The 57,671-nt window shown below is 70.8% G+C and carries 44 protein-coding genes and 2 pseudogenes; 17 read left to right on the forward strand and 29 right to left on the reverse strand.

Going from position 1 to position 57,671, the window contains the following annotated elements; all coding sequences use genetic code 11:
* Positions 1–5: 5 nt before the first annotated feature.
* Together AB0J64_RS36770 and AB0J64_RS36775 are read right to left on the reverse strand one after the other, a co-directional pair.
* Entirely contained in the window at positions 6–2,489 is a 2,484-nt protein-coding gene (locus tag AB0J64_RS36770; protein WP_364037783.1) for an AAA family ATPase, read from the reverse strand.
* A gap of 270 nt (positions 2,490–2,759) precedes the next feature.
* Entirely contained in the window at positions 2,760–3,809 is a 1,050-nt protein-coding gene (locus AB0J64_RS36775) for a saccharopine dehydrogenase NADP-binding domain-containing protein (RefSeq protein WP_364037786.1), read from the reverse strand.
* A gap of 101 nt (positions 3,810–3,910) precedes the next feature.
* Here AB0J64_RS36775 and AB0J64_RS36780 point away from each other — a divergent pair, with 101 nt between their 5' ends.
* Positions 3,911–4,513: a TetR/AcrR family transcriptional regulator gene (locus AB0J64_RS36780; RefSeq protein ID WP_364037789.1), complete on the forward strand. Its 603-nt coding sequence runs from the start codon at positions 3,911–3,913 to the stop codon at positions 4,511–4,513.
* Positions 4,514–4,614: 101 nt separating this feature from the next.
* On the opposite strand, the gene AB0J64_RS36785 is transcribed toward AB0J64_RS36780, so the two are convergent.
* The gene (locus AB0J64_RS36785; RefSeq protein WP_364037792.1) at positions 4,615–5,505 is read right to left on the reverse strand and encodes an SDR family NAD(P)-dependent oxidoreductase; all 891 of its coding nucleotides are present in this window, start codon (positions 5,503–5,505) and stop codon (positions 4,615–4,617) included.
* Positions 5,506–5,666: 161 nt separating this feature from the next.
* Between AB0J64_RS36785 and AB0J64_RS36790 the strand changes: the two genes are divergently transcribed.
* Complete coding sequence (locus AB0J64_RS36790) at positions 5,667–6,926, forward strand: alpha/beta fold hydrolase (protein ID WP_364037795.1); 1,260 nt, start codon at positions 5,667–5,669, stop codon at positions 6,924–6,926.
* Between the two features lie 33 nt (positions 6,927–6,959).
* On the opposite strand, the gene AB0J64_RS36795 is transcribed toward AB0J64_RS36790, so the two are convergent.
* Entirely contained in the window at positions 6,960–7,715 is a 756-nt protein-coding gene (locus AB0J64_RS36795) for a hypothetical protein (RefSeq protein ID WP_364037798.1), read from the reverse strand.
* Complete coding sequence (locus AB0J64_RS36800; protein ID WP_364037801.1) at positions 7,699–9,270, reverse strand: AMP-binding protein; 1,572 nt, start codon at positions 9,268–9,270, stop codon at positions 7,699–7,701. The genes AB0J64_RS36795 and AB0J64_RS36800 overlap by 17 nt, the downstream gene beginning before the upstream one ends.
* Before the next feature lie 206 nt (positions 9,271–9,476).
* On the opposite strand from AB0J64_RS36800, the gene AB0J64_RS36805 reads away from it, so the two are divergent.
* Genes AB0J64_RS36805 through AB0J64_RS36815 form a run of 3 tightly spaced genes read left to right on the forward strand, consistent with a single transcriptional unit; the run spans position 9,477 to position 13,086 of the window.
* Positions 9,477–9,986, forward strand: a complete 510-nt coding sequence (locus AB0J64_RS36805; protein WP_364037804.1) for a 2Fe-2S iron-sulfur cluster-binding protein — start codon at positions 9,477–9,479, stop codon at positions 9,984–9,986.
* Positions 9,983–10,975: a xanthine dehydrogenase family protein subunit M gene (locus AB0J64_RS36810; protein ID WP_364037807.1), complete on the forward strand. Its 993-nt coding sequence runs from the start codon at positions 9,983–9,985 to the stop codon at positions 10,973–10,975. Before AB0J64_RS36805 ends, AB0J64_RS36810 begins: the two co-directional genes overlap by 4 nt.
* Positions 10,972–13,086 (forward strand): xanthine dehydrogenase family protein molybdopterin-binding subunit, encoded by a 2,115-nt coding sequence (locus AB0J64_RS36815; protein ID WP_364037810.1) that lies wholly within the window; start codon positions 10,972–10,974, stop codon positions 13,084–13,086. Before AB0J64_RS36810 ends, AB0J64_RS36815 begins: the two co-directional genes overlap by 4 nt.
* A gap of 40 nt (positions 13,087–13,126) precedes the next feature.
* On the opposite strand, the gene AB0J64_RS36820 is transcribed toward AB0J64_RS36815, so the two are convergent.
* A complete protein-coding gene (locus AB0J64_RS36820) occupies positions 13,127–13,624 on the reverse strand; it encodes a hypothetical protein (protein ID WP_364037813.1) in 498 nt (165 codons plus the stop codon).
* Between the two features lie 189 nt (positions 13,625–13,813).
* On the opposite strand from AB0J64_RS36820, the gene AB0J64_RS36825 reads away from it, so the two are divergent.
* On the forward strand, positions 13,814–14,263 hold the full coding sequence (locus AB0J64_RS36825; RefSeq protein WP_364037816.1) for a hypothetical protein: 450 nt from the start codon (positions 13,814–13,816) through the stop codon (positions 14,261–14,263).
* Between the two features lie 266 nt (positions 14,264–14,529).
* On the opposite strand, the gene AB0J64_RS36830 is transcribed toward AB0J64_RS36825, so the two are convergent.
* The 8 genes from AB0J64_RS36830 to AB0J64_RS36865 all read right to left on the reverse strand — a co-directional run bounded on the left by AB0J64_RS36830 (position 14,530) and on the right by AB0J64_RS36865 (position 31,525).
* Positions 14,530–14,874: a hypothetical protein gene (locus tag AB0J64_RS36830; protein ID WP_364037819.1), complete on the reverse strand. Its 345-nt coding sequence runs from the start codon at positions 14,872–14,874 to the stop codon at positions 14,530–14,532.
* Between the two features lie 26 nt (positions 14,875–14,900).
* Complete coding sequence (locus tag AB0J64_RS36835) at positions 14,901–21,617, reverse strand: polymorphic toxin-type HINT domain-containing protein (RefSeq protein WP_364037822.1); 6,717 nt, start codon at positions 21,615–21,617, stop codon at positions 14,901–14,903.
* 10 nt (positions 21,618–21,627) lie between these two features.
* Complete coding sequence (locus AB0J64_RS36840) at positions 21,628–25,896, reverse strand: LamG domain-containing protein (protein ID WP_364037825.1); 4,269 nt, start codon at positions 25,894–25,896, stop codon at positions 21,628–21,630.
* 161 nt (positions 25,897–26,057) lie between these two features.
* Complete coding sequence (locus AB0J64_RS36845; RefSeq protein WP_364037828.1) at positions 26,058–26,747, reverse strand: enoyl-CoA hydratase/isomerase family protein; 690 nt, start codon at positions 26,745–26,747, stop codon at positions 26,058–26,060.
* A gap of 140 nt (positions 26,748–26,887) precedes the next feature.
* The gene (locus AB0J64_RS36850; protein ID WP_364037831.1) at positions 26,888–28,333 is read right to left on the reverse strand and encodes an FAD-dependent monooxygenase; all 1,446 of its coding nucleotides are present in this window, start codon (positions 28,331–28,333) and stop codon (positions 26,888–26,890) included.
* Positions 28,330–28,947, reverse strand: a complete 618-nt coding sequence (locus tag AB0J64_RS36855; protein ID WP_364037834.1) for a TetR/AcrR family transcriptional regulator — start codon at positions 28,945–28,947, stop codon at positions 28,330–28,332. The genes AB0J64_RS36850 and AB0J64_RS36855 overlap by 4 nt, the downstream gene beginning before the upstream one ends.
* A gap of 131 nt (positions 28,948–29,078) precedes the next feature.
* Positions 29,079–30,047 carry a zinc-binding dehydrogenase gene (locus tag AB0J64_RS36860; protein WP_364037837.1) on the reverse strand — a complete coding sequence of 323 codons (969 nt, stop codon included), beginning with the start codon at positions 30,045–30,047 and terminating at the stop codon, positions 29,079–29,081.
* On the reverse strand, positions 30,044–31,525 hold the full coding sequence (locus AB0J64_RS36865) for an FAD-dependent monooxygenase (RefSeq protein WP_364037840.1): 1,482 nt from the start codon (positions 31,523–31,525) through the stop codon (positions 30,044–30,046). The genes AB0J64_RS36860 and AB0J64_RS36865 overlap by 4 nt, the downstream gene beginning before the upstream one ends.
* Positions 31,526–31,746: 221 nt before the next feature.
* Here AB0J64_RS36865 and AB0J64_RS36870 point away from each other — a divergent pair, with 221 nt between their 5' ends.
* Positions 31,747–32,277 carry a helix-turn-helix domain-containing protein gene (locus AB0J64_RS36870; RefSeq protein WP_364037843.1) on the forward strand — a complete coding sequence of 177 codons (531 nt, stop codon included), beginning with the start codon at positions 31,747–31,749 and terminating at the stop codon, positions 32,275–32,277.
* Between the two features lie 3 nt (positions 32,278–32,280).
* Here AB0J64_RS36870 and AB0J64_RS36875 read toward each other — a convergent pair whose 3' ends face one another.
* The gene (locus tag AB0J64_RS36875) at positions 32,281–32,688 is read right to left on the reverse strand and encodes a RidA family protein (RefSeq protein ID WP_364037846.1); all 408 of its coding nucleotides are present in this window, start codon (positions 32,686–32,688) and stop codon (positions 32,281–32,283) included.
* 98 nt (positions 32,689–32,786) lie between these two features.
* On the opposite strand from AB0J64_RS36875, the gene AB0J64_RS36880 reads away from it, so the two are divergent.
* The gene (locus AB0J64_RS36880) at positions 32,787–33,326 is read left to right on the forward strand and encodes a hypothetical protein (RefSeq protein ID WP_364037849.1); all 540 of its coding nucleotides are present in this window, start codon (positions 32,787–32,789) and stop codon (positions 33,324–33,326) included.
* A gap of 50 nt (positions 33,327–33,376) precedes the next feature.
* On the opposite strand, the gene AB0J64_RS36885 is transcribed toward AB0J64_RS36880, so the two are convergent.
* The 6 genes and pseudogenes from AB0J64_RS36885 to AB0J64_RS36910 form a co-directional block, all read right to left on the reverse strand.
* Positions 33,377–34,330: an NADP-dependent oxidoreductase gene (locus AB0J64_RS36885; RefSeq protein ID WP_364037852.1), complete on the reverse strand. Its 954-nt coding sequence runs from the start codon at positions 34,328–34,330 to the stop codon at positions 33,377–33,379.
* Between the two features lie 334 nt (positions 34,331–34,664).
* Complete coding sequence (locus AB0J64_RS36890) at positions 34,665–35,360, reverse strand: alpha/beta hydrolase family protein (protein ID WP_364037855.1); 696 nt, start codon at positions 35,358–35,360, stop codon at positions 34,665–34,667.
* Positions 35,357–36,301: an LLM class flavin-dependent oxidoreductase gene (locus AB0J64_RS36895; protein ID WP_364037858.1), complete on the reverse strand. Its 945-nt coding sequence runs from the start codon at positions 36,299–36,301 to the stop codon at positions 35,357–35,359. The genes AB0J64_RS36890 and AB0J64_RS36895 overlap by 4 nt, the downstream gene beginning before the upstream one ends.
* Before the next feature lie 129 nt (positions 36,302–36,430).
* Positions 36,431–38,373 (reverse strand): annotated as a pseudogene (locus AB0J64_RS36900) (penicillin-binding transpeptidase domain-containing protein).
* Positions 38,374–38,481: 108 nt separating this feature from the next.
* The gene (locus tag AB0J64_RS36905) at positions 38,482–39,480 is read right to left on the reverse strand and encodes a zinc-dependent alcohol dehydrogenase family protein (protein WP_364037861.1); all 999 of its coding nucleotides are present in this window, start codon (positions 39,478–39,480) and stop codon (positions 38,482–38,484) included.
* Positions 39,481–39,543: 63 nt separating this feature from the next.
* Positions 39,544–40,068: a helix-turn-helix domain-containing protein gene (locus AB0J64_RS36910; RefSeq protein WP_364037864.1), complete on the reverse strand. Its 525-nt coding sequence runs from the start codon at positions 40,066–40,068 to the stop codon at positions 39,544–39,546.
* 108 nt (positions 40,069–40,176) lie between these two features.
* On the opposite strand from AB0J64_RS36910, the gene AB0J64_RS36915 reads away from it, so the two are divergent.
* Positions 40,177–42,261, forward strand: coding sequence for an MFS transporter (locus AB0J64_RS36915; RefSeq protein ID WP_364037867.1), 2,085 nt, complete (start codon positions 40,177–40,179; stop codon positions 42,259–42,261).
* A 4-nt stretch (positions 42,262–42,265) separates the two neighbouring features.
* Here the strand turns inward: AB0J64_RS36915 and AB0J64_RS36920 are convergent, their stop codons facing one another.
* Together AB0J64_RS36920 and AB0J64_RS36925 are read right to left on the reverse strand one after the other, a co-directional pair.
* A complete protein-coding gene (locus AB0J64_RS36920) occupies positions 42,266–42,505 on the reverse strand; it encodes a helix-turn-helix domain-containing protein (RefSeq protein WP_364037870.1) in 240 nt (79 codons plus the stop codon).
* Positions 42,506–42,575: 70 nt separating this feature from the next.
* Entirely contained in the window at positions 42,576–42,965 is a 390-nt protein-coding gene (locus AB0J64_RS36925; protein ID WP_364037873.1) for a nuclear transport factor 2 family protein, read from the reverse strand.
* 222 nt (positions 42,966–43,187) lie between these two features.
* Here AB0J64_RS36925 and AB0J64_RS36930 point away from each other — a divergent pair, with 222 nt between their 5' ends.
* From AB0J64_RS36930 to AB0J64_RS36960, 7 genes are all read left to right on the forward strand, one after another.
* Positions 43,188–43,712 (forward strand): helix-turn-helix domain-containing protein, encoded by a 525-nt coding sequence (locus tag AB0J64_RS36930; RefSeq protein WP_364037876.1) that lies wholly within the window; start codon positions 43,188–43,190, stop codon positions 43,710–43,712.
* A gap of 270 nt (positions 43,713–43,982) precedes the next feature.
* Positions 43,983–45,188 carry an aminopeptidase gene (locus AB0J64_RS36935; RefSeq protein WP_364037879.1) on the forward strand — a complete coding sequence of 402 codons (1,206 nt, stop codon included), beginning with the start codon at positions 43,983–43,985 and terminating at the stop codon, positions 45,186–45,188.
* A 141-nt stretch (positions 45,189–45,329) separates the two neighbouring features.
* On the forward strand, positions 45,330–46,454 hold the full coding sequence (locus tag AB0J64_RS36940; RefSeq protein WP_364037882.1) for a helix-turn-helix domain-containing protein: 1,125 nt from the start codon (positions 45,330–45,332) through the stop codon (positions 46,452–46,454).
* A 504-nt stretch (positions 46,455–46,958) separates the two neighbouring features.
* Positions 46,959–48,059 carry a bifunctional DNA primase/polymerase gene (locus AB0J64_RS36945; protein WP_364037885.1) on the forward strand — a complete coding sequence of 367 codons (1,101 nt, stop codon included), beginning with the start codon at positions 46,959–46,961 and terminating at the stop codon, positions 48,057–48,059.
* Entirely contained in the window at positions 48,056–49,576 is a 1,521-nt protein-coding gene (locus tag AB0J64_RS36950; protein ID WP_364037888.1) for a phage/plasmid primase, P4 family, read from the forward strand. Before AB0J64_RS36945 ends, AB0J64_RS36950 begins: the two co-directional genes overlap by 4 nt.
* Entirely contained in the window at positions 49,573–49,977 is a 405-nt protein-coding gene (locus tag AB0J64_RS36955; RefSeq protein WP_364037891.1) for a DUF6009 family protein, read from the forward strand. The genes AB0J64_RS36950 and AB0J64_RS36955 overlap by 4 nt, the downstream gene beginning before the upstream one ends.
* Positions 49,978–50,162: 185 nt before the next feature.
* Positions 50,163–50,324, forward strand: a complete 162-nt coding sequence (locus AB0J64_RS36960) for a zinc-binding dehydrogenase (RefSeq protein WP_364037894.1) — start codon at positions 50,163–50,165, stop codon at positions 50,322–50,324.
* Positions 50,325–50,344: 20 nt separating this feature from the next.
* Here AB0J64_RS36960 and AB0J64_RS36965 read toward each other — a convergent pair whose 3' ends face one another.
* The 6 genes and pseudogenes from AB0J64_RS36965 to AB0J64_RS36990 all read right to left on the reverse strand — a co-directional run bounded on the left by AB0J64_RS36965 (position 50,345) and on the right by AB0J64_RS36990 (position 56,664).
* Entirely contained in the window at positions 50,345–50,749 is a 405-nt protein-coding gene (locus AB0J64_RS36965) for a DUF6009 family protein (protein WP_364037897.1), read from the reverse strand.
* A complete protein-coding gene (locus AB0J64_RS36970; protein ID WP_364037900.1) occupies positions 50,746–52,266 on the reverse strand; it encodes a phage/plasmid primase, P4 family in 1,521 nt (506 codons plus the stop codon). Before AB0J64_RS36970 ends, AB0J64_RS36965 begins: the two co-directional genes overlap by 4 nt.
* 1,729 nt (positions 52,267–53,995) lie before the next feature.
* Positions 53,996–54,163: a hypothetical protein gene (locus AB0J64_RS36975; RefSeq protein ID WP_364037903.1), complete on the reverse strand. Its 168-nt coding sequence runs from the start codon at positions 54,161–54,163 to the stop codon at positions 53,996–53,998.
* A gap of 133 nt (positions 54,164–54,296) precedes the next feature.
* A complete protein-coding gene (locus AB0J64_RS36980; protein WP_364037948.1) occupies positions 54,297–54,659 on the reverse strand; it encodes a group II intron maturase-specific domain-containing protein in 363 nt (120 codons plus the stop codon).
* Positions 54,660–54,743: 84 nt separating this feature from the next.
* Positions 54,744–55,799, reverse strand: a pseudogene (locus AB0J64_RS36985) (reverse transcriptase domain-containing protein); the annotation flags it as partial.
* Between the two features lie 460 nt (positions 55,800–56,259).
* Positions 56,260–56,664 carry a hypothetical protein gene (locus AB0J64_RS36990; protein ID WP_364037906.1) on the reverse strand — a complete coding sequence of 135 codons (405 nt, stop codon included), beginning with the start codon at positions 56,662–56,664 and terminating at the stop codon, positions 56,260–56,262.
* A 371-nt stretch (positions 56,665–57,035) separates the two neighbouring features.
* Here AB0J64_RS36990 and AB0J64_RS36995 point away from each other — a divergent pair, with 371 nt between their 5' ends.
* Positions 57,036–57,575, forward strand: coding sequence for a helix-turn-helix domain-containing protein (locus tag AB0J64_RS36995; protein WP_364037909.1), 540 nt, complete (start codon positions 57,036–57,038; stop codon positions 57,573–57,575).
* Positions 57,576–57,671 lie beyond the last annotated feature (96 nt).

The raw sequence follows: 57,671 nt of genomic DNA on the forward strand, positions 1-57,671 counted from the left end.
CGATCTCAGGGACGGGAGCCGAGCCGTTCGAAGATGTCGAGAGCCGAGCGAAGCTGGTGGCGGGCGTCGGCGCGCCGGCGCAGCCGCCGCAGCCACTCCCCGTACAGCAGCTCCGTACGGGCCCGCTCGAACAACCGGCCGCCCCGCAGGTGCAGGCGCAGCGCCTGCTCGTAGTACCGTTCCGCGTCCTCGTCGGAGGCCAGCAGCGCGTTGCAGCGCAGCGCCACCGCGTCCGCCCAGGGCGAGGGGGTCTGCGCCGCCCACATCTGCACCCGTTCGGAGGCGGCGACGGCGAAGTCGTTGCGGCCGGTCCGCACCGCCGCCTCCACCAGGTCCGGCATGCGGTGCATGACCATGACGGTACGCGCGGCGGGCCCGAACGCGCCGAACTCCTCGGCCCTGCGCAGAGCCGTCTCGGGCCGGCCGAGAGACAGGTCGAGCAGGTTCAGCGAGACGCAGCGCATGCCGCCCGTAGCCGCGTCGCGGACGTCGGCGATCTGCTCCGCGAGTTTCAGGCACCGCTCCTCGTCGCCTTCGAGCGCGGCGAGATACGTCAGGACGCCGACGAGCAGGGCCGCGTAGTAGCCCTGATCGGTGTCCCTGGCGATACGCAGCCCTTCCTCGGCGCTGGCCAGCGCCTCCCGGTGCATCCCGAGGAACATCTGCGAGCGCGCCACCAGGGCGAGCGCCAGCGGCAGGAGCCCGATCGCGCCCTGGGTCCTGCACTCCCGCTCTATGGCCGCGGCCCTGTCGTAGGCCATCGAGTCGTCGCCGATCACCAGGTCCCAGATGGCGAGCTGGGCGCGTTCCTGCAGCTCCACCGGCTCGGTACGGTCACGCAGGCCCTCGATCATGTCGCGCAGCCACGCCAGGCCGCCCGGCGGCTCCTCGCCGGCCAGGCCGCCCATGCCGGCCAGTACCCGCGTCATCGGCTGGAGCTGCCCGGCCTTCGTGCTGTGCAGCCCGGACACGCGGGTGGCCGTCCGCGCGAGCGCCGCGTAGTTGCTGCCGATCCAGGCGGGGGTGAGCGCCTCGACGAACAGCGCGATGGCGACGTCCTCGGCCTGGCCGATGATGGCCTCGGCCGTACCGGCGAGCAGCGTGTGGGCCGTTTCCACCTCGCCGCGCGCCATCGCGACCATCGCCCGGGTGCGGGCGAGATAGGCCAGCACCTTGGGGTCGGTCACGTCCGAGGCCGCCCTGTCGGCCAGGTCGCACGCCCGCTCGTACAGGCCGGCCTCGGCGGCCGCGGCGGCGGCGAGGGTCAGCCGGCGGCCCCGCTCGCGGGGGTCGGGGCTGAGCTGGGCCGCGCGCTCGCACGCGGCGGCCACCGCCGCGTGGCCGCCCCGGGCGCGGGCGTGCTCGGCGCTGCGCTCCAGCGCCGCCGCGCTCTCCTCGTCGGGCCCAGTGGCAGCCGAGGCCAGGTGCCAGGCCCAGCGGTCCACGTCGCCGGGGCGCCCGGCCAGCGTCTCGGCCAGCGCGCGGTGGGCCGCCAGCCGCCGTACCAGGGAGGCGAGGTGGTAGGTGGCGCTGCGGACGAGCGGGTGGCGGAAGCTGACGCGCCCGTCGCCGACGTGGACGAGGCCGGCGACCTCCGCGGTGTCGAGGTCCGCCAGGTCCACGCCGAGTTTGCGGGCCGCGGTCAGGATGACGTCGAGGGCGCCGGTGTCGTCCGCCGCGGCGACCAGCAGCACCGTTCGCGCGGCCTCGGGCAGGCGGGCGATGCGGTCACGGAAAGCCTGGTGCACCTTGCCGGGGGCGGGGCAGGAGCCGATGCCGAAGGCGTGGATGGGCGACTCGTCCGCGGATTGAGCCGTGGTGAGCAGCGCGGGCAGCTCCAGCAGGGCCAGGGGGTTGCCCTGCGCCTCGCACAGGACACGTTCGCGGGCCCTCGGCGCCAAGGCGTGCCCGGCCAGCAGCTCGGCGGCGCAGCCGGTGTCGAGCCCCGCCACGTGCAGGTCGGGCACGCCCGCGGCGGGGAAGGCATGCTCGTCCTCGCGGGCGGCGAAGATGAGCGCCACTCCTTCGGCCTCCAGCCTGCGGGCCGCGAACAGCAACGCCTCGGCCGAGGCGTGATCGAGCCACTGCGCGTCGTCCACCAGGCACAGCAGGGGACGCCGCTCGGCGAGGTCGGCCAGCAGGGTGAGCAGCGCGAGCCCGACCAGGAACCGGTCGCCGCTGAACCCGGGCTCCAGGCCCAGCGCGCCACGCAAGGCCCGGGCCTGCGCGTCGGGCAGCACGTTGATGTTGTCGACGGCGCCGCGGAGCAGCAGGTGCAATCCGGCGAAGGGCAGCTCGATCTCTGGCTCGAAGCCCGCCCCGCGCAGCACGCGCATCTCGTCGCCCGCTGCCTCGGCGGCGTAGTCGAGCAGCGCCGTCTTGCCGATCCCGGCTTCCCCGCGCAGCACCAGCGATCCGCTCTTCCCGGCTCGGGCAGTGGCGAGCAGCCGATCGACCGCTGCCTGCTCCTTGATCCGCCCTATGAGCATGAGCATCCCCATTCGCCCGGCGTTGCCCGGCCACGCTGCCGGCGCCGTCCGTTTCCGCCCTTGTCACGATGAGATGCCGGCCGCCGGCCAGGGCCCCGATGCCTGGCCTGATCCACCGGTCATCAGCACGGATCCGTGCACAACACTCCTCCCCAGTGGTCACGCCTGCGGCGATGTACCGTGGCGAAGCAGTCACCGGGCGGTTCGCACTGCTCAGGGTAGAGGCACGGGTCCGTGTACGAATCTGTCAAACGACTAGTCAGGTCGCGTTCACTTTTCGTCGGTGACGACGTTCCATTCGACGCCGTACGGGGCGAGATAGTCCAGGAAGGCAGCCGAGTCGAACGCCTGAGCCGGACTGAGCACCCCGGCCTTGGCCTCCCCCGCTACCAGGCGGCGCGCTCCCTCGACGGCGAACACCGCGGTGCTCGCGTAGATGTCGGTGCCATGCACCACGCCGGTGGCGCGCTGGCCGTCCGTGCCCACGGCCTCGGCCACGATCGTGAAGTCGGCGGCGGGGCGGCGTTCTGTGGAAGGACCCTCGGGCAACTGGTCGATGACGGCTGTCCACTCGTCGGCGGGCAACTGCATGAGGGAGATCATCTCCGGGCTGAACACGGCCGCGTCGGTGATGATCTCGACGCGCCGGGCTCGCACGTGGCGGGGGACGGTCACGATCTCCGCACCCGGCCACCGCACCGTCAGCCTCTCCTCGGTCTGACCGGGGAAGGTGAACGACGTGCGCTTGACGGCCAGGCCCTCCGCGGGGCGCCAGCGCCCGTCCTCGTAGGCGAGATCGCCGTCCTTCAGGACCTGGAGCGATGACCGGATGCTGCCCCGGGTCATGTCGAAGTCGTTGGTCTGGTAGGCGATCGTCAGCTCGTCGAGAGGCTCGACCCGTGCCCCCGCGAGGTGCGCGATCATGTCGGCCAGCAGGATGTCGAAGCCTACCGCCGGGACGACGCTCACCGCGGCCTGTTCCGCCTGCTCGGCATAGGTGTCGAAGACATGCCGCAGGAACATCTGCTCGGCGGAGGTGTCGACGTAGTGGGTGCCGGCCGTGATGGCCGCCTGGACGACCGGGTCTCCGACCTTGGAGAACGGCCCGGCACAGCCGATGACGACGTCGCAGCCGTCGAACGCGCGGGCCAGCGCCGCGGCGTCGTCCACGTTCGCCACCCTGACCTCGGCGCCTTCGGCGACCTCCCGCAGCCGGGACTCGTCCCTTCCGGAGACCACCACGTCGAGCCCTCTGCGGTGCGCTTCGGCCGTGACCAGTCTCCCGGTGTAGCCGCTCGCCCCGTATACCGCGACCTTCATGTCGAAAACTCCTAGCTCGTCGTGATCGGTGCCCTGACCATAGAAGCATACGATCGTATTTGTCAATGCGATCGGTCGTATTCCGACGTATGATGACGGGTATGCCGACCACTCGCCCCGGAGACGAACGCCGCCGCGCCATCCTCGAGCGCGCCCTGAACGTGGCCACCCTCGACGGCCTGGAGGGGATCACCCTCGGCAAGCTCGCGACCACGCTGGGCATAAGCAAGAGCGGTGTTCAGGGCCTGTTCGGCACCAAGCAGGAGCTGCAACTGGAGATCGTGGCGGCGGCGACGCAGGTCTTCGAGGAGCGGGTCCTGCGCGTGGCCGAACGCGCCGACGACGGGCTTCCCCGGCTGCGGGCGCTGGCGGACGCCTGGATCGGCTACCTCGACACGTTCGACGGCGGCTGCTTCTTCTGCGCGGTCGCCCCCGAGTTCGACGGCCGCGAGGGGCCCGTCCGCGACGCGATCGCCGAGGTGGCGCTCACCAGCGACAAGATCCTGCACAAGCAGATCCGGCTCGCCCAGCGGCTGGGCGAGCTGGCCGGGGACCTGGACGCCGAGCAGCTCATCTTCGAGATCCACGCCGCCGTCCTCCAGGCCAACTACGCCCGCCGGCTGCTCGGCCGGGCGGACGCCTACGACCGTGCGCGCCGCGCCATCCACGACCGCCTCGACCGCGCCCGGCCGGCACGGGTGTAGCCCGCGTCAGTCGAGCGCGCGGCCCACACGGGTGTCGCCTCGCCGGCGAGCGCGGCGAAGTCGCCGTCCAGGACGACGACCCCACTCCACAGACCTGATCGTCAGACTCCCACGGTGGTCGAAGAAGCAGAGGACACCCGGTCGAGGCCGAGCATGCGCAGGAACAGGGCGTCCATGGCGCGGTCCGGCAGCACGCGCTGCAACCGGGTGAGCAGCTTGGCGTGCCCGCCGGCGGGGTAGCGCGTACGCGGCCTGGGCACGGTCATCGCCTTCACCACGGCATCGGCGAGCACCTCCGGAGGGCTGCCCGTACGTTCATGACCTGCGGCGATCATCTCGATCACGTGCATGAACGTCGCGCCGTAGTCGGCCCGGCCGCGCGCTGAGAACAGCTCGGCGACGGCGCGCCGGCCGTTGTCCACCAGCTTGACGGGAGCCTTGCTCTGGGTGGCGCCCGGCTCGACGATGCTCACCTGTACGCCCCAGGGACGCAGTTCCATGCGCAGCGCGTCGGTCACGGAGACCAGCCCGTGCTTGGCTACCGTGATGGGGCCGAGGAACGGCATCGTGATCCGCCCGCCCTCGGAGCCCACGTTGACGATGCGCCCCCGGGCACGCTTGATCAGCGGCAGGAACGCCTGGGTCACGGCGAGCTGAGCGGTGAGATTGACCTCGAGGTGGTTCCGGAACACCTCCAGTGGTACGAGCTCCATCGGCCACGGCTCGCCGATCCCGGCGTTGTTGACGAGCCCGGCCAGTCCCGCCGCCCCAACGGCCTCTTCAACCTGCGTCACAGCGGCGGCGATCGCCTCGGCGTCGGTGATGTCGAGGTGCAGCGGGACGATGTCACCGCCGGAGGCGGCACGCAGAGCTTCGCCGTCCGCGGGGTTGCGGACTCCGGCGAACACTGTGAAGCTCCTGGCACTCAGCGCCAGAGCGGAAGCATGGCCGATCCCCGACGAAGTTCCTGTGATCACTACGGATCGTGGCATCGTCGTCTCCTCCCGAGATAACTCAACGATGGTGAGTTCACGATAGACGAGGATGGACGGAAACTCAACGATGATGAGTTAAATCGATGGCGAAGCACTGTCACACCGGGCTGCCCTGCCCCGTCCATAGCTCGATCACCTCACCGTCGAAGGAATCCGACATGCACTTCCTCCGCAGCTCCGTGACCGCGATGCTCGCCGCCGCGACCATCGCGGCCCTTCCAGCACCCGCCCAGGCGTCTCCCGCCCAGGCCGAGGCGTGGCCATGCGACACCTGGTGCCAGACCGCCCAGCAGCAGCAACAGGCCAACGCCCTGCCCCGTACGCGTTTCTACGACGCCCCCGCTCCCCTGCCCTGGGCGCCGGCGGGCACCCTGATCCGCCAGGAGGCCGCCAAGGACTACGCCGCCGCGGGCCGGCCGCTGCCCGCCACCCGCCTGCTCTACCACTCCCGCACGGCCGACGGCCGCGACCGCGCGGCGTCCGGCGTGGTCCTGCTGCCCAAGGGCCGGGCGCCGAAGGGCGGCTGGCCGGTGGTGGTGGACGCCCACGGCGCCAGCGGCACCGCCCGAGGCTGCGCCCCCTCGCTGATGCGCGACCTGTACCACGGCGACCAGATGGCCCGCTTCCTCGACAGCGGGTACGCCGTGATCGCCCCCGACTACGCCGGCCTGGGCACGGACGGAGGGCACGCGCTCGGCGACAAGACCGCCGCCGCCAACGACGTCGTCCACGGCCTGCGCGCGGCCCGCGACGCCGTACCCGGCCTGTCGCGGAGCTGGGCCGTCTGGGGCCACTCGCAGGGCGGGGCGGCGGCGCTGGCCGTCGCGGAAGCGCAGGTCCGCCGGCCCGAGCCCGGCTACCTCGGCGCCGTCGTCACCTCACCCGGCGCGAACCTCACCCAGCTCGTACGGCACGCCGCCGAGCAGCCCGGACTCGGCGGCTTCGTCCCGCTGATCGCCGCCGGCGCCAAGGCGTCCGACCCCGGCCTGCAACTGTCGCGGCTGCTGACGCCGCAGGCGATGGCCCGGCTGGACGCGGTGGACAGCCAGTGCCTGGGCGTGGTCGCCGCCGTCTACACCGACCTGACCGGCTCCGCGCTCGTCCGTCCCGGATACCTCACCGAGCCGCGCTTCGCCCGCTTCCTGGAGCGCAACAGCACGGGGCAGAGCCCGGTGGCCGGCCCGCTGCTGCTGCTCCAGGGCGAGGCCGACACCCTGGTCACCAAGGCCATGACCGACGAGGTGGCCGGGTCGCTGTGCCGTACCGGTGCGCGGGTCACCTACCGTACGTATCCGGGGCTGGCGCACGACACGTACCCTGGGCAGGTCACCGGCATCGACGACGGCGCCATGCCCGACATCCTGAAGTGGATCGGCGACCGCTTCGACGGCAGGCGCGCCACCTCGAACTGCGCCTGATCCGACGGCCGGGCACTCGAAGCCCGCCGGTGGTCACCGCTGTTTGCGTCGGCGGGGCCGTTGCCGGTGCCACGGGGGGACGCGGTCGACCGCCGGCCGTGCCGAGGCGGCGCGCCTCGCCTTCGCGGCCTGCTTGACCGTTCGGAAGGCAAAGCCCGCGGCGACCGGGCCGCCGAGCCCGGCCAGGGCCAGGAGCACGCCCTCGACCCACAACGCCGTGCCGATGCCCTCCAGGTCGTCCCTGACCTGCGGCTGGACGCGCCGGCGCGGGTCCACCATCACCTCGATGGCCGTGCCGACCCTGGCCTGGCACGCCGCCCGATCCGGCAGGTTTTCGACGGGGAAGTCGTCCGTCCACTGATCGGCGAAGGCGCCGCCCAGGATGTAGCGGCAGTTCACGCCGCGTCTGGCCTTGTCCACCTGCACCAGGGAGATCCGTGCCTGCTTGGCCACGCCGTACCAGTGCTGGTATCCCTGCTCCAAGTGGATGGCCCCGTTCACGCCGAGGCCGAGGCCGAGCAGCATCGCCACGGCGAAACACCCGATCAGGGGTTCCGGGTTCCCCTCCCAGAAGGCGCCGGGCACGACGAACACCGCAGCACCGACGAGGACGGCGACGATCAGCGCCAGAGCCGCCCATCCCACACTGGCCGTCGCCGCGAACACCCCGACGGTCGCGCTCAAGGGCAGCAGGTAGACCAGCAGGAAGGCGGCGCCGGTCAGTAAGGCTCGCGGCACCGCGCGCGGACGCCCGTCAGCCGCCGGTGACGGGTCAGCCGTCCGCGTCACGGAGCTCCCGTCGCAGGATCTTGCCCGAGGCGGAGCGCGGCACCGCCTCGACGAACCGCACCTGACGCACCTTCTTGTACGGGGCCACGAGCCCCGCCACGTACGCCATCACATCATCCTCGTCCAGCTCGCTGCCCGGCCGCCTGACCACATAGGCCCTCGGCACCTCGTTGCCCTCCGCATCGTACACACCGACGACGGCGGCGTCGGCGATGGCCTCATGGGCGAGCAGCAGCGCCTCCAGCTCGGCCGGCGGCACCTGGTACCCCTTGTACTTGATCAGCTCCTTGACCCGGTCGACGATGTGCAGCCAGCCGTCGCCGTCCATCCGGCCCACGTCCCCGGTGTGCAGCCAGCCGCCCTCGTCGATCATGGCGGCCGTGTCGCCGGGACGGCCGAGGTAGCCCTTCATCACCTGCGGGCCGCGGACGGCGATCTCGCCGGGCGCGCCGGGCGCGGCGTCCCGGCCGGGGGCGGCCAGGTCGAGCAGCCGCAGCTCGGTGCCCGGCAGCAGCCGGCCGACCGTTCCTGCGGGGGCGTCCTTCCCGCCGCGCGGGCACAGGCTGACGCCGGGCGACAGCTCGGTCATGCCGTACCCCTGCACGACGGACGGCAGGCCGAGCCGGCGCGCGCACGCCTCGGCCAGGCCGGCGTCCAGCGGGGCCGCCGCCGACAGCACGAACTCCAGGGACGACAGGTCCCGCCCCTCGACCGCCGGATGCTTGGCGAGCATCAGCACGATCGGCGGCGCGACGTAAAGGCCGGCGATCCGGTACGTCTCGATCGCCGTCAGGAACTCCTCCAGGTCGAAGCGCGGCAGCACCACCACGGTCGCGCCCATCCGCAGCGGGGTGTTGAGCAGCACGGTCAGGCCGTAGATGTGGGAGAACGGCAGCACCGCCAGCAGCGGCTCCCCCACCCGGGAGGGCAGGAACGTCTCGATCTGGACGAGGTTCGTCGCCACGTTGCTGTGCGAGAGCATCACTCCCTTCGGCGCCCCCGTGGTCCCGGACGAGTACGGCAGCACCGCCAGGTCCTCGCGGGCGTCGAACACGATGTACGGCTCGGGCGCCGCCGAGTGCTGCATCTCCAGGATCGACGGGCAGCCGTCCTCCCCGGGACCGCACACGAAGATCTCCTCGACGCCGCCCGCCCGCTCCGCCGCCTCATGCGCCACGCCCAGCCCGGCCGGGGTCGTGACGATCCACCGGCACCGCGAGTCGGCCAGCTGCCCCGCCATCTCGGGGACGGTGGCCACCGCGGGCACCGGCGTGATCACCGCTCCGGCCCGCATCGCGCCGTAGAGCACCACGGGATACAGGACGGAATTGGGGCTGTGAACGGCCAGCACGTCCCCTTTCCGCACCCCGGCCGAGGCGAACGCGGCGGCCAGGCGGCGGGATCGCTCGTCGAGCTGCCGATAGGTGGTCACCTCGCCGGTGAGCCCGTCGACCAGCGCCGGCCGGTCGCCGAACTCGGCGGCCCGCCGGAGCACGACCTGGTGCACGGGCGCCTCGATGAGGCCGATGTGCGGGTATGCGCTGGTGAAGATCACTTACATCGCCCCCTGTCGCCCGGGCGGACGCGGGCACGGCGGGCGTCCACCCCGCATGAACGATAGGAGCGCGCACATCTCGCTGAATCCGTCGCGTGACTGGATTCGGGCGCCGGACACCTGGTGGGGGTGCCAGTCATTCGACAGATTCCCTTCCCCTCCCCCGCGCCTACGGTGATCTCATCTCAGCGAAGGACGACGAGAACATGGACGCCGAAATCGTGCTGCGGGTGGACGGGCGGGAGCATCGGCTCACGGTCGACACCCGTACGACAGTGCTGGACGCACTGCGTGAGCGGCTGGGCAACACCAGCCCCAAGAAGGGCTGCGATCACGGCCAGTGCGGGGCCTGCACCGTGCTGCTCGACGGCCGCCGGGTGACGAGCTGTCTCACGCTCGCCGTCGCGAACGACGGAGCGGAGATCGTCACGGCGGCCGGGCTGGCCGAGGGGGACGAGCCGCATCCCATGCAGCGGGCGTTCATCGCCCACGACGCCCTCCAGTGCGGTTACTGCACGCCCGGCCAGATCGTCTCCGCCGTCGCGATGCTGCGGGAGGCCCGGGCGGGCTGGCCGAGCGCGGTCAGCGAGGACCTCGACGCGGACGCCGTCGTCCTGGACGAGAAGGAGATCGCCGAGCGGATGAGCGGCAACCTGTGCCGGTGCGCCGCCTACACCAACATCGTGCCGGCCATCGAGGAGGTCGCGGGCTCATGAAGCCTTTCCAGTACCAGCGGGCCGCCGACATGGAATCCGCCGCCGCCCTCGTGGCGGGCGACCCCGACGCGGCGTTCCTCGCGGGCGGCACCAACCTGGTGGACCTGATGAAGATGGGGGTGGCCTCCCCCGGCCTGCTGGTCGACGTCCGGCGGGTGATGTCCGACCGGATCGAGGAGACGCCCGGCGGCGGCCTGCGCATCGGCGCCGGGGTGCTCAACGCCGACCTGGCCGCCGACCGGCGCGTCAGGCGCCGCTACCCGATGCTCTCCCAGGCGTTGCTGGCCGGCGCCTCCTACCAGCTGCGCAACCTCGCCACCACGGGCGGGAACCTCCTGCAGCGCACCCGCTGCCCGTACTTCCGCGACGTGAGCACCCCGTGCAACAAGCGGGAGCCGGGGTCGGGCTGCCCGGCCCGGGGCGGCCACGAGCGGGACCTGGCGATCCTGGGCGCTTCCCAGGCGTGCGCCGCCACGCATCCGTCCGACATGGCCGTGGCGATGGCGGCGCTCGACGCGACGGTCCACACCACCGGCCTTCAGGGGGAACGGACGATCCCCGTGACCGGCCTGCACCGGCTGCCCGGCGAGGAGCCGCAGCGTGACACCGTGCTGGAGGCGGGCGAGCTGATCACGGCCGTGGAGCTGCCGCCGCCGCTGACGGCGTCCCGTTCCCGCTACCGCAAAGTACGTGACCGCGCGTCGTACGCGTTCGCGCTGGTGTCGGTGGCCGCCGCGGTCGAGGTCGAGGACGGCTTCGTACGTGACGTACGGCTCGCGCTGGGCGGCGTGGCGCACAAGCCCTGGCGGGCGGCGATCGCCGAGCAGTTGCTGCACGGGGCGCCCGCGACCGAGGACAGCTTCCGCGCCGCCGCCGAGGCCGAATTGGCCGAGGCCCGGCCGCTGCCGGGCAACGCCTTCAAGGTCGCGCTCGCCCGCAACACGATCGTCAGCACGCTGCTGGCGCTGGCCGAGGAGGCCGCCCGATGACCACGACCGGCGCCGTGGGCGCGTCCCTCGACCGTGTGGACGGCCCGTTGAAGGTCCGGGGCGCGGCGACGTACGCCGGCGAATGGCCGGTGGAGTCCCCCGCCTACCTCTATCCGCTGCAGGCGGAGATCGCCGCGGGGCGGGTCGCCGGCATCGACGCCGACGCCGCGGCGGCGGAGCCCGGCGTGCTGTGCGTGATCACGCACCTCAACGCCCCGAAACTGGACTGGCCCGGCGACCCCGAGGTGGCGGTCCTGCAGTCCGACGAGGTCGCCTTCCGGGGGCAGTTCATCGGCGCCGTCGTCGCGGAGAGCCTGGAGATCGCGCGGTATGCGGCGAGCCTGGTCCGCGTGAACTATGAGCAGCGGCCTCACGATGCCGAGCTGCGGGCCGACCGCGACGACCTCCACAAGCCGCAGCACGCGGCCGTCTTCGGTTCGCTGCCCGGCGACCTTCAGGACGGCTCCCCCGCCGACAGCGCCATGGGGGATGTGGAAGCCGCGCTGGGCACGGCGGCCTTCACGCTGGACGCCACGTACACCACCCCGATCAACCACCACAATCCGATGGAGCCGCACACCGTCATCACCACCTGGACCGACGACGAGCTCACCGTCCGCTGCTCCTCCCAGGGGGTGCACTGGGTCAGCCAGCTCCTGGCCAGGGCGTTCGGCGTCGGCCAGGAGCGGATCCGGGTCATCTCGCCGCACGTCGGCGGCGGGTTCGGGTCGAAGGCGTACCCCGTCTCGTACGCCACGCTCGCCCTGATGGGCGCGCAGTTCGTGCCGGGACGGCCGGTGAAGTTCGCGCTCACCAGGCAGCAGATGTTCTCACTGGTCGGCTACCGCCCGGCCGCGATCCAGCGGGTCCGGCTCGGCGCCGATTCCGGCGGCCGGCTCACCGCGATCGCGCACGATGCCGTGCAGCAGACCGCCAGGGTCAAGGAGTACGCCGAGCAGACCGTGGTGGCGACGCGCATGTTGTACGCGGCGCCCAACCGGCGCACGACCACCCGGGTGGCCGCTCTCGATCTTCCGGTGCCGACGGTCATGCGGGCGCCGGGCGAGGCCACGGGCATGTTCGCGATCGAGTCGGCGATGGACGAGCTGGCGCTGGCCTGCGGGCTGGACCCGATCGAGTTCCGCCTGCGCAACGAGCCCGGCGCCCATCCCGAGTCCGGCAAGCCGTTCTCCAGCCGCGACCTGGTGGCCTGCCTGCGCGAGGGCGCCCGCCGCTTCGGCTGGCAGGGCCGCGACCCGGTGCCCCGGCGGCGGCGCGAGAGCGGCTGGCTGATCGGGACCGGGGTCGCCGCCTCGATCTACCCGGCCTCGCGCCTGCCCGGCAGCGCGGCGGCGATCCGGGTGGACGCCGGCGGCCACTACACGGTCCGGATCGGGGCCGCCGACCTCGGCACCGGCACCTGGACCGCCCTGACCCAGATCGCCGCCGACGCGCTCGGCGTCGCCGTCGAGGACGTGACCCTGCGGATCGGCGACAGCACCCTCCCGCCCGCCTCCCCCGCCGGCCACTCGACCGGCATCAACTGCTGGGGCACCACCATCCACGCGGCGGCCGACCAGCTCCGCGACCTGCTGAGCGGCCCGATCCCGCCCGAGGGCGTCGAGGTCACCGCCGACATGCCCGGCAATCCCTACCTGGCCCAGTACGAGATGTACTGCTTCGGCGCCCAGTTCGCCGAGGTCCACGTGCGCGAGGACACCGGCGAGGTGCGGGTGCCGCGCCTGCTCGGGATCTTCGACGCGGGCCGGATCATCAACCCGAAGACCGCCCGGTCCCAGCTCGTCGGCGGCATGGTCCAGGGCCTGTCGATGGCGCTGCACGAGCACAGCGTGGTCGATCCGCGTTTCGGGCACGTGGTCAACAACGACCTGGCCGGCTACCACGTCGCCGCCAACGCCGACGTCGGCGCCGTCGAGGTGGGTTTCGTGGGCGAGCCGGACCTGTACATCAACCCGATGGGGTCGAAGGGCATCGGCGAGGTCGGCATCGTGGGGACGGCGGCGGCCATCGCCAACGCCGTCCACCACGCGACGGGAATCCGCGTCCGCGACCTGCCGATCACCCTCGACAAGCTCGCCCTGTTCTCGTAACCCGTCGCACCGGACGGGGCCTCGCGACAGGCACTCGCCGTTACACGAAAAGGACCGAACTGGGAGTGTCGCGTCCGTGGCCGATGCCGACGTTGAGGTCGGGCACGCAGTAGTTCGTAGGGAACGCCGACGACGCACCCGCGTAACCGGCCTTGGTGTACAGGCCGACGGTCCGGTTGCTGTAGTTGCATGCGGACTCGGCGTCGTCGTCGACGGAGATGCTGGTGCCGTCCCACTCGTCGTTCGCGAAGCTGCGGTCGCTGCCGCTGTACGACTTCTCGTAGCTGGTGTACGCCTGGTTCTCCCAGAGCCAGAACCGGCCCGAGGCGGCAAGCGCGGCAACCTCGGCCGGGACCTCACTCGGGGCGCTCTCAGGCGTGTCGCCGGAACTCGCGGAAGCGCCGGCCGGCAGGTCCCAGCCGTTCCCGTTAGGCCCCGGGACGGGATCGGCACCGGCGGGCGTGGCCGTGAGTGTGCCGGCGATCGACATCGCGGCCACGGTCATGACCGAGGCCGTGAAAAACTTCCTCAACGGCATGCGTTCTCCTCTGGGGATATCGGGTTCTCTGTCGGCGTTGACGCTAGAAGCGACAGCGATCCGGCGGCATCTGTCATGCGACTGGTGGGGAACGATGATCACGCCGGTCGCGTGACAGATTCGGCCGGTCGCCGCCGCTCCTAGCGTTGGGGACCGCACAGCACCCAGGCATCCCCCCAAGGAGAACGCATGCCTTTGAAGAAGCGTTTCGCGGCTTGCGCCGCAGCCGTCGCGGCGGTCTCGGTCGCGTTCGCGGCCTCGCCGGCCCGCGCTGACGCCCCTGCCGTGGACAGCGACGCTCCCATCGTCGGGCAGGCTCAGGCCGCCGCGGGCGACGGCGACGTGTCCGCCGCGTACGGCCTGTTCTGGCTCTACAACAAGGTCCGCTACAAGGGCGCCGCCACCACCTACAACGGCGACGACGCCGACTTCACCGACAACAGGTGGCCGGGTACGACCACCTCGATCGACAACGGCGCCGACTCGGCGCGGAACTACGGCGAACGGGACGTCTTCTTGTTCGCGAAGCCGGGCTACGCCGGTGCCGGGCTGCGTTTCCCGCCCGAGACCGGGATAACCGACCTGGCCGATTTCCCGGCCTTCGGGCGCAACAACGCCAGCTCCGTCTGGTTCGAGTAAGTGACTGCGAGGCCGAGTGCACCGGCTTGATGTGTCAGTAGTTTCGCCTTGTCCTTCGCCTGAAGCACGTCGCGCAACTCCCGCACCAGGAGCCCGGCTGCATGCAGCCGGGGCTCTGAGCCGCCGGTAACGGCAGGCGAACCTCCGCGCCCCCATGCCGCGCTTCCACGCCGTGTGCCCGGCCGTCATCGGCGGCCGGGCACGCGGAACAGGGCACGTACGAGGCAGTGCGTTGAATCGACGACCTCGGCAGATGCGGTCCTGTTCTAATCCGCCAGCAAGGCTTCCAGTGCCACTCTTGCCGATCTGATCACGGATTCCCAGAGACGCGATCTCAGATACTCGCCGTCCGCCAGCTCGGTCCCCATTTCAGCGAATACGGCATTGAGAATCTCGGCCAGATTCATCAGCGCCGCAGCCTCTTGCTCGGAACGCAGGTATATCCCGATCGCCGCGGACGGATCCTCCAGGACACACGTGTCGTCGTACAGTATGTGGACATTCGTCGAGAAATCATCGTAGTAGTCTTCGCGGGGATACTGGCGCTCCACCCAGGCACGTCGCTGATGATCACGGCTGGCGAGGGCCGCCACCGCGGAGACGATCTCCATGCGGCCCTCAGGAAACCTGACATCATTCACGGCTTATACCAGGTCGACCATGTGGACCATTCACTGAATGGGATATGGGCATTCTCGAAGTTATCCTTGATCGACCCGGTGATCGGGTTCCCATCCCTGCCGATGACTCTGCCATTGTACCGGACCACAACATGATCGACCTGTTGAGAGGGCTGAGGGTTGTCGGGATTCCCTCGATCGATCCTTACTCCATTCCCCTGATTCTCTGGATCCTGCCAGCGAGTTCCGACGCCCTTCTTGTTCGGTTTTCCACTCCCCCATTCTGAGGGGATATGGTCGGTCCGGCCATCCGGTATCCAGCAGGGGTTGGAATTATGGACAAGGATATCCCGCTGTCCCGCCAGCACGTAATAGGTGTGCAGGTTGGCGATGCTCAGGTTGTGGACCCGTTGTACAGTCGTCCACTTCTGCACGGCCGTGATCTGCACATAGGTCCCGGCGGACGTCCGCAGCCATTGGCCCGGCTGGAGCGCGTCGGCGGTGACCCACTTACGCAGCGCGTCCACCCAGAACGGGTGGTGCTCGGTGGCGATCAGCGCGCCGCCGCCGTCGCTGCGCACGCTGATCTGGACCAGGCGTTTGACGCCCTCTGAGGTGATGAGGCCGGTGACGGGCTCCGGACCGGTGCGGCCGGTTTCCGGGTCGGTCGCGATGACCAGGTCGCCGGTCTTGACGTCCTTGATGGGCTTGGTCGTGCCGTCGGCCATCAGCACGTGCGTTTCGGGGACGAAGCTGCTCTTGCACGCTCTCGCGACGTCTTCGACGACGTCTCCACGCTTCGCTCCGACCTTGGCGGCCTTGCCCAGGGTCTTGGCCGTCTTGCCCAGACCACCGGAGCCGATGGTGATGGCGATGTCCAGGCTGGCCCACAAGCAGGACGAGCCCGAGCCGTGGGCGCATTTGATGTAATCCGCGACGCCGAGGACGTCCAGGACGGTGGACAGGCCGGGCGGGCCGGCGCTTCCGACGATGCCCAGCTCGGCGGCCGCCTCACAGAATCGCTTGCCGTGATCAAGGCATTGGCCCGACGCCCATACGCTCAGGTTGGTCGCGTAGTCGTTGGTGTACAGCTCAGGAGCGACTGCCTGCAATTCCGCCTGAGTGGGGACATAGACGCCCTCGATGACGACCGACTCCTGGGTGGGCATGACGCGATAACGCGGCTTGCTATGACCGCCACCACCGCCGCGGCTGCCCGGGGCGTACATGCCGCCGCCGCTTCCGCGCGGGGCATCCGGGGTGTTCTTGTCGTCGGGTCTCTTGTTCACCCCGCCCGCACCGTACTCGCAGGAGCCGGTGTTGCCCTTGGAGTCGACGCAGCCGTAGTCCAGGCCGCTCGGGTCGCTGAAGGTGAGCGGGTTGTTGCCGGCGTAGGCGTAGCCCTGGTACTTCTGCGGCTCCGCCAGGTCCATGACCGGGTCCACGCTGAGGAACCGCCCGATGGCGGGGTCGTACTCGCGCGCCTCCAGATGGGTCAGGCCGGTCGCGGCGGTGTCGTCGATGCCGCCGACGAAGCCCCTGGTGCCCGGCCACAGGGTGAGCGGGGTGCCGCGCGGGCCGCCGAACGGCAGGGTGCGGCGCTGGGTGAGGTTCAGGGTCGCGGCGTCCACGGCGAGGTTGCCGGTGCCGTGGTGGTCGGCGATGGTGAAGGAGACGGAGCCGTTGTCCTTCTGGACGGCCTGGTGGCCGCCGCCGAGGTCGAGGTAGCGGGTGGCCTGGGTCGCGGTGGCGCCCTTGGCCAGGGTGATCTCGGTGCTGCCGAGGTAGAGGGTGGTCTCGGTGGGGGTGCGGCCGATGAGGCGGTTGCCGTCGGCGTCGTAGACGTACTCGGTGACCTTGCCGTCGGTGCCGGTCACCTTGGCGAGGTGGCCTTCGACGTCCCAGTCGAGGGTCTGGCCCTTGCCGGCGACGACGCGGGTGCGCGTGTTGCCGGTCTCGTCGTAGTCGAAGGTGTCGGGTGCCGCTCCGGTGGAGGGGGTGATGGAGGTGACGGCGTGCGGGCGGGGCTTGCCCGCCTCGGGGTAGGCGTATGTGCGGGTGGTGTCGCCGGTGGGGTCGTGCTGGGTCTCGGTGACGCGGTTGCCGACCTTGTCGTAGCCGTAGGTGTGCCAGTACGGGGCGGGCCCGCCGGGTGCGGGGGTGCCGGTGCAGGAGGTGGTGGCCTGGGCCCAGGCCTCGGTCAGGCGGCGCAGGTGGTCGTAGGTGAAGCACTGCGTGTCGTTTCCGGGGGCGGACACGTCCGACACCGACAGGACGTTGCCGGCCTGGTCGTAGCGGAAAGTCGAGGACTGGTCGGCGCCCGGCATGTCCTGGCGGTGCACCGTGGTGGAGGCGAGCCGCTGCGTGCCGTACTCGTAGGCGTTGGCGACCTCGGTCAGCTTCCCGTCGGTGACCGACATCCTGTACGTCAGCGGCTTGCCGGTGTAGGAGTAGCCCGTCGTCCCGGTGACGCCGAAGGCGTTGACGGTGGTCGGCCGCAGGGTGACGTCCTCGTAGGCGTAGGCCACGGTCGCGGCGGGCAGCGAGCCCGCCGCCGGGTAGCCGGTGCCCTCCAGCAGGCCGGACACCTTGTAGGAGGTCCTGGCCCGGTAGGTTCCGGCCAGCGCGCCCTCGGCGGCGTCGATGGCGACCTCGGTCGTCACCGGCCGGTAGAGCCGGTCGTACTCGGTCACCCGCGAGGTGTAGGTCCTGCCCGAGGCATGCCGGGTGGACTCCGACAGCCGGCCTTCCTTGACCGTGTCGTACGTCCACTCGGCGCGCAGCTCCCCGGTGGCCGAGCCGGCGCGGAGCTGGGTCCTGCGGCCGAGCCCGTCGTAGACGGAGGCGAGCGAGCCGCGCGCGTCGGTGGAGAGCGTCAGCAGGCCGCGGTCGTCGTAGTCGTTGTGGCTCGCACCCTGGTCGGGGTCCTTGGCGTCGGTCAGCCGGCCGAGCAGGTCGTAGGTGTAGGTCCAGGTGTTGCCGGCCGGGTCCTTGACCTTCTCCAGCTTGCCGGCGGGGGTGTAGGCGAAGGTGGTGACGTCGGCGGCGGCGCCGGCCTCGCGCTGGTGGTGCTGGTGCAGCTCGACGGTCTGGCCGCGGGCGTCGGTGACCGTGGTGGTGGCGGTGCCGCCCTGGGGCGGGATGACGGTGACGCGGTCGCCGCCGTAGACGGTCCTGGTGGTGGACAGCACCTGCCCGCCGCCGCTGTTGCCCGCGATCTGCTTGACCTCGGTCTCGCGGCCGAGCCCGTCGTAGACGTGGTGGAACTGCGATTCGAGGGTCAGGGCGTTCGCCGGTTTGAAGAGCTGTCCGGCTTTGCCGTCCTTGGTGTAGTAGGTGGCGAACTCGACGTCGATCAGGCCGCGCTCGTCGTAGAGGGTGTCGGAGATCAGCAGCCCGCCCTCGGGGCCCGGGCTCTGGGTCTGGCGGGGGCGCAGGAAGCCGTCGAACAGCGTGTACGAGGTCAGCTGCTCGCCCTGGTTGCCGATGGTCTTCGTGCCGACGGCGGCGGCCCGGTCGCCGGTGATGGAGTAGGTGAACTCGTACGTCGGGGTCTGCCCGGTGAGCCGGTCCGGGAGCCAGACCTTGCTCGTGCGGCCGAGCGCGTCGTAGGCGAGGTTCGTGGCGTTGCCGTTGGTGTCCACGACGCGGGCCGGCAGCCCGCGGGCCGGGTTGAAGGTGGTGACGGTGACCTGGGTGCTGGCCGGGTCGTCCGGCCTGGCCCGGGGGGTGGTCGTCGTCAGGGTGGTCGCCAGGCCGGTCGCCGGGGCCCGCTGGGTGGTCGTGGTGCGGCCGTCGGTGCGCGCGGTCCTGGTCACCGTCCCGCCGCTGGTGACCTTGACGTCGGCGGTCAGGTCGGTGCTGGACGTCACCCGCCCGTAGCCGTCGTAGGCCGAGCCGGACTCCAGGTAGACGGCGGTCGTGCCGGAGTACTTCTGCAGCACGGCGGTCGCGGTCGGGTCGCCCTTGGACGGGGCGGCGCCGTACGCGCCGCCGTCGTAGGCGGACCTGATGTCGGTGATGACGTCGTCCGGCCGGGCAGGGGTGGTGCCGCAGGCCTTGGCGACCGTCTCGACCCGTGCGGGCAGCATCAGCAGGCCGCTGTCGGCGGCGTACGTCGTGCGCGTGCACGTGTCGTCGGCGGCCGTGGAGTCGTCGCCGAGGTCGTTCACGCTGGTCAGACGGCCCGCGACGGTGTCGTAGGTGTTGGCGACGGAGGTGGTGCGCCACTTGTCGCCCTTGCCGCCGTCGAGTGAGGTCCAGGACTTCGAGCCGGCGGTGCCGGTGAAGTTGGCGGTGATCGTCCCCCAGTCCCGCTCCTTCTTCGCGGTCTCGCGGTGCCACGGCCTGGTCACCTTCTTGGCCAGCACCGCGCCGTCCGGGCCCGAGTAGGTGACGCTCTTGTACGCGAACCCGGCGGCCGACTCGTGGTCGGTGATCGGGTCCCCTTCCCCGGTCTCCAGCTTCACCTCGACGGACTTGGTGCCGTCGCCGGAGTCGCGGCCCTTCCTGTCGCCGTCCATGCCGCGCAGGAAGTAGGAGTCGGCCTGCGTCTTCATCACGCCGTCCGCGCCGCCGGTACGCACCTGGACGTGCCCGTAGCCGCGCCACTGCGACCAGGTCTTGAACTTCTCCTTGGTCAGGCCGTCGTCATCGTCGTAGTGCCAGGCCGCGCCGTCCTTGTAGGCGTAGGAGGTGACCTGGTCGGCGGCCCCGCCCGTGCGGTCGGTCGAGACCACCTTCTCGACCACGTACTTGTTGAACCAGCTCAGCTCGGGGTCGTCGGTGGAGCTGCCGCCGATGTACTGCGGGAAGCAGCGGGTGGTGTTGGTCTGCGGGACGGGCAGCTTGTTCCAGCCGCACTCGGGCTCGGAGTAGGTGACGTCCACCTGGCCGCCGGCCTCGTCCGAGATCGTGCTCAGCCGCTCCTTGATGAACGGCGCGTAACCGTCGCCGGTCTTGTCCAGCCGGTTGTCCATCTGCGTGTAGGTGAACACGGTCTTCGGCAGGGTGATCGCGGGGGTGGCGGTGTGCCCGGAGCGCTGCACGGAGGTCAGCAGGAGCTGGTAGTCGGTGTCGGACATGCCCCAGCGGTGGGTGAAGGCCCACGAGTCCGCCTGCTTGCCGCCGATCTCGGTGGTGATGGCGGTCAGGCGCTTGCGGGTGAAGAACGACGGCGACAGCCGGCCCTCGTCGCAGTCCTCGCCGTCGTCGCAGTTCAGGTCCCATGGGGTGTCGTACCAGCCGAAGGCGTCCTGGTCGATCGAGGTGCACGTGGAGCCGGGCAGGCAGCGCTCGCCGCTGGTGAAGTTCACCTTGGCGAGCGCGGCGGTGGTGTAGATCGTGTTCTTGCGCAGCCCGTACTCGATGGACTTCAGCACGCCGCCGCGCACGTACCGGGTGTTGTTCTTCTCCTCCAGGAAGCGGCCGTAGGAGTTGGGCTCCTGCTCGTAGTAGTAGGCCATGGCGTTGCCGTGCGGGTCCACGACGTAGTCGAGGTTCCACCGCCAGCCCTGCCTGCACCACGAGTCGCTGATCTTGTCGGCGTGGCAGTCCTCGCCGGCGTCGTCGCCGAACACCGGCACCGTCCAGGTGGACCCGGTGGTCGTCTTGCCGCTGCTCCAGCCGGGCAGCCGGTTGTAGCCGAAGTAGTACTGGACGCCGTCGGGGGTCGTCAGCTTCCAGTACTCGTCCTTCCTGGCGCCGTTGTCGCGCACGTCGCCCGTGCCGCCGTAGATCCGCTGGATTTTGCTGCCGTCGTCGCCGCGGAACCTCCAGGTGTCCTTGCCGTCGGGGACGAGCTCGCCGCCCTTGCCGTCGAAGGAGATGAACGCGTTGTCGTACGCCCAGCACAGGTCGCCGATCTTGAAGCCGTCGGCGTTCTTCACCCCGTCCTCGGAGCACGACTTGTAGCGGCGCTCGATGTAGCCGGGCGACAGGTCGAAGCCGTCGCCTATCCAGGACGACTGGTTGTTGGTGCTGGAGGTACGGCCGTCGATCCCGCCGGAGGAGTAGGACAACTTCAGGTCGGGGGTCAGCCCGCCGGGCACGTCCGGCACGCCGATGGGGTAGCTCCAGCCGAAGTCGCCGGTGTTCAGGTCGGTCGCCCAGGTGGACGAGGGCGACAGGGGGCTCGCCGTGTAGTCGCCCTTGTCGCCGGCGGCGGCGGAGACCGCGGCCAGCACGGTGGGCGCGCCGGCCCGCATGGGCACCTCGGGCGCGGTGAGTGTGTGCTTCTCGACGTCGTTGACCGTCTTGACGGGCGTTTTCACCCGGCATTCCGGCTTGGCCGGAGTGGTGAGAGCGCAGGCGGGCAGCTCGGCCAGCGTCAGACGGGAGGCGTACGCGCCGCCGTACAGCTCGGCGAAGCCCGCGTAGTCGAGCGCCGCCCGCGTGACAGGCTCCCTGAGCCCGGCCCCGGCCACGAGGGTGAACACCGGACCGGACGCCCCCGCGGCGCGGGCGTTGTCGCGGCCGAGCAGCCGTACCTCGACGCCGGCATCGGCGGACACGCCCGCGGCCGGCCAGGTCGCGGCCGGTTTCCGCTGGGCGGGCAGCTTCTCCACGGGCCGTGGCCTGGCCTGGGCAAGCGCGCCCGGCACCGGTTCGTCCCGCCGTGGAGGGCCGTCCTGGGCGGCGACCTGCGGGGTGAACGGCAGCACCTGCAGCAGCCCGCTCGCCACGATCACGGCCAGAGCCGGTGAGAGGCGCCGCCACCATCGGAGGTTGTTCATGGCGAACCTTTCAGCTACCGGGGACTTGCGAGGGGATGCCGGGCTGGCCGACCGCCAGGTGCGCGATCTGCAGCTCGGTCAGCGCGCCCTGGAAGGCCCACACGTCGGAGATCACGCCGTACCAGTACTCGCCCCAGGTGGACGCGCCGGTCCTGGAGCGGCCGAGCTGCATGGGCTGGGTGGCCTTGAAGGCGCGGGTGTTGTCGGTCCAGGAGATGCGCGGCTCGCAGGCCGGATCGTCCTGCTCGCCGTCGTCATCGTCGTCGGCGCATCCCACGCCCTGCGCCTCGCCGTCCACGTACAGGGTGAGCTCGTTGGCGAAGGCGTCGTAGACGACCGCCAGGTGGGTCGGATCGGTGGGGCCGTAGAACTGGCCGTGCTCGGCCTCGGCGACGAGCGCGCCGTCGGTGTCGGCGTCGGCCATGGTGACCTGCCACCGGCCCGGGTCGGTGGGCGGCTCGTCGGGGTCGTCGGGGTCGGCAGGGGGAGGTGGCGGCAGATACCGTACGGTGATCGCGCTCTGCTTGGCGCCGGGCACGGTGAGCACGGTGCTCTGCTCCTCGGGGAACGACGACGCCTTGGCCCACAGGGCGACCGTGAAGCTGCCGCTGGTGTCCACCGGGGTCGCGGCGGTCACCGCGTACTGGTTCGAGCCGTTGAGCGTGAGCTGCCCGTCGATGAAGCCGGGGGCCACGGTGGCGCCGTTCATCAGGGTGAGGTCGTTGCGCGGCTCGGTGTCGTCCCGGGTGACCGTCCCGGTGGCCGTCATGAGCTTCCAGCGGGCGGTGACCACGGGGAGTTGCCTGAACAGCTGGCCGACCTCGCCGGCGGACAGCACCCGGTCGTAGAGACGCAGGTCGTCCAGCCTGCCGCGCAGGAAGCTCACCGGGGCGGCCGAGCCGCCCACCGGGCCCGCCGCGCCCATGGTGAGCTCGCCGCCGGCGTACCACGGCGTGGTGAAGGGGCGGGTGGCCCTGAGCTTGCCGTTGACGTAGAGCTGGATGACGGCGGCGTCCTTGTCGTACACGCCCACCAGATGCGACCACTCGCCGAGCCCGGCGCCCACGCACTTGACGGTGCCGTCGCCGCACGGGTCCTGCACGGCGCGGATCGGGGTCGCGGCGGAGCTGTCGGAGTCGGCCCGCATGAACACCCAGCCGGACGCCGAGGAGTGGTACAGCTCGAAACCTCGGTGATTGACGCCCGCCTGGCCGATCACCGACATGTTCCTGGCCGCCTTATCAGGCGGCAGCCACGCCCAGGCCGAGACGGTGAAGCTCTGCGCGGTGTCCACCATGGGGCGGCCGGCGGCCGCGTAGTCGTCGGTGCCGTCCAGCTCCAGTGCCTGACCGCTCACCCCGAGCACGCCCGCGCGGGCGCCGCCGCGCAGTGCTGCGCCGGCCTGCTGGGGCCGGCCGGTCACGTGCGCCTGGTCGGCGCTCTCGTCGAGGTTCCAGACGAGCTCGGCGGGGCGGTTCGTGGAGACCGGCTGCCTGGCCGCCAGGCGCTGGATCTGGTCGCCGGGAAGCTGGTAGTCGAAGAGCTGGATCTCGTCCAGGTCTCCGGCGAAGAAGTTCCTGATCCAGTCGTTGCGCATGCCCGCCGCGCCCAGGACGGTCCTGCCGCGGGCGTCCCAGGGCCGGTCGTGGATGGCCTGTCCGGCGAGCACGCCGTTCACGTACAGCCTGAGCTGCTGTTCGGCGTTGTCGAACACGCCCACCAGGTGTGTCCAGGTCCCGAGCCTGGAGGCCGCGCACGCCGTGTCGCCGGACGGGCAGGGCGGCTGCGCGGCCTTCACCTCCGCGGCCGCCGCCACGTCGGAGGCGTGCGTCATGAACGTCCAGCGGTCGCCCAGGTAGGTCAGCTCGAAGCCGCTGGTGTTGACGCCCGCCTGCGAGATCGCCGTCACCGCGGTGGGAGCCCGGCCGGCCGGCAGCCGCGCCCACAGCGACACCGAGAAGCTCTTGGCCGTGTCCAGCGCGGGCGCCTCGGTGACGGCGTGGTCGTCCACGCCATCCAGGTGCAGGCCGCCCGCGCCCGCGACGCCCTCGCCACCCGGTGTCAGCCCGCCCTGCAGCGCGGCGGGCCATTCGGCGCCGCCGGATGCCGCCTGCGTGGCGCCGGCGTTCTCGTCCAGTTGCCACGCGGCGCGTTCCTGCTGGCCGGACCGGACCCTGAAGCGGTAGCTGTACGGGGCCGAGGCGTTGCCTGCCGCGTCGAAGGAGCGCACGTAGAGCGTGTTCAGGCCGATCCTCGCCGGCAGCAGCTTGATCGTCTTGTCGGCGCCGTCAGTGGTGGCGACCGCGTGGTCGGAGGAGGCGTCGACGTTCAGGCCCCACCAATACTTGACCACGCCGTCGTCGCCGCTCTTGAGGGTGAACCTGCCGTACTGGCCCATCCCGTCGTACCAGGGGGCGTTGGGGTCCTCGGAGTCAAAGGCCGGGTACTCCGGCGAGGTGACGGTCGGCGCCGGCGGGGCGGTGGGGTCGTAGGTGAAGTAGCAGGACGTCGGGCTGCCCTCGTGGGACCACGGCGAGTACCGCGCACCGTCATAGACGCGGGCGAACCAGTGGATCGGCACGTTCTTCGGGAGCGTTGACGGCAGGGGGATGGAGAATTCGGACCCGGACGCCTTGGCCGGCGTCAGCCGGTCCTTCGGCGCCCAGGACCCGCCCTCCCACTCGGCTTTGAACTCCAGCCTGATGCGGTCGCCGTCGGGGTCGGTGACGTGGTTGGCGTGGATCTTGCCGAGGGTGCGCACGTACGGGGCGTCCGGCGGGCGCTTGCAGATGCCGCCGTACTCCATGCTGAGCTGCGACATCTTGAGCTGCGGCGGCGGCCGGTTGTACCTGACGCGCAGGTAGGCGTCGTCGGTGAAGCGCTTCCAGCCGTACGGGTCCTCCTCGTCGGTGGCCTGCATACCGAACGTCAGGGTCGACCAGTTGTTCTTGGCGGCCAGTTGCACGGCGGGCTTGACGTCGAACTCGGCGTCCTTGGCGGCGCAGCCGTCATAGCCGTGGGCGAAGGTGTCGGCGTCGAGCTTGTCGAGCCAGAAACTCGACGGCTCCTGCACCTTCCACGTGGTGGAGGAGGAGATGTTCTTGGTCCGCCACACCTGCACCTCGCGCTTCTCGGTGCAGGAGGCCGACCAGATGTTGCGTACGACGAACTCCGCCTCCAAGATCGTCTTGCCCGCGAACTTGGAGGTCGGCAGGCGGTAGAACAGGCGTTTGGTGTCGTACGGCTTGCAGTAGGCCCAGCCGCAGTAGCCCAGGCCCTCGTCCGATTTCTCGTTGAACCTCCACTGCGGGCTGTTGGCCCAGTACTTCGAGGCCATCGTCCAAGCGGTCGCCTTCGGCGTGTACACCTGCGGGTCGATGAACACCGGATACACCGTGTCCTGGCCGCGCAGCACGCCCAGGTCGGGTTTCAGGGTCAGCTCGCCGCCGCCGGCCGGCACGTCCACGTCAACGGCCGCCAGCTTGCCCGTCTGGCCGGGACCCGGCTCGCCCGCCGTACGCAGGGTCTGGCCGGAGCCGCCGCTGGAGTCCCACATCAGCGGCTGCGCCGCCTCGAACACCACGCCGCCCGAGCCGTTGTCGGTCACGGACAGCCCGCCCGCCTCCGTCTCCTTGACGGTCATGCCGTCGGCGGCCAGGCCGAGGCGCAGGCCGGCCAGCCGGGCGTCGGCTGCGGCAGCGGCCGACTTGACCACCAGCACCTGGCTGTAGCCGTCCTCCTGGGCCTTCATCCGCAGGTCCACGCCGGGCAGGACGTCCGGGTAGGTCGCGGTGTCGCCCTCCAGGCGCGGCGCGGGCAGCGGGCCCGGCCACGAGAGCGCCAGGGTGCGGCCCGCCTGGGTGATCCGCACGAGGGGCTTGTCGCCGCCGCCGGAGAAGCCGAGCCCGACCGTGGCGGCCTTGGGCGCCACCATGCCGTCGCCGGTCGTGGCGAGGGTCGTGTCGATCGGCGTCCACGTGCCGGAGATCCTGGTACGGATCGGGCGCAGGTACTCGCGGGCCTCCAGGCTGCCGTCCGGGGTCGCGAAGACGTCGGTACGCTCGCCGCGCAGCGCGGCCACCTCCACGGGGGCGCCGAGCCGCGCGGCCTTGGCGGCGGCCTCTTCCTCGCTCGCCTCGGCCGGGGCGGCCGCTGCGGTGGGCACTGTGGTGGGCACTGTGGTGGACGCGCGGGCGGGGAGTGGTTCAGCGGGTAATGCGATGATCGCGGCGACGGTGGCGAGGGATAAAACTCCGGAAGCCAGACGTGTGAGGTCCACTGATATTTCCTCGTCTCATGAAATCCAGCCGCGGCGGCGGCACACGGCGGAACAAGATGCCGAACGCCCGGCCGTCCCGGGAAAAGCGGCGCCCGGCTTACCGGAGCCCGGCTTACCGGCGCCGGGCTTACCGGAGCCCGGCGAAAGAGGGGGCGATCACATCAGCGTGGTTCGCGGAAAAGATGGGAGGCGGCGCATCGGTCGGTTTTCGTCCGCCAGGTCATCGCCGGTGCGGGACCGGCCGGCGCTTCCCGTGTGCCGGAGGAACAGAGTCGCAGGGCTTCCACGACGGGCGCGTACATGCGGGCCTTGATCTCGCCCAGCGCGGGACCCGCCCTGTGGTTGTGGTCGCGGGCCATGTTCACGGCGAGCCCGCGAATCGTGTCCACGTCCACGATGCGGTCCACGATCTCGGCGGCGAGGGCGTCGTAACCGTCGAAGCGGCGGGCGGTGACGACGGCCTCGTGCGCGACCTGAGCGGTCAGCCGTGCCCTGACCAGCGCGGACAACCCCGCGGTGAAAGGCAGGCCGGCCTCGGTCTGGGGCAGCCACCACGAGCCCCGGTCGCGACGCATCACCCGGAAGTCGTGGGCCAGCGCGAACATGGCGCCGGCCGCGAACGTGTGCCCCTGCAGGGCCGCGACGGTGACCACGGGGAAGGTCAGCATGCGGGCGAGCAGTCCCTGAACGGCCACCACGTACGCGTGCCCGGTCCCGTGCGTCGTGCCATCCGAGAGTGGCCCGCTCGAAAAGAATTTGTTCTCCGTGAGCGTCACAAGAGATCTCGGCCCGTCGCACATCTCTATTTCGTCGAGCAGGTCGTGCACGGCGTCGATCCAGGCGAGGTTCATGCAGTCCTCGTTATCTCGGATATCGAGAATGAAGACATCGTCCTGTCGATCGAGCACGGGCATGACCGCTCCTCACAACGCCGCTTTTATAACGCCATCGTGGGCTCAGGAGAACCGGCACGCATCTGTCGCGTGACTGGTCACCCGGTCAACTCGGAGGCGGGGCCGCACCATTCGGCCAGCGGCCGGGCCAGATCTCCGTCGCCGGCCCAGGCGAGATGGCCGTCGGGCCTGATGAGCAGGTCGCGCCTTCCCAGGTCGGCGGGAACGACGTGGTCCACCCGGTCGCTCCAGCCGGGCGGCGGCACCCGCGTGGTGCTGAGCACGAACCTGCCGCCGCGCAGCGCCTCGTACAGCCTGCCGGGCTTCTCTCCGTGGAGTGCGAAGTCGGGCACGCGCCTGCCCACCCACGGATGGGCGCCCTCCGGCGCGGCGTAGCGGTGGGCGAGGCCGGACAGCATGTTGAGCGCCACGGCCCTGCGGATCGGCCTGACCCGCATGGCGGCGCCGCTGACCTGGTTGCGGACCGCCCGCAGCACGGGCGAGCGCAGCAGCGCGAGCCGGGTGAAGATCCCGCTGGTGCGCAGGACGGTCGCGCCCACCGGGTGGCGCTCGTTCTCGTAGGTGTCCAGCAGCCCGGGCCTGGCCCAGCCGCGGACCGCGGCCACGAGTTTCCAGCTCAGGTTGGCCGCGTCCTGAAGGCCGGTGTTCATGCCCTGGCCGCCGGCGGGCGCGTGCACGTGGGCGGCGTCGCCCACGATGAACACCCGCCCGTTCCGGTAGTGCGTCGCCTGCCGCTCCTCGCTGTGGAAGCGCGACAGCCAGCGAGGGCTGTGCATGCCGAAGTCGGTGCCGTACGCCTTGCGGGTCAGCCACTTCAGCTCCTCCAGATCGACCGGCGCCTCGGCGGGCAGGTCGCCGTTGAGGTGGTTGCGGCCGATGACGCGGTACCAGCCGTCGCCGAACGGGCCGATGAAGACGAACCCCTCGCGCACGCCGTTGACCGACAGGACGTCCTTGGGCGGCTCGGTCAGCCGGACGTCGGCGAGCATCATCGACCGGGCCACGTCATGGCCGGGGAAGGCGAGGCCGGCCGCGTCGCGGACGACGCTGTACCGGCCGTCGGCGCCCACCACGTAGAGCGCGTTCAGGGTGCGCTCCTGCCCGTCGGACGTGCGCACGTGCACGCTCACGTCGTCAGCGCTCTGCCGCAGGCCGGTGACCTCGTGCCCGGCCAGCAGCTCGGCGCCGGTGTCCAGGGCCCGCTTCATGAGCATCCGTTCGATCTCGTACTGGGGCGTGATCAGCATGTACGGATACCGGCTCGGCAGCTCCGCCATCCCCACCATGACCTGGTCCCAGACCATCAGTCCCGGAACCGTGCTCCCGCCGGCGAGGGCCTGCTCGGCCAGGCCGCGCATGTCCAGCACCTCCGTCGTCCGCGTCTGCACCGCGAACGCCCGCGACAGCGGCGACTCCTCCGTGCGCCGCTCGACCAGCGTCACCCGGATTCCCGCCCTGGCCAGGTCTCCGGCGAGCAGCAGCCCGACCGGCCCGGCTCCGACGACGATGACCTCCGCGTTCATGTGGTCTCCTCCTTGAAGACGATCATCCTGAGGAACAGGGACACGCACGAGTCGACGTCGAGGGCCTCCACGGGCTGGTCCGTCCCGGGGGCGACGAGAAGAACCTGCGTCAGCGCGTGGATCACCAGCGGTGCCACGAACAGAAGGGCCGCGTTGCGCACGTCCATGTCCTCGATCACGCCGGCGTCCCGCGCGGCCGCCAGTAGCCGTCTCACCACCGCCAGCGCCCGGTCGGGGACGGCGGCCCTGAAGGTCTCTCCGACGTGCGGCAGCCTCGGCGTCTCGGCGATGACGATGCGCGCCAGCTCCATGTACTCCCGGTCCATGAGCCCCGCCAGGAGCTTGTGCGCGAGATCGCGCAGCTCGCGCTCCAGGCCGGCCCTGGAGGTCACGGTCGTGGCCGCGACACGGGGTTCCTCGTTCGTGGTGATCAGGCGCTCCAGGACGTCCGCCAGCACGGCCTCCTTGCTCGGATACCGCGTGTACAGGGTCTCCTTCGACACGCCCGCCTCCTTCGCCAGGGCCGCCGTGCTGACATTGGCGAACCCGTGACGCAGGAACAACGTCTTCGCCGCGGCCCGGATCTGCGCGACCTTCACGTCATGACGTTCCACCTGACACCTCCTTGTCGAACCGAACGGTACGGTTCGAGCGTATGGGGCCCCGCCGACGCCTTCAAGGCTCACCGGGCCGGCGTGCGGGCACCGCCCCGATCAAGGCGCCCGTACGCTTCGCCGTGCCCCTTTCAGGGCAGCAGCACCGTCGCCCCGACCACCTCACGGCCGGCGATGGCGCGGTGCGCCTGCTCGGCCTCCTCCAGGGAGAGCTCCTGCCCTATCGTGACAGCGAGCTCACCGCCGGCCAGAAGCCGCACCAGCTCCTGAACGACCTCCGCCAGGCGGCCGGGCTTCTGCATCTGCCCCGGGAGCCCGTAACCGATGATCGACTGGTTGTTGAACATCAAGGACATGCCCGCGACGGCTGCCGGAGAGCCGCTGGCGGCCCCGAAGCTCACCAGCCGCCCGAACGGCGCCAGGCACTCCAGGCTGCGCGCGGCGATGTCGCCCCCCACGGAGTCGAGCACCACGTCGACCCCCTTGCCGTCCGTGGCGTCGAGCACCTGCTGCGGCCACTTCTCATCGGTGTAGTCGACGGCGACGGCACCGAGACCGCGGATGTGCCCGAGCTTGCCGGGCCGGCTGGCGGTGCCGATGACCGTGCCCGCACCGTGCAACCGGGCGAACTGCACCGCCAGGTTGCCCACCCCTCCCGCCGCGGCGTGGACGAGTACGGACTCCCCGGGCTGCAGCCGAGCAGCGTCATGCAGGGTCTGGTAGGCCGTCACGCCCTGCACCGGCAGGGCGGTCGCCTCACGCACGTCGACCGCGTCCGGCAGCGGGACGACCGCCGAAGCGGAGGCCAGGGCGTACTCGGCGTAGCCGTGCTCCACCCACGCCATCACGCGGGAGCCCTGGGCGGGCGCGCTCACATCGGCGCCGGCCGCGGCGATCCGTCCCGCCGCGACGAGCCCCAGGCCCGCGGGAAGAGGCAGGCCGGGCCCGAATCCGCCCTGGCGTTTCATGACGTCGCCGTAGGTCACGCCGGCGGCCTCCACCTTCAGCAGGACCTGACCGGCCCCGGGCATGGGGACGTCGATCTCGTCCAGGCGCAGCACTTCCGGGCCGCCGACCGCGTGCATCTGGATGGCTCTCATGTGTTACTCCGTGATCCGAATGTCGTGGTGAGATAGCTGGAAAGGTCGTGGACGTCGCCGCCGAGCACGGCCAGGTAGCCGTCAGGGCGGACCAGGACGAGCCCGTCGCGCTCGATCCCGCAGCGCTCCCGGACCCGGGCGTCCGAGACGAGCCGGACGTCGATCAGGTCGGCGAGGTCGGCGAGCACATCCCGCAGCGCGGGCGGCTCCACGCCGAAGACCAGCAGCGTGTGCTTCCACGGGTGCTGCAGGCCGATCTCGGGGAAGCGGTCGCCGACGAGGAGCCGGCCGTCGTCGCCTCCGCCGCCCGAGCCGTCGCGATAGGACACGTCGAGCTGGGTCAGAGACCGCGACAGGACCTTCTGCACGGCGGGCAGCCGGGTGAGGCGCGGCGCCACGTTGCGCCGCAGGGCCGTCGCGATGGGGCTGCGCAGCAGCGTCATGCGGGTCGCCCGGCGCGTCCCCTTCACCAGGCGCGCCGCGACCGGCGAACGCTCCTCGGCATAGGTGTCCAGCAGGGTCGCGGGTGCTCGCCCCTGGACGACGGCGGCGAGCTTCCAGCCGAGGTTGAAGGCGTCCTGGATGCCGGTGTTCATGCCCTGCCCGCCGACGACGGAGTGCACGTGGGCGGCGTCGCCGGCGAGGAAGACGCGGCCGACCGAATGGCGTGCGACCTTGCGCTGGTTGATGCGGAAGCGTCCCGAGTGAACGAGCTCCACCAGGCGGCTACCCGGCGGGGAGCACCTGGCCACGGCGGCCTGGACCTCCTCGAACGTCACCTCGCCCTCCACCACGTGGCCCGGCGGGTAGGCGATCGTGATGCGGTGCAGGCCCCCGGGCATCGGGAAGTAGGCCACGAACCAGCCCCTGTCGAGGAAGGTGTGGAAGATGTCGTAGGGCGCCGACCAGTCCAGCCGGCCGTCCGCCACGGCGAAGTTCTCCTCGAACGCCTCGCCCATGAACGGCACGCCGAGCAGGTGGCGTACCGTGCTGTGCGCGCCGTCGCAGCCGATCAGCCACGGGGCACGGACCTGCTCCTTCGTACCGTCGCCGTGCAGCAGCTCCGCCTCGACCTCGACCTCGCCGAACCGCTGCGACAGAGCGGTCAGCTCGACCTCGCGCTCCACCTTGACGCCGCAGTCCAGGAGCTTGCGGGTCAGGACCGCCTCGACCTTGGGTTGCGGCGCCATCAGCAGGTACGGGTGGGGCGTGTCCAGCCGGCGCAGGCTCATGTCGAGAAGTTGCCTGTTCTCGCTGTAGATGCGGAAGTCGGCCACCCGGACGCCCTGGGCGAGCGCCGCCTCCGTCACCTCCAGGCGCTCGAACAGCTCCAGCGTTCTCGGCTGGACTCCCAGTGCCCTGGTCTCGGTCATCGGCGCCGGAGCGGCGTCGATGACGCGTACGCCGACGTCGCGCCTGGCCAGCTCGATCGCCATGGTGAGCCCGGTCGGCCCGGCGCCGACGATCAACACCTCCACGCTCGTCCCCCCGCGTCGTCCTGGCACCTGCGTCGCATTGACTACTCCCCTCGAACCGAACCGAACGGGACGGTTCGGATGCTACGCCGCGCCCGCCCCCTTCCGCCCGCTCCCCGGCCACAACCAGTCAATTGACGGATACACCGGTCGCCCGACGGATTCGGCGGCGACCGGCCGTGGCTAGCCTGCTCGGGACGGATCGGCTATGGACGGACTGCCGGATGGATGAGCACAACCAGCCGCCCGCCAGGCCCCGGGGCAGGCGGCCTGCGGCGTCCAGGCCCGCCATCGACGAGATCCTGGAAGCGGCGCGGCAGAGCTTCGCCGACCGGGGCTACGCCGCCACCTCGATCCGCGAGGTCGCGCGCAAGGCCGGCGTGGACCCCGCGCTCGTTCTCTACTACTTCGGCGACAAGACCGGCCTGTTCCGCGCCGTGGTCCAGCCCGCGTGGGAGATCCTCCGTGACGCCGCCCCCACACCCGGCCAGGACGGACCCCGCGCGCTCGCCACCCTGTGGCTCGCGGACATATGGGACGACCCCGCCCGGGCACAGGCGATGCGCATCCTGCTGAAAGGCGTGTGCTCGGAGGACGGGCTGCTGGAGGCGGTCCCCGGCATCTTCGGCGACGCCCCGGCCCCGCTCCATGCCGCCCTGCTCGGCTTCGTCGTGGTGCGCCACGTGTTCCGGTTCGAGCACCTGGCGTCCATCGGCCCCGAGGACCTCATCGAACTCCTCCTGGAAGAGCCCTGAACCTCAGTCCAGGACAGCGACGGCCTCGACCTCGACGAGCAGGTCGGGCTCGCCGAGTGCGGCGACGCCCACCAGCGTGCCGGGCGGTGCCAGGGTGACGCCGAGCTTCCCGGCGGCCCGGGCGATCCCCTCCAGGAGCAGGGGCATCTTGTCGAGGGTGTAGCCGACGACGTAGATGGTCACCTTCGCCACGTCGTCGAAGGAACCGCCCGCCGCCGCGAGCGCGGTGGCGACGTTGAGGTAGCACTGCTCGGTCTGGATGGCGAGATCGCCCTCCCCGACCCTGTTCCCGGCGGCGTCGCGGGCGACCTGCCCGGCGACGAAGACCATCCTCGACCCGGTGGCGACCGCCACCTGCCGGTACGCCTCGGTCTGCGGCAGTCCTTCGGGGTTGATCAGGGTGACGGCCATACTGACTCCTTCGTCGTCTCGGCACCTGCAAGATCCGGACTATAGCCGGGCACCGGTCAGGTTACGGATGCGCCGTCGCCGGTCGCCGCGATCTACTCGTGGTCCTGGGGGGTGACCGGTGTGACGAGACGTCCAGGACGCGAACGACCCTGATCGACTACCTCGTCGGCCTCGGCCACCCGCCGCTCCTGGCCGCCGGTGTGGCCGGGCTGCTCGGGGTGCTGTCGGTCACCGGCCGGCTGGTCACCACCGGCCTGCAGCGCCGGTTGCCCGTGGCACTGGTCGCCGCGGTCATCTTCACCCTCCAGGCGGCGGGCGCCGCGGCGCTGCCGTTCGCCGGGGCGAGCCGGGCCGGCGTGATCGCCGCCGTGCTGCTGTTCGGGCTCGGCCTCGGGGTGGGCACCATCGCCAGGCCGCACCTGCTGACCGAGCGCTACGGCACCACGGCCTACGCCAGCCTGTCCGGGCGGGTCGCGCTGCCCGCCATCCTCGCCAAGGCCGGCGCCCCCGCCGCCGCCATGGCCGTCGCCGGCACGGCCGGATACGGGTGGGTGATGGCCGCCGTCACCGTCGCCTGCCTGGCCGCGGCGGCGTCACTGACCGCCTTCCATCACGCCCACTCGGAACCACCAGACTGAAGGACGACTGCCCTCCCGGAGCCGCCCGCCTGATGGACGGCCTTCTTCCATCACGTCCCCTCGGGGTCGCCCACCTGGAGGACGACCTTGCCCGTGGTCCGCCCCTTCGCCACCAGGTCGTGGGCCGCGGCGGCCTCCTCCAGTGGGAACTCCCGCTCCACGTGCACCGCCAGCCGCCCCTCGCGATACAGCCGCGCCAGCGCCTCCAGTCCATCGCCATCCGGCTCCACCAGGTACGACAGAGCGCGCACGCCGAGTTCATCGGCCCGCTCGGTCATGCCGGGCGTCCACGCCCCCTGCCCGCTCACCATCACCCCGCCCTGGCGCAGGGACTCCAGGGTCTGCAGGCCGGTGTCCCCGCCGAACATCTGGATGGCGACGTCAACGTCCCGCACCGCCTTCGTCACGTCCACCGCGGTGTAGTCGACCACCTCGTCGGCACCCATCCGGCGGACGAAGTCGTGCTTGGCCGCGCTGGCCGTACCGATCACGTAGGCGCCGCGGGCCTTGGCGACCTGCACGGCCAGGTGCCCCACTCCCCCGGCCGCGGCGGCCACCAGCACGCGCGTGTCCGGGCCGACGCCGGCGACGTCGACCTCCATCTGCCACGCCGTCAGGCCCGCCAGCGGCAGCGCCGCCGCCTCGGTGAACGACATGCCCTCCGGCATCAGCGCCAGGTGGCGCGACGGCGCCGTCACGTACTCGGCGTACGCGCCCGCCTCACGCGGGAACCACGGCATGCCGAACACCCGGTCGCCTTCCTTGAACCGGGTGACCCCGTAGCCCACCTTGACCACGACACCCGACACGTCCCAGCCGTTGACGAACGGCAGGCTCAGCACCCGGTTGTAGGCCACCCCCATCCGGGTGTAGACGTCCACCGGGTTGATCCCCGCGGCGACCACCTTGACCAGCACCTCGGTCGGGGCCGGCTTCGGCTCCGGTACGTCGGCGACCTCCAGCACCTCCGTGCCGCCCCATTCCCGCTGTCGCACCGCACGCATGTTTCTCCTCAAGTTCGGAATATCGGCTTGTGACGTTATTACGGAATATGTCCGGCGGAATCTGTACGACGACTGGTGTCTGTCGCTGAAACATTCACCCGGCAAGCCACAGGATCACGTCCTGACCCCATCGACCTGGTCTCTCGCACTTCAGAGCGGAATACCGTCCCGGAATCGGACGCACGAAAGAGCGCGTTTTCCGCGCATGGCGGAAATCGTTATTCGTGGCGGCCCGCCGGCGTCACTCCGGCGCCGATCATTTTCTGTGAATCGGCAGCCGAACAATCGATGGAACCGCCACCCTGCGCGCCGGCCCTTCGTGCTGACGGCCGGGCTACTTCTCGCCGGCGGTCTGCGACGCGTGAGCCTCCAGCAGCAGCCGGGCCACCTCGCGCGGGTGGGTGCTCATCGCGTCGTGCGGGGCGTCCAAGGGCAGCGTGCGGTAGCCGACCGCCTTCCCGAACTGGTCGAACGGGAAGGTCACCGGGCGGCAGTAGATCGCGGTGCCCGGGATCTGGTTGACGGCGCCGCTGAGCCGGGTCGCCTCGGTGAAGGTGCGCAGCGGCTGGGGCCGCAGGCGCCCCGCCAGCGCGCGGGCCTGCTCGGGGTCGGTGATGCCGAAGCGCTCCGGCTGCGGGGCGGGCACGTGGCGGCCGTCGGCGCTGGCGCGGGCGTTCCTGCTGATCGCGGTGACGAAGGCGTCCGGTGCCAGGCTGAACAGGCTCTCGCCGTCGTCCCCGGCCCAGCCGTCGATCATGATGAGGTGGCTCACCAGACCGGGCCGGGCGTCGGCCGCCTGGCGGACGACGAGACCCGCGTAGCTGTGCCCGACCAGCACCACGTCGTCGTGGGAGGCCACGTCGTCCAGGGCGGTGAGGAGCTCCTGGACGTGGGTGCCCAGACCGGCGTCGCCTTCCAGGGTCAGGCTCGGGGTCACCGTCCGCGCTCCGGCCTCGTGCAGGAGCGGGGTGACGCCGTCCCATGCCCAGGGTCCGTACCAGGCGCCGTGGACGAGAACAAAAGTGGTCATGCTTTTCCTTTCGCATGCAACAGAGGCAGAACCGTGCCGGCGAACTCCTCCAGGGCCGCGCGATGGTCATCGGCGGCCAGGCGGATCACCAGGTGGCGGGCGCCGGCTTCGGCATAGGAGATGAGCCAGTCCGCGGCCTCGCGGGCCGGGCCGGCGAACATGGCCTGGATGGCCTCGACGGCCTCCAGCGGAGCGTTGTAGTACCGCTCGATGCTGACGCGCAGCCGCTCGCGGGCCCGTCCGGGGTCCTCGTCCAGGCAGAGCGTCGCGTAGAGGGCGGGCGTGACGGCCCGGGTCGCGCTCTGCTCGATGTAGGCCCGTTCGTGGGCGTAGGTCAGGATGTGGGGCGGGTAGGGCAGCCAGCCGTCGGCCAGCCGGGCGACCCGCCGCAGCGCGGGCTCGCCGCCGCCCGCGAGCCAGATCGGCGGGCCCGACGGGCGGACCGGTGCGGGGGCGAGCGTCACGTCGTGGAAGGTGACGGCGCGGCCGGTGTAGGAGACCTCTTCGCCGCTCCACAGGCGCCGCATCGCCTCGATCGACTCCTCCAGCAGCGCGATGCGGCGCTCGAAGGCGACTCCGACCGCCGCGAACTGGGCCTTGGTCGCGGCGTTGGGGAACCCTCCGCCCATGCCGGCGATCAGCCGTCCGTCGGAGAGGCGGTCCAGGGTGGCGAGCTGGTGTGCCAGCAGGACCGGGTGGCGGAGCGCCGGCAGCAGCACCGCGGTGCCCATGGTGATCCGGCTGGTGGCGGTGGCCACCGCCGACAGCAGGAGCATGGGGTCGGCGCGGGGTCTGGTCAGCGGGCTGTCACCGGCCCAGACCGAGTCCAGGCCGAGGGCTTCGGCCTGGCGGGCCTGGTCGATCAGGCGCTTCAGATCGTGGTCGCCGCGTACGGCGTGGTCCCGTGTCGGCAGCAGGTAGCCGACCTTCAGTGGGGCCATGGCGGCTCCCTCCCGTCATCGTCGCTTCCTCATCTTAAGCATGTGCTTCTTGTTTTTGAAGTGCTAAGTTTCATTACAAGGAGCAAGAATGAGGACGCAGCCCGGCGGGCGTACGCGGGAATCCGCTGGTCAGCGGCCGGATTCGGCCTCCGCGGCGGAGCGGTCAAGCTGGGAGAAGAATCGGCCCGCGTACGACGCGGGATCGCCGCCCTGGGCGATGACCGCGACGGCCACATCGCCCTGCCAGCCGACGAACCACGCCGGGCTCTTGCCCTTTCCGGTCGCGGCGATGCCCGAGACGGCGCCGCCCGGCGAGGCCGCCGCTGCCGCCGAACCGGTCGTGACGCCCGCGCGCATCATCGCCCGCAGCATGGGCAGCGTCGTGACGTCGAGCGGCACGGAAGCCGGTGCGGTGGCGGCAGGACTTGGTGCGATGACCAGGTGTGGTGGCCGCCAGGTGCCCGAGGCGACGGCGCCGGCGACCAGCGCCATCGCCAGCGGGCTCACCTCGGTGTCCTGTCCCGCGAGGAACCGCGCCTTGCCGGCGACGGAGTCCAGCGCGCCGAACCTGCCGCTGAACGACTTCAGCGGCAGCGTCCACGGCTTGCCGATGCCGAAGTCGGCCGCGGCTCTGCCCAGCTCATCGGCACCCTGCGGGCGAGCGAGGCCAGCGCGGTGACGCAGCTCCGGGCGAAGTTCTCCCGGAAGCTCCGCACGGCGGTGGCGGTCATGCCCTCCTGCTCGAACGGGGCCCCGCCGACCGACCGCCCGGCGGGGCAGGCCAGCCGCTGACGGGGCTTGACGCCCTTCTTCAGCAACGCCGCGGCCGCGATGACGGAGAACACGGTGCCGGCCGGATACCTGCCCGCCAGCACGTCCTTCTCCTCGTGCAGGCCGGGCGTGGCGCTCACCGCCAGCACCTCACCGGTCGACGCCCTGACCGCCACCATGCCCGCCGAGGGGCCCGCCGAGGGGCCCGCCGAGGGGCCCGCCGAAGTCGCGGTCGCCAGCGCCGTATCGGCCGCCGCCTGGGTGGTGCCGTCGATCGTCGTACGGACGGGGGCGTTCGCCCGGCCCTCCCAGGTCGTCAGCTCGGCGACCTGCGCGCCGGTCCTGAGATCGACCGTGATCACCGACGTTCGCGTGGACCCGGTGAGCTCGTCCTGGAAGGCCTTCTGCAGCCCGGACAGACCGATGGAGTCGCCCGCGCGCTGCGGCCCGCCGAGCTGCTGCTCGGTCTCGGCGCTCAGCGCGCTCACCGTACCCACGATCTGCTCGGGCGGCAGCGGCGCGAACAGCACCTGCTCCTCCTGGACGGTCACCCCCGGAATCCCGGCCAGCCTCGCCTGGAGCCGTCGGTACTTCACCCGGCCGAAGGTGACCAGCGGGACGAACGTGTCCGGCGTCGCCGAGCGGATCCGTCCCAGCAGCCGGTCCGCGGCGAACCCGGTGAGCCCGGCCAGCGCGCCGGCCGCCTTCCCCGCCTGGTCGCCCAGGGCCGCCGGGGTCACCCCGGCGACGTACACCGTGGTGTTCCTGTGCAGCGGGCGGCTGTCGCGGTCGAGCACGGAGCGGCGCGCCAGCGGCACCGACTTCACCGCGAACCGCTGCCCCTCGCGCAGCTGGGGGTGGATGACGCCGGGCGACCAGCGCACCTTCCACACGCCGCCGACCAGGTGCAGCGGCAGCCTGCTCCGGTACCCCCACAGGGAGGTGCTCTCGCCGAGGTCCACCTCCACCGCGAACTCCGCGACCGACTCGCCGCCGTCCACGGTCAAACCCTTGATCTTGAAGCGGAAGGAGGCCGCGTCCAGGTGAACGCGGGCGTCCTCGAGCGCCTTGGCGACCACCCGGGGATCACCGTCCGTACGGCCGGCCGCCAGGGCGTAGTCGCCCGACTGCCAGCCGACGAGGAAGTCGCGCACGGCGTCGTGCGGGGAGGGCTCCTCGAAGCACCCGCTCAGCGTCGTGCCGAGAACCGCCACGGTGGTGGCCGTCGCGAGGGCGCGCCGCATGCGGGCCATCACGCGTCTTGGGCGGACATCTGGTGCCGGTCGTAACCCCTCGCGCATGTCGCCGCAGTCCCCCTGTAGGCCGAGTCGTTTACTGCCGATTCGCGCAAGGGTAGTGCCCGATCATGGACCGCACCCGCCGCCTCCCGCCGGGGCGGCCTCCGCCGTTCAGTGGGCGACCGTGACCACGACCTTGCCGACCTGCGCGTTCGACTCCAGGTACTGGTGAGCCCGTACGATCTCGTCCAGCTCGAACGTGCGATCCACCACGGGCTTGAACGCGCCGGTCCGCAACCCCGACGCGACGAACGCCTCGGCGCGGCGCAACCGGCGCGGCTCCTTGGTGATCTCGAAGAGGGTGAAGGTACGCACGTTCAGCGCGGGCATCCCCAGCTCCATGCCGGGATGCGGGGTGGGCTGCCCGCTCAGCGCCCCGTACAGGAAGATCGTGCCGCCGGGGGCGACGGCGCGGGCCAGCTCGACCACCCCCGGGCCGGCGACGGCGTCGAGAACGTACTCGGCGCCCCGGCCGCCGGTCAGGGCGAGCACGCGCGCCGCGACGTCCTCCTCGTCGGAAACGATCACGTGCGCCGCGCCCTCCTTGAGCAGCCGCTCCTTCTTCGCCGCGGTGCGCGTGACCGCGATCGGAACGGCGCCGATCCGGTTGGCCGTCTGGATGGCGGCCAGGCCCACGCTGCTGGAGGCCGCGTTCAGCACGACCGTGTCGCCCGCCCGCGCGCCGCCGACCTCGACCAGGGCGCCGTACGCGGTGATGTAGGGCATCCAGACGGCGGCGCCGGACACGGCGTCGACCTCGTCGGGACGGTGGAGGACCGCCGCGGCGGGGACGATGGCCTGGGCGGCGTACACGCCGTAGTCGTTCTGGGAGAAGGCGGGCACGACGCTGACCCTCTCTCCCACGCCGAGCCCGGTGACCCCCTCGCCGACGGCCTCGACGACGCCGGCCGCCTCGTAGCCGAGCCTGCCCGGCAGGTGCTTGACCGGCTCGATGTACTGGTCGAGACGGAACATCACCTCGGCCCTGTTGAGGCCGATCGCGTCCACCCGGATGCGTACCTCTCCGGGGCCGGGCTCGCCGACCTCGAGGTCTTCCAGCCGCATCGTCTCCGGCCCGCCGATTTCATGGAAACGCACCGTTCTGGCCATGGTTCGTCCGTCCTGTTGCCTCAGTTGGTAGTGATCCACTGAAGCAGCAAGGTACGATCGCTGTCAAACTTCGATGTCTGTCGTACTTTGAGGCGAACCGATGGCCGACAGGGCGGCGCGGGCGACGGCCGTGCGTTCGGCCGCCTCGCGCCCGGCGGCCTCCCGCTCCGCCGCGGCGCGGCTGTCGTAGGCGGCGCGGGCCGCGGCGATGGCGTTCTGGTGTTCCTCGGTCCAGCCGACCAGGGCGCGGATGGTGCCGTGCAGGGTCGCGCCCATCGGCGTCAGCGCGTAGTCGACGCGCGGCGGGACGGTCGGGTGCACGGTGCGGCTCACCAGCCCGTCACGTTCGAGGTGCCGCAGGGTGCGGGTCAGCATCCGCTGGCTGACCCCGTCGATCGCGCGGCTCAGCTCGGTGAAACGCAGGCTGCGCCTGTCCAGCAGCGCGATCACCAGAAGAGACCACTTGTCGGCGATGCGGTCGAGGATCTGCCGCACCTCACAGTCGGCGCGCTGATCCCACTGGAGAACGTCGTCGTCGAGGCCGGTATCCGCGCAGTAACCGAGGGACTCGAAAGTGCCGTCTTCCATGCTCACCGATGGTGCCCGACGATGCTGTCGGTTACAAGAGGGAACCGGCAGGCATTCGGGGAACCGACCCCGGACCGGTTCCGCGACAAAGAGGGAGTCGGGGTACCGATGTCCAATTCCGTCACTGAATCCGCCGGTGGGCCGGCCCGCCTGACGGGGCGTGCGTGGGGCGTGCTGCTGGTGTTGTGCGGCGCCATCTTCCTGGAGGGGATCGACGTGGCGATGCTCAACGTGGCGCTGCCGTCGATCCGCGCCGACCTGGGCCTGTCCACCGGGACGCTCAGCGGGGTCGTCAGCGCGTACGTGCTGGGCTACGGCGGGTTCATGCTGCTGGGCGGGCGCGTCGCCGACCTGCTGGGCCACCGCCGGATGTTCGTGTTGTGGCTGGCGGTCTTCCTGGTCTTCTCCGGGCTCGGCGGGCTGGCCACGGAGGGCTGGATGCTGCTGGTCGCCCGGTTCGTCACGGGGGTCGCGGCCGCGTTCATGGCCCCCGCCGGGCTGGCGCTGGTCACGTCCACCTTCCCGGAGGGGCCGGCGCGTACCAAGGCGCTCGGCGTGTACGCGGGGACGGCGGCGGGCGGGTTCTCGCTCGGCGTGGTCGCGGGCGGCGCGCTCGCCTCGTTCGGCTGGCGATGGGTGTTCTTCGCCCCGGTCATCCTGTCGGCGCTGATCCTGGTGGCGGCGCTCGCCCTGGTCCGCGACCCGGGCGGCCGGCGCCCCTCGGGCGGCTTCGACCTGGCGGGGGCGTTCACCATGACCGGGGCGATGCTGCTGCTGGTGTACGGGGTGGTCCGGCTGGAACACGCCGGCGACGGCCCCGCCCTGACCGCCGGCGTGTTCGCCGCGGGCCTGGCACTGCTGGGGGTGTTCGCCGCGATCGAACGGCGGTCGTCGTCCCCGCTGCTGCGGCTGGGCATCCTGCGGAGCGCGCCGCTGGTGCGCGTGAACGTGGCCGCGTTGCTGTTCCTGGCCGCGTTCGCGGGCTTCCAGTTCCTGGCCACCCTGTACTTCCAGGAGCTGCGCGGCTGGAGCACGATGCAGACCGGCCTGGCCATGCTGGTGATCGGCATCGACACCGTCCTGGCGCCCTTCCTGACGCCGCGCCTGGTGAACCGCTTCGGCAACACCCGCGTGCTGTTCGGCGGCATCGTGCTCGCGGCGGCCGCGTACGCGCTGTTCCTTCCCGTCGGGATGGACTGGACCTACGCCGCCATGCTCCCGTCGCTGGTCCTGCTCGGGCTGGCCTTCTCCCTGGCGTACGGTCCGCTGACCATGGCCGCCACCGACGGCGTCGCCGAGGAGGAGCACGGCCTGGCGGGCGGCCTGCTCTACACCTCCATCCAGTTCGGTACGGCACTCGGGCTGTCGGCCGTCACCGCCGTCAGCGTCGCCGCCGGCTCGGGCCTGGACGGCCTGCGGACCGCGCTCATCGTGCCCGTGGCCGCGGCGGCGCTCGGCGCGATCGTCATCGCGTCCGGCCTAGTACGCCCGCCGCACCTGGCAGCACACCCCCGAACGCGACCACCCCGGCCGCCGTCTGACAAGGGAAGAAGACCGATGGCCACTCGAGTTTCGTCATTCGCCGAGATCTCCGACCAGTTCGACGCCTACATCGGCGACATCGTGTACGCGACCATGACCACCGTCGACACGAGGGGGCGGCCGCGCGCCCGGGTCCTGATCCCGGTCTGGGAGACCGTGGACGGCGCTCCCCTGGGCTGGCTGGCCACGTACAGGACGCCGGTCAAGACCGCCCACCTGGCGGGCAACCCGCACACCACGCTCTCCTACTGGACACCACGGCAGAACGCGGTGAGCGTCGACGCCGTCGCGAGCTGGGTCGACGATCTGGAGACCAAGCGGCACGTGTGGGACCTGTACCGGCGAACGAGCCCGAAGGGCGCCGGGTACGACCTGGGCAACTTCTGGCACGGCGGACCCGGCGACCCGGGAACTGCACGTGCTCCGGCTGGAGCCCTGGCGCGTCCAGGTGATCAGGGGGACGGACCTGCGCAGCAGGATCTGGTACGCCGCGGGAACACGCTGACGGGGCACGGCGGCGTGCGACTCGATCGCGCCCGAGCCCGCAATTTCATCATCGGGCCGCTCACGGCCGCTGCGGCAAAGGCGGAACGTCTGCTGGGAAAGTTGTCCAGGCTGCGTGAGATGCTCACAAGGAAACCTGCGGGCTGACCATTCAGATGGCGGCCGAAACGGCCTCGCCGTTCTCCTCTGCCCACTTGGTGAGCATGGCGATGGGCTCGATGAGGGTTGTGCCGAGTTCGGTGAGTTCGTATTCGACCCGGGAGGGCACCTCAGCGTGGGCCATCCGGCTGACAAGCCCGTACCGCTGGAGCCGCCGGAGCGTCTGGGTGAGCATCTTCTTGGAGATGCCGCCGATCAACTCGACCAGCTCACCGTGCCGGCGCGGAATCACGACCAGGCGCCCTGGCCGCCGCCACGATGATGTCCGCCGGCCTCACCGCGACGCAGGTGGCCGGCGCCGCTCACGCGGGGCTGGAGTGGGCGGCCAGGACGCGCCAGCCGTGCTCGTCCGTGTGGGTCCAGGTCCGGGTGTAGGCCATCCGTCCGGCGAACGGCGTTCCGGCGAAGGTGCCCTCCAGCGTGCCGAGGAAGCAGGTGACACCGGTGTCCCCCGCGACGAGCACGGTGAGGTCTTCCTGGGCGACCTTCGTCATGATCTGTGTGCGGGAGCGGTGGTTGTGCAGATCGAGCTCCTTGGCGCCCGGGTGGCACAGGCCGTCCGGCGGTCCGGTGAAGACGAGCTGCTCGTGGAGCAGCCGGTCCAGCTCTTCGACGTCTCCGGCGAGCTGCGCCGCCTGCAGGCGGTCTTCGGCCTGGCGCAGCTCATCGATGAGGGTGGCGTGGTCGGCCATGAAGAGCCTCTCTGGTGATCGATCCGTACGCGGACTGGACATCATAGTCAGCGCCCCAAGGCGCACCACCGACGTGGGTGATGCGGAGGAGTCGGGGCCGTCGTCCTCACCTCGGCGGAGGCGGCCGGCCGGGCGTGATCCGGCCGGCGAATCGTCGGCCCGGCACGCCGTCTCGTCGCCGATCCGTTTATTTCCCCAGATGTCCTGGGTACGTTTCCCAACATGTCTTGGGAAAACGACGCCGAAGAGCTGGTGCCGCTGCGGGCGCTGGCCAACCCGTTGCGCATCCGCATCGTTTCCCTGCTCACCGGCACGTCGATGTCCGCCACGGAGGTCGCCGAGGAGCTGGGCATCGCCCACGGCTCCGCCAGCTACCATCTGCGCCACCTGGCCAAGGCGGGTTTCCTGCGGCAGGCCGACGAGGAGCCGGGGCAGGGCGGAGGCAAGGGCCGGCCTCAGCGCCGATACCGCTACGACCCATCGAGCGGCGCCCGGCTGGACCGTACGGACGCCGGGCAGGTCATGCACCAGGCGCTGAGCACCGATCTGGCGCGACGGCTGCGCAAGACCCGGCGCCGGCGCATGTCGATGGACGCGGAGGTGTGGCTGGACAGGGCGGTCTGGGAAGAGGTCGTCGGCCTCGTCGACCAGGTGATGGCCCTCGTCCACGACAAGGCCGGCCCGCCTCGCCGCGATGACGCGATCAAGGTCAGCGTCACGGCGCTCCTGCTGGAGCTCGGCGAGTGACCACCGCGCGCCGGGGCATCTGCATGAACGCGCGCCCGCACCGCCACCGGCTTTCTCGCGATCGGCCTGCTCATTCCGGCTGTGCCGAGATACCTGAACGCGGAAACGGGCATGGCGGGCGTCGCGCCGGCGATCACGCGAGCCGCTGCCGCGCTCGCCCGGCCCTTCGCCGCCCGGGCGCCCTGCGCGGCGGGTTCACCGTGTCCGCCCTCATGCCGGCCGCCGCCCTGCCGCTCTTCCTCCCCTCTCCGCCCGTGAAGGAGATCCCCCGTGACCATTCCCCCCGCAGATCTGGCCCGGTACGCCGACGTCGTGTTCGACGTGGCCGTGCCCGTCGAAGCCGGCGACAGGGTGCTCGTCAACGCCGAGATCGAGCACGCCCCGCTGGCCCGGGCCCTGGCAGAGGCGGCCTATGCCCGAGGCGCCCGCTATGTCGACATCTGGTACTTCGACCCCTTCGCCAAACGCTCCCGCGTCCAGCACGCGCCCATCGAGACACTGAGCGAAACCCCGGGCTGGCTGGACGTCCGCAACGACGAGCTGGAACGGCACGGCGGCGTGCTCGTCAACATCCGCGGCGCCGCCACCCCCGACCTCCTCGCCGGGCAGGACCAGGTCCGGGCCGGCAGGGACCGCATGCCCCAGCTCGCCTCCCGGCTCCGGCTCCGGCTCCACAACCTGGCCCGATGGACGATCATCCCGTACGCGACGCCGGAGTGGGCGCGTGCCGTGTTCGGCGAGCCCGACCAGGCCCGGCTGTGGCGGGAGCTGCGCGGCATTCTCCGCCTCGACGAGCCCGACCCCGTTGCGGCCTGGCAGAGCCGGATCACCGAGCTGGTGCGGCGGGCGGAAACGCTGAGGAAGATGAAGCTCGACACCGTACGGTTCGAGGGCCCCGGCACCGACCTGACCATCGGCCTGCTGCCCCAGGCCCGCTGGGCGGCGGCGCGGCTCGAGGACGGCAAGGGCCGGGCCTTTCAGGCCAACCTGCCCACCGAGGAGGTGTTCACCACCCCCGACCATCGCCGCGTCAACGGCGTCGTACGCTCGACCCGTCCCCTCGCCCTCAACGGCAGCGTCATCCGCGACCTGGAGCTGACCTTCGCCGGCGGCGTGGCGACCAGGGTGCGGGCGAGTACGGGCGCGGACGTCGTCCGCACGCACCAGGCGACCGACCAGGGGGCGGCCCGGCTCGGCGAGCTGGCGCTGGTCGACGGCTCGTCCCGGGTCGGCCGGAGCGGCATCACCTATCTGGAGACCCTGCTGGACGAGAACGCCACCTGTCACCTCGCCTGGGGTGCCGGCCTGCCGCCCGGCGTGCCGGAACAGCTGCGTTCCCGCCCGGACGCGGCGGGCGTGAACGTCTCCGCGGTCCACGTCGACTTCATGGTGGGCGGGCCGGACGTCACGGTCACCGGCATCACCCGCGGTGGAGGCCGGGTGAAGCTGCTCCGCGACGACGAGTGGCAGATCTGAGGCGCGAGCGCTGCTACCCCCGTCACCACGGGGACCAGGTCGTCAAATCCGCCTGTCGCTCCGCTCCCTTAAATGACTTGCATGAAGCTAGTAAGTTGAGAGGATCGGTAGCATCATGCAAGCGGGCGGTGGTGGTCTCAGATGCTGGGCCAGGTTGACAAGGGCCGGAGCATCTCGGGGAGCGGGTCAAAGGTCTACGGCGACGAATCCGCCCTTGGCTTCGTCAGCACCGATCCCTACCGGCCCCATGAACAGCCCGTCAGCAAGCCGCGGACTCCTTTCCGCTCCCTGGTCGCGTACGCCCCTCCCGGGGTCAGCGCGTTCGGGCTGAGCGCGGTCAACGGCCTCTTCGCGGACCGCAGCCACATGGGGTTACCCAGGTTCGATTTCTCCCTCTGCTCCGACCGGGCGGGTGCCCTGAACACCGACGTCGGCATGTGCATGCAGGTCGATCACGGGCTGGAGGCGATGGCGGCCGCCGACCTGATCATCGTGCTGCCCACCGAGCGCCGCCCGCTCCCCCGGTCCGCGGCCCTCGACCACGCGCTGACGGCCGCGCATCACAGGGGAGCGCTCATCGCGGCCTACTGCGCGGGCTCACTCCTGCTGGCCGAGACCGGTCTGCTCGACGGCCTGCGCGCCACGACGAACCGGTCCCTGACCGCTCACCTGGCCGCCCGTCACCCGGCGATCCAGGTGGAAACCGACACCCTCTACGTCGACGAAGGCCAGGTGATCACCGGGGCGGGCGCCGCCGCCGACATCGACGTGTGCCTGCATCTCCTGCGCCGCGAGCACGGCGTGGCCGTGTCCAACGCCGTGGCCCGCGAGTGGATGGTGGCACCACGCCGCGAGAGCGGGCAGACCCACTATGTTCCGAGCTTCTCGGAGCTCGGCACCCGGTCGCTCGCCGACGACGAGGACGCGCGGCTGGCCGACCTGCTCGCCTGGGCACGTACCCGCCTGAACCAGCCCTTGACGGTCAGCGAGCTGGCCCGACAGGCCCTGATGAGCTCCCGGACCTTCGCCCGGCGCTTCCAGGCCGTCACCGGCACCACCCCCTACGCGTGGCTGACCGAGCAGCGGCTCGACCTGGCGGAAGAGCTGCTGGCGACCACGATCTTGCCGATCCGGGAGATCGCGGGCCGCGCCGGGTTCCGTTCCAACGGCGTGCTCCGCAGCCAGTTCGTCAAGCGCCATGGCATCTCCCCGACCGACTACCGCCGGCGCCAGCGGTCTGCCGCCGCGCGTAGGCCGGGTCAGTGAAGGAACGCTTCGGCCAGCGGCTCGGGCGCGCACCCAGTCGCTGCCCTTTCGCCGGGCGAGCCGGGCGAGCCGCGCGCACGCGACGGCGCGGCGACCGAAGCGACTGGAGCGACTCAAGTCGCCGATAAGATACGCGCCGGTCGCCTCCGCCATCCGATCCCGAGCTGATGTCGGAATTCCGTCGCTTCGGTCGCTTTTAACCAAGAAGAGCCCAGCGGCCAGCGCTTTCCCCCAGCGACTCACGACGGCCCCACACCCTCACCCCACCACCGGCGCGGCGACCGGCAGGGCAGAGCCGCCGCCACTTCCCCTTGAGTCGCTGTTCACCCCCCGGTGAACGCCACCCCGAGAGGGCCTGTCGGCTAGGCTTTGACGCCAAGACCAAAACTTCAGTCGCTTCAGTCGCTACGGTCACTTCCGCAGCCAGGCACACTCGCCGTCGGCGTGACGTTCCCGCGGTCAGCGACACAGCCGAACATCGGATCAGAGGCAGGGAAGGAAGACGTGACGCTGCACTCCGACGGTCATGGTCACCTCGCGGCTCTCCCCCACCCCCGCCCGCTGGACATCGCCCTGTGGTGCGCCGGCCGGTCCTGGCCGGTGCACCCGCTCCGGCCGGGCGCGAAGACCCCTGCGGGCAACTGCCCCTCGTGCGCCGAGCGCGGCCATCCGGCACGGCAGTGCCCCTGCCTCAAACAGGGCCGCTGGTGTCACGGATTCCACGCGGCGACCCTTGATCCGGAGCGCATCACGTCCTGGTGGACCCATACGCCAGGCTTCGGGGTGGGGGTGGCCTGCGGGCCCGCCCGGCTGGTGGTCATCGACATCGACGCCCATCCCACCCCGGTCCCCGACCGCGGACGGCTTCTGCCCGGCATCACCATCGACCCCCGGGTCGACCTGTCCGGGCTGGCCAACGGTTTCCACACCATCGCCGTTCTCGCCGCGCTGCGCGGCGAGAGGAGTCCCGCCGACGACGAGACCACTCTGCGGGTACGCACCCCTTCGGGGGGACTGCACGTGTGGTACCGGGCGGCCCCCGGCGAGACGTACCTGTGCTCGACCGGATCGGGACCCGGTCGCGGGCTGGCCTGGCAGGTCGACGTACGCGCCACCGGCGGATACATCATCGCGCCCGGGACGCGGACGAAGGACGGCGCCTACATCGCCCTCGGCGACCGCAGAGAGCCCGCACCGCTGCCCTCGTGGCTGCGCCAGGAACTGACGAGGACCGGCCACCTGGCCTCCCCGGACCCCGCGCCGAAGACGCCCGCCGTGCCACCGCGCGCCCGCCTGGCCGTGCTGGAGGCCGGCGGCGGCCTGGGCAGCATGGCTGAGCGCGCATTACAGCGTCTCATCGCGGACGTGGAGGCCTGCCATCTGGTGCCGGAAGGCGCCGGCTTCAGCGCGAAGCTGAACCGCGCCGCCTACACCGCCGGCGGGCTGATCGCCGCCGGTCACCTCACGCACGACACCGCGTACGCCGCACTCACCCGGGCCGCGCAGCATGCCCGCCCCGGCCAGGAGCGACGGTTCGAGCGCATCATCGACTCCGGCCTGGCCGCAGGCCGGCGCCGCCCGTTCCACCCTCAGGAACGATCATGAGCACGTCCGCAGGCCGGGACGAGTTCGACCCCGTCGCCGCCGCCCAGCAGATCCTCGACCTGTCCGGCGCGGCGGGGTCCGGACCGCTGCCCCCGGCCCGCCCGCAGCAGCCCGCCTTCGCCGGCGGCGCGGGTCTCCTGCCGGACAGCCTGACCGACCGGGGCAACGCCAAGCTGTTCGTGCAGCTCTACGGCCGCGACTTCCGGTACGTCCCCGGCATGGGCTGGTTCCGCTGGGCGGGGCATCGCTGGGTCCTGGACGAGAGCGACGCCGTCATGTGGGCCGCCGGTGAGATGGCGGAGCAACTCGCGGCCTTCGACCCCCGGGGCCGTTTCAGCACCGCCGAGCTGCGGCGGCATCGGCGGCGCGCCCTGTCCACCACGGGCATGCACGCCCTGCTCGCCCAGGCGAAGGCGGCCCCTGGAATGGTCCTGGCGCCGTCCCTGCTCGACGCCGACCCCTACGCGCTGTGCACCCCCGCGGGGGTCGTGGACCTGCGTACGGGCGCCATCGCGCCCCCCGACCCGCTGAAGCAGGCGCACTCGCGCTCCACCACCGTCTCTCCCCGGCGCTCGCCCACCCCCCGATGGGAGCGATTCCTGGAGGACACGTTCGGGACGGACGACGAGGGACGCCAGACCATCGACTTCCTCCACGTGCTCCTCGGGTACTCGATCACCGGCGACGTCGGCGCCCAGATCATGCCGTTCCTGTACGGGCAGGGCAAGAACGGCAAGTCCGTGCTGGTCGAGGTGATGCTGCAACTGCTCGGCGACTACGCGGACGCGGCCCCTCCCGGCTTCCTGATGGCCAGGACCTTCGACAGCCATCCGACGGAGCTGGCGGAGCTGCACGGCCGTCGCGTCATCGTGTGCTCGGAGCTCAAACCCGGCGACCGCTTCGACGAGGCCCGGGTCAAGCTGCTGACCGGCGGCGACAAGATCAAGGCCCGCCGGATGCGCCAGGACTTCTTCAGTTTCGACCCGACCCATCACCTCTGGCTGCTCGGCAACCACCGTCCCGAGGTCGCCACGGGCGGTTTCGCGTTCTGGCGGAGGCTGCGGCTCATCCCGTTCGAACGGGTCGTGACGGAAGAAGCCAAGATCGACAACCTGGCCCGCATCCTCGTCCAGGAAGAGGGGCCCGGCATCCTGGCCCTGCTGATCGAGGGCGCCGGCCGCTACCTGAGGGGCGACAAGGACCTGTCAGGACCGCCTCGCGTGCAACTGGCGACCGACGCCTACGAGGCGACGGAGGACGTCGTCGGCCGGTTCATCACCGAGGCGTGCAAGCTCGACCCCGCCCTGCGGGCCGAGCAGGCGAGCCTCTACAGCGCTTACACTCGGTGGTGTGGTCACGAAGGAGCTACCCCGGTCTCGGCCCGGGCCTTCGCAGCCCGCGTGCGTGACACCCTGGGCATGGCCTCGCCGAGGGAGATGCTCCTGTCGAACTCTCGCAAGTTCTACCCGGGGCTTGGCTTGATCTCCGACCTTGACGGTGAGGAGTTGCAGCGGTGAGCGCTTCGATCACACCAGACGACCTGACGTACGAGACCGAGCTGGTATGGCTCGAGGACATCGAGGACCTCGACTACGTCCGCCAGTCCCTCGACCGGCTGCCGACCCGCGGGCGCAAGCCCGCCTACCACCGCAACGGCAGGATGGTGGGCTACGCCATCCTGGGGCCGGCCGCCAAGGGGTCGCCGGCGTCGGGGGCCTTCCTCCGGCGGGTGTTCTGGCTGGCGCCGCACGACCGCGACCAGCAGCCGCAGGGCTTCTACAGTACGGGGGCTCCGGTGGAGGCGGTCGATCCGCGCACGCTCGCGCCGCGGGTGCCCGGCAGGAAGACCGAGCGTTCGGAAGGCGGTCCTCCCTCGCCCGCCATGGTGGAGCTCGGGATCACGCTCGACAAGGCCTGAGGGTATTACCCCTGGTTCAAGAGGCCGTGGCGGGCTCGACCGGCACCGAGTCACGCGTATCGGCGTCACGTGATCGGCAGGCTTCGGCGATGGCGTTGGGGTCCCAATAGAAGGGGCGGCATTCGAGCATCTCCATCATCGGCCAGGACATCGCCGGTTATGCCGCCCGCGACGTCACGGTCGCCATGCGGGCCCTGCGTCAGTGCCTGGCCTGGCACGCGGAGGGGCGCCTCGCGCCTCGTGTACCGACGGCCTTCGCCTTCTCCGAGGCGTCCAAGGCGCTCGGTCTCATCGCCGACGGCACCGCGCCCGGCAAGCTCGCTCTCGACCTGACCGTCCCCCGGTGACAGCCACGGCCGCCCGTGTGTCAGGCCTTGTCCAAGGTGATCCCGAGCTCGACCATGGCGGGCGAGGGAGGACCGCCTTCCGAACGTTCCGTCTTCCGGCCCGGGGAGCGCGGTGCCAGCGTCCGGGGATCGATGGCCTCCACGGGCGCCCCGGTGGAGTAGAAGCCCGTCGGCTGCTGGTCGCGGTCGTGCGGCGCCAGCCAGAAGACCCGGCGGCGGAACGTCCCGGAGACCGGCGAGCCCTTGGCGTCCGGCCCGAGCACCGCGTAGCCCACCATGCGGCCGTCGCGGTGATAGGCGGGTTTACGGCGGCGGCTCGGCAGGCGGTCGAGGCTCTGCCTCACGTAGTCGAGCGCCTCGATGCTCTCGAGCCACACCAGCTCGGTCTCGTGCATGAGGTCGTCGGGATCGATCGAAGCACTCATCGCGGCAGCCCTTCACCGTCGAGATCGGAGATCAAGCCGAGCCCTGGATAGAACTTACGAGAGTTCGACAGCAGCATTTCCTTCGGTGAGGCCATCCCGAGTGTGTCACGCACCCGTGATGCGAACGCCCGAGCCGACACCGGAGTGGCTCCTTCACTTCCGCACCAACAGGTGTATGCAGTGTACAGGTGCGCCTGTTCTGCTCGCAGTCCGGGGCCGAGTTTGCACGCCTCTGTAATGAACCGTCCAACGACGTCCTCCGTCGCCTCGTACGCGTCAGTGGCAAGTCGTACCCGCTGAGGACCGGACAAATCCCTTTGGCCGTTCAAATAGCGGCGGGCTCCGTCGACCAGCCAGGCGAGAATGCCGGCGCCCTCCTCCTGGACGAGGATGCGCGCCAGGTTGTCGATCTTGGCTTCTTCCGTCACGACCCGTTCGAACGGGATGAGCCGCAGCCTCCGCCAGAACGCGAAACCGCCCGTGGCCACCTCGGGACGGTGGTTGCCGAGCAGCCAGAGGTGATGGGTCGGGTCGAAACTGAAGAAGTCCTGGCGCATCCGGCGGGCCTTGATCTTGTCGCCACCGGTCAGCAGCTTGACCCGGGCCTCGTCGAAACGGTCACCCGGCTTGAGCTCCGAGCACACGACGATGCGGCGCCCGTGCAGCTCCGCCAGGTCGGTCGGGTGCCCGTCGAAGGCCTTTGCCATGAGGAAGCCCGGCGGGGCCGCGTCGGCGTAGTCCCCCATGAGCTGCAGCATCACCTCGACCAGGACCGACTTGCCGTTCTTGCCCTGCCCGTACAGGAACGGCATGACCTGGGCGCCGACGTCACCGGTGATCGAGTACCCCAGCAGGAGATGGAGGAAGTCGATCGTCTGCAGGCCGTCGGCGTCGTCACCGAAGGTGTCCTTGAGGAAGCGATGCCAGCGCGGCGTCGGCGCGTGCTCGGGTGACAGCGTGGTGGAGCGCGAATGCAGATGCGTGGCCGGGTCGGGGGGTGACATGCGGCCGGTACGGAGGTCCACCACGCCGGCGGGCGTGCACAGGGCGTACGGGTCGGCGTCGAGCATGGCGGGCGACAGCACCATGCCCGGGGCGGATCTGGCCTGGGCCAGCAGGGCGTTCATGCCGGTCGTCGACAGCGCCCTGCGACGATGGCGGCGCAGCTCGCCCGAGGAGTATCGCCCGCGCGTGTCGAACACGGCCAGCTGCTCGGCCATCTCCCCCGCCGCCCACATGACGGCGTCGCTCTCGTCCAGGACCCAGCGATGCCCCGCCCAGCGGAACCAGCCCAGGCCGGGCACATGCTTGAAGTCCCTGCCGTACAGACCCACGAAGAGCTTGGCGTTGCCGCGATCGGTCAGCGTGTCGGGAAAGAGCCCGTTGTCCGTGGCGACGGGTTCCTCGGACGATCGTACCCGCACGACGGGCTCCTCCGCCGAGACATCGGTCAGGTCAAGGATCTGTTGTGCTGCGGCCACCGGGTCGAAACCCCCCGGGCCGGTTGAGGGCGTCATGATCGTCCTTGAGGGTGGTGCGGGGCCGCGGGAGTTCTGTGACCGAGTGCCGTCAGGGCGGCCGGCCAGGGGGTACGGGGACAGCCCCAGGCACGCGCCGGCGACTGAGGGAAGACGAGCCCGGGATGGGGACCGTCGTGGTGAAGTCGCAGCGTCACATGATCCCTTCCCGTAGTGCGCCGGGTTGCGGCTCGGCTGGAGCCGTAACCTGCGGATCCGTGTCGAATGCTGGTGGAGGTGGGCGACTGAAGCGACTGAAGCGACTGGGACTCGAAGACGGTAGTACAGACTAGCCGACACCACGGCCGGGGCAGTGGATTGCTGCTCCGGGACACGAGCAGCTACCGAAGTTTGAGTCGCTGGAGCCTGAGACGCTTGGGTCGCTGCCCGTCCGGGGCAAGGAGTGCCTGGTCAAATGGCGTTTGCCCGCCAAGAACAGCGACTGAAGCTACTGAGGGTCTGTTCTTATGACGTCATCAGAGAAAAACGCTGTGTGTGTTATATACCCCACCGAGCGTCGCTTCGGTCGCTCAGCAGCCCTGGGCAAGCTCTTGACCTGGTGTTTTGCTGAGCGACTGAAGGGGTAGCGACTGAAGCGCCCGTCGCTCCCGGCCGCTGGCCACCGCGTCCTTGTCTGGCATGGTTCCGTCGTACATGTGCAGAAAGGGCCACCAGCCTGGCCGCGCCAGCGACCGGAGTGACCGAAGCGACCCAGCCTCCGTATTGGGCTCAAGTACTTGCCGAGGAGAACGTGCGGCGCTCATGTTTGGCGGGTTGCGCCGCTTGGGTCGCTTCCAGCTCCAAGACTCGTAGCGGTCGGCCGGTCATCGACCTGGTGCGGGTTTACGTTGCCGAGCACCACCCTCGTGACGGTACGGCTGGCAGGCGAGCAGGCGTTCTCCGGAGGCCATGTCCACCCGCTGGGCGGGGTGCCGACCGGACAACCTGCGGGCCGCACTCTGGGCTTGTCCAGGGGTGGAGAACGACGCGATGGTCGAGCGGTGGGCCGACGAGGCCGACGAACGCCGCATGGGCTCCCCGCCCCGAACGATCGGTGTGTACGTCGCTGTCGAGCCGCCGTTGCTGGACGAGCCGTTCGAAGCCCGGCGCGACCGCGCTGGAACAGGCCCGCTCTGCAGGCAGGTTTCACCCCCGTCTACGACGTGTGGTGGACGGCTGCCTGCAAGGCCCCCACGGCGATCGTGACGGCCCCCGGACCCTGATCCAGGGTCCTGCTGCTGTTGGGCCGTCACCTTCGCCCACGAGCACTTGGCGGCTGGTCCGCCGCCGCACTGCAGGCCGGGGGTGCTGACCTCGGAATACCGTCGCGCTGGAGGCCCGCAAGGCGGTCGACGCCGACGACACACCAGCCCTCGCGGCCGAGCCGCCCCCGGCCGGGCTGCGGTGACGTTCCTGACCGAGCGTCGCCCGGCCGGCCACCATCCGGGCTCAGTTCCCGACCTGGCAGAAGCCGCCGCCCGTGACCGGATGTCGTATCGCGGATTCCTCGCGGAGCTGCTGATGGCGGAGTGCGACGACAGAGCCTGCCGCCGTTCAGAGCTCCGGACCAAAGCGACCGCCTCCCCAGGGAGAAGTCCCCTCGCGCGTTCGACTTCGACGCGAACCCCAACGTCGACCCGGCGGTCAGCTGTTCTCCCGCCTCCAGCAGGTCACGACGGAGGTTTCCCAGGACGGCCAGCCGATGCGTTCCTGCCCGGGGAACGAGCCGTCAGGAGGTGGATCTGATGCGTGAGTGCGGTGCCAGGAACCAGTCGGTGGCAATGTCGGTTTCCGTGATGCGTCCGATCAGCGCCAAGGCTGAGCTGATGCTCTCTGGATACTCCACGGTTTTGTCGAGGATGTCGTCGTCGCTGATCTGGAAGCGCAGATCGTTCATCAGGTGATCGAGCGCGTGCGGTTTGTCGTGGGGTCGGACCGAAGCGCGGTGTCAGCCTTGCGGCTGGTCCGTTTCTCCGGCCCGCCCTCCGAACCCGGCGTGCGACTTTCACCGCACCGGGCTCTCCACAGGTTCAGGCCACTGGAGATGGCTCTGTTCGCCGTGACCAGGGTGTGGGGATGTCCCAGGCGCGCCAGCGATACCGAGTGACCGCGATCGATGCCGCGTCCAGCAGGACGGTTCCCTGTGCGGAGATCTCCCAGCCGTTGTTGAGCAGCCGGGTCCGTATCTTCCGCCACGACATGCCACCGTGTCGTTTGCGCAGCCACCAGTAGAGGCGGTGCCAGACGTAGTGGCCCAGGTAGCTGAACGTCCGTTTGGACGAGCCGTGCCGAAAGTAGTTGCACCAGCCCCGAATCACCGCGTTCAAGCGGATCAGCAGGGTTTTCAGGTCAGGCTGTCCTGGGTGGATCAGCGCCCGCACCTTAGCGATCACCGTGTTGATCGCCTTCTTGCTCGGATAGGTGTAGACGGTCCACTTCCGAGTTCCTCGCTTGCGGCGCCGCTGGATGTGGTGCCCCAGGAAGACGAACCCGTCATCGATGTGGGTGACCGAGGTCTTGGCCTCCGACAAGCGCAGGCCCATCGGAGCCAGCACCGCGGCCGCCTGTCCCCTCAACTGTTCGGCGTCGTGACGGGTGCCGTTGACCATGGCGACCCAGTCATCGGCGTAGCGGACCAGCCGCCAGTTCGCCACCCCACGTTGACGCCGGTTGTCGCGCTGCCGGACCGTGGCCATCGCCTCCTGGTGCTCGGCCATGAACCACTCATCCAGGACCGATAAGGCGATGTTGGCCAGCAGCGGAGACAGAATCCCACCTTGCGGGGTTCCGGCGCTGGTCTGGTCCTGCTAGCCGAGTTCGGTGAGGATCCCGGCCCTGCAGAACGCCTTCACCAGCGCCAGCACCCGCTTGTCACCGACCCGCTTGCGCACCCGGCCCATCAGGGCCGAATGCGAGATGGTGTCGAAGCACGCCTCGATATCCGCCTCCAGCACCCACTCATAGCGGTGGGAGCCCATGTGGTGGATCTCGGCGATCGCGTCGTGCGCGCGCCGGTTCGGGCGAAACCCATACGAGCACGGCGCGAAACCGGCCTCGAAGATGGGTTCCATGACCAGCTTCAGCGACGCCTGAACGACCCTGTCGGCCAGCACCGGAATGCCCAGCCGACGCTTCTTGGAAGTGCCGGGCTTGGGGATCAGCCGTTCTCGAACCGGCAAAGGGTGGAAGGAACGCGAGCGTAACTGCTCGCGTATCCCGTTCAGGAACGCCTCTTCGCCCCACCCGGCAGGGATATCGCGGGCCGTCAGCCCATCGACACCCGCCGTGCGGGACCCGGTGTTGCCCCGGACCCGACGCCACGCAACCACGAGGAACGCCGGGTCAGCGACCAGGTTGAACAGATCATCGAACCGGCGAGCATGATCCTCGCCGGCCCAGCGGTGCAGTTTGGTCTGAATGCTCAGTACCCGCACTCTGCCGTCTCCGGCTCCAGCAGCAGCGCGCCCATATTCACAGGCGGCCTCCTGACCTGACGTCCCCACCTGCTCGAAACTGCTGCCTGCCTTCCCCATGTGCGCGGCTTTCCCGCGCTCGGAGTACTACGCAGGCTCCGCCCCACCCCGCGCCTTCGGCAGACGACGCACCTATCCCCGAACCGTCCTGGATGAGACCGAGCTCGGGGAGTGACACGAGATGGTTCCCACGTTCACTGCTGACCGCTCGCGAGAGGAGGTGCCCAGCTATGCCCCTGCGGCATCGCCCTGGCTACGCCGTAGACCTTCACCAGAGCCTCCCGGCCAAGCGCGACAACCGGCCCAGGAGTTCCCCGCCAAGCACCTTCGCCCGGCGGGTACGCACCGCAACCCAGCCCATATCCGCCAGATTCGAGCTGGTGGAAGCCTTGAAGGGCGTTACACCACTGGTTCCTCACGTACACCTTTCCCGCTCGTTAACCAGGCCCACGCCGTCTGGCAGTACCGACGCGCCCTGACGTTGTCGAGGCTGCTCCCACCCTCACCCACGACTCCGGGATCAGGCTGCCTCCCACTTCACACGACCTGCTACGACAGGCCATCGGCGGAGCCCTTTCATCTCCGCACGGTCAAACAGCGCCTCGTGGCGCACACCGCATCGCTTCCGGTTCTCGGGCGAGAGCGGGTCGAAGGAGACGACCGTGCGGCCGTCGCGGGCGTAAGCGAACGTTGATGTCCATGGGAGGCCGAGGGCCTGACGGCCGCCTTCGGTGACGGAGCGCACGCGCTCGCCGTCAGCATGCCCCGGCACGATGCCGATCCAGTCGTTGACCTCGGCAAACCAGGTGGGTTCGTCGTCGATGTTGTGATCGAGGATCTCGCTCAGGTAGCACGGAGTCCGGATGACGAGGTCCAGGTGGAAGCTTCGGGCGAGCGTTTCGAGGTCCACGTCTTTGATCCACATGGCGCCGAATCCCAGAGATGCCAGCCGGATCCAGGACGTGGCTGACGTAGGCGACGGAGTGTCGGCGTACAGGTGAACATGCACGAGTCCGGCGCGATGAGCTTGCGGGAATTGCGGCCGGGCCGGGGCTGAACCGGCGGGCAGGCGCCAGGTACCTGTCGGGCGAGGCCGCTGCGGCGCCGCCGAAGAGCCCCGGGGACGTCATGATCTACTTGACGGGTGCGGAGTCATCCAAGGAACGGTGTGACCCGGCGGGTGATGCGCGGGCACGGGGCACGCGGTGCGTATCCCGGGTGCATGAGGCCGCGCCGCGCCGCGCCGGGTCCGCGGCGGCATCGGCGGTCGCTCGCCGGCGGCTCGGAGGCTGCCGTATGACCACGGACCGGCGGGTCCGGCGGACACGATCGCTGCTGCGTCAGGCGGGTATCGAGGTCGTCCGTGAGAAGGGCTTTCGCGCGACCCGGGTGCGCGACATCACCGAGCGCGCCGACGTCAACCGAGCCACCTTCTACGCGCACTACACCGACAAGTACGCGTTCGCCGAGGCGATGGTGCGCGAGGAGATCCGGCGCCGGTTCGCCACCCGCCTGCCTGCGGCGCCCGCGCCGGTCGCCGGCCTGATCCATGGCCTGGCGGTGCTGCTGTCGGAAGAGTCCGGCCGGGCGGACGGCTGCCGGCGGAACATCGACGTGCTGCGTCCGCTGATCCAGCGCGCGGTGCGTAGCGAGGTGTCCGGCCTGCTCGTCGAGCGGCACGCGTACGAGTCGGCCGTGACGGCGCACATCGTCGGCTCGGCGATCGTCGGCGCGGTCTGCTGGTGGCGGGAGAGCGGGTTGCCGGACACCTCCCCCGGCCAGGTGGCCGACGAGGTGACCCGAGCGGTGCTGTACGGATCGCCCCCGACGTCGTAGCGGCCGGGCCCTTGTGTGCGCTCGCCGTCCGGCACCTTGCCCGCCCGCGGGTGGTGTACGGGATCTCGCGTTGCCCGCCGCCGCTTCGCGGTCCTT

It is taken from the genome of Nonomuraea sp. NPDC049695 (assembly GCF_040674955.1).
Classification (GTDB): domain Bacteria; phylum Actinomycetota; class Actinomycetes; order Streptosporangiales; family Streptosporangiaceae; genus Nonomuraea; species Nonomuraea helvata.

Excerpts from the sequence above, each read along its gene's own strand:
- AB0J64_RS36835 (WP_364037822.1), bottom strand. The coding sequence starts at position 21,617 with ATGAACAACCTCCGATGGTGGCGGCGCCTCTCACCGGCTCTGGCCGTG.
- AB0J64_RS36860 (WP_364037837.1), bottom strand. The coding sequence starts at position 30,047 with ATGAGAGCCATCCAGATGCACGCGGTCGGCGGCCCGGAAGTGCTGCGC.
- AB0J64_RS36940 (WP_364037882.1), top strand. The coding sequence starts at position 45,330 with ATGCTGGGCCAGGTTGACAAGGGCCGGAGCATCTCGGGGAGCGGGTCA.
- AB0J64_RS36915 (WP_364037867.1), top strand. The coding sequence starts at position 40,177 with ATGTCCAATTCCGTCACTGAATCCGCCGGTGGGCCGGCCCGCCTGACG.
- AB0J64_RS36820 (WP_364037813.1), bottom strand. The coding sequence starts at position 13,624 with ATGCCGTTGAGGAAGTTTTTCACGGCCTCGGTCATGACCGTGGCCGCG.
- AB0J64_RS36785 (WP_364037792.1), bottom strand. The coding sequence starts at position 5,505 with ATGCCACGATCCGTAGTGATCACAGGAACTTCGTCGGGGATCGGCCAT.
- AB0J64_RS36875 (WP_364037846.1), bottom strand. The coding sequence starts at position 32,688 with ATGGCCGTCACCCTGATCAACCCCGAAGGACTGCCGCAGACCGAGGCG.
- AB0J64_RS36970 (WP_364037900.1), bottom strand. The coding sequence starts at position 52,266 with ATGACGCCCTCAACCGGCCCGGGGGGTTTCGACCCGGTGGCCGCAGCA.
- AB0J64_RS36810 (WP_364037807.1), top strand. The coding sequence starts at position 9,983 with ATGAAGCCTTTCCAGTACCAGCGGGCCGCCGACATGGAATCCGCCGCC.
- AB0J64_RS36825 (WP_364037816.1), top strand. The coding sequence starts at position 13,814 with ATGCCTTTGAAGAAGCGTTTCGCGGCTTGCGCCGCAGCCGTCGCGGCG.
- AB0J64_RS36815 (WP_364037810.1), top strand. The coding sequence starts at position 10,972 with ATGACCACGACCGGCGCCGTGGGCGCGTCCCTCGACCGTGTGGACGGC.
- AB0J64_RS36895 (WP_364037858.1), bottom strand. The coding sequence starts at position 36,301 with ATGGCCCCACTGAAGGTCGGCTACCTGCTGCCGACACGGGACCACGCC.
- AB0J64_RS36995 (WP_364037909.1), top strand. The coding sequence starts at position 57,036 with ATGACCACGGACCGGCGGGTCCGGCGGACACGATCGCTGCTGCGTCAG.
- AB0J64_RS36910 (WP_364037864.1), bottom strand. The coding sequence starts at position 40,068 with ATGGAAGACGGCACTTTCGAGTCCCTCGGTTACTGCGCGGATACCGGC.
- AB0J64_RS36770 (WP_364037783.1), bottom strand. The coding sequence starts at position 2,489 with ATGCTCATAGGGCGGATCAAGGAGCAGGCAGCGGTCGATCGGCTGCTC.
- AB0J64_RS36885 (WP_364037852.1), bottom strand. The coding sequence starts at position 34,330 with ATGCGTGCGGTGCGACAGCGGGAATGGGGCGGCACGGAGGTGCTGGAG.
- AB0J64_RS36960 (WP_364037894.1), top strand. The coding sequence starts at position 50,163 with ATGCGGGCCCTGCGTCAGTGCCTGGCCTGGCACGCGGAGGGGCGCCTC.
- AB0J64_RS36975 (WP_364037903.1), bottom strand. The coding sequence starts at position 54,163 with ATGAACGATCTGCGCTTCCAGATCAGCGACGACGACATCCTCGACAAA.
- AB0J64_RS36775 (WP_364037786.1), bottom strand. The coding sequence starts at position 3,809 with ATGAAGGTCGCGGTATACGGGGCGAGCGGCTACACCGGGAGACTGGTC.
- AB0J64_RS36830 (WP_364037819.1), bottom strand. The coding sequence starts at position 14,874 with ATGGAGATCGTCTCCGCGGTGGCGGCCCTCGCCAGCCGTGATCATCAG.
- AB0J64_RS36925 (WP_364037873.1), bottom strand. The coding sequence starts at position 42,965 with ATGGCCGACCACGCCACCCTCATCGATGAGCTGCGCCAGGCCGAAGAC.
- AB0J64_RS36870 (WP_364037843.1), top strand. The coding sequence starts at position 31,747 with ATGGATGAGCACAACCAGCCGCCCGCCAGGCCCCGGGGCAGGCGGCCT.
- AB0J64_RS36890 (WP_364037855.1), bottom strand. The coding sequence starts at position 35,360 with ATGACCACTTTTGTTCTCGTCCACGGCGCCTGGTACGGACCCTGGGCA.
- AB0J64_RS36930 (WP_364037876.1), top strand. The coding sequence starts at position 43,188 with ATGTCTTGGGAAAACGACGCCGAAGAGCTGGTGCCGCTGCGGGCGCTG.
- AB0J64_RS36950 (WP_364037888.1), top strand. The coding sequence starts at position 48,056 with ATGAGCACGTCCGCAGGCCGGGACGAGTTCGACCCCGTCGCCGCCGCC.
- AB0J64_RS36790 (WP_364037795.1), top strand. The coding sequence starts at position 5,667 with ATGCACTTCCTCCGCAGCTCCGTGACCGCGATGCTCGCCGCCGCGACC.
- AB0J64_RS36780 (WP_364037789.1), top strand. The coding sequence starts at position 3,911 with ATGCCGACCACTCGCCCCGGAGACGAACGCCGCCGCGCCATCCTCGAG.
- AB0J64_RS36845 (WP_364037828.1), bottom strand. The coding sequence starts at position 26,747 with ATGAACCTCGCCTGGATCGACGCCGTGCACGACCTGCTCGACGAAATA.
- AB0J64_RS36990 (WP_364037906.1), bottom strand. The coding sequence starts at position 56,664 with ATGTGGATCAAAGACGTGGACCTCGAAACGCTCGCCCGAAGCTTCCAC.
- AB0J64_RS36850 (WP_364037831.1), bottom strand. The coding sequence starts at position 28,333 with ATGAACGCGGAGGTCATCGTCGTCGGAGCCGGGCCGGTCGGGCTGCTG.
- AB0J64_RS36805 (WP_364037804.1), top strand. The coding sequence starts at position 9,477 with ATGGACGCCGAAATCGTGCTGCGGGTGGACGGGCGGGAGCATCGGCTC.
- AB0J64_RS36965 (WP_364037897.1), bottom strand. The coding sequence starts at position 50,749 with ATGAGTGCTTCGATCGATCCCGACGACCTCATGCACGAGACCGAGCTG.
- AB0J64_RS36905 (WP_364037861.1), bottom strand. The coding sequence starts at position 39,480 with ATGGCCAGAACGGTGCGTTTCCATGAAATCGGCGGGCCGGAGACGATG.